Annotated in this window: 53 protein-coding genes, 1 tRNA gene, 1 other RNA gene and 1 pseudogene; 39 read left to right on the top strand and 17 right to left on the bottom strand. The window is 41.3% G+C overall.

What is annotated here, in order from left to right; genetic code table 11:
- Positions 1–216 precede the first annotated feature (216 nt).
- Together PR709_RS15570 and PR709_RS15565 are read right to left on the bottom strand one after the other, a co-directional pair.
- On the bottom strand, positions 217–1,548 hold the full coding sequence (locus PR709_RS15570) for a reverse transcriptase domain-containing protein (RefSeq protein WP_154632373.1): 1,332 nt from the start codon (positions 1,546–1,548) through the stop codon (positions 217–219).
- Positions 1,549–1,552: 4 nt separating this feature from the next.
- Complete coding sequence (locus tag PR709_RS15565; protein ID WP_272570979.1) at positions 1,553–2,200, bottom strand: SLATT domain-containing protein; 648 nt, start codon at positions 2,198–2,200, stop codon at positions 1,553–1,555.
- An 844-nt stretch (positions 2,201–3,044) separates the two neighbouring features.
- Here PR709_RS15565 and PR709_RS15560 point away from each other — a divergent pair.
- From PR709_RS15560 to PR709_RS15520, 9 genes are all read left to right on the top strand, one after another.
- Positions 3,045–3,281, top strand: a complete 237-nt coding sequence (locus PR709_RS15560; RefSeq protein WP_047254850.1) for an ECs_2282 family putative zinc-binding protein — start codon at positions 3,045–3,047, stop codon at positions 3,279–3,281.
- Entirely contained in the window at positions 3,278–3,745 is a 468-nt protein-coding gene (locus PR709_RS15555) for a hypothetical protein (RefSeq protein WP_047254849.1), read from the top strand. Before PR709_RS15560 ends, PR709_RS15555 begins: the two co-directional genes overlap by 4 nt.
- A complete protein-coding gene (locus PR709_RS15550) occupies positions 3,730–3,954 on the top strand; it encodes a hypothetical protein (protein WP_047254848.1) in 225 nt (74 codons plus the stop codon). Before PR709_RS15555 ends, PR709_RS15550 begins: the two co-directional genes overlap by 16 nt.
- Positions 3,955–4,092: 138 nt before the next feature.
- A complete protein-coding gene (locus PR709_RS15545) occupies positions 4,093–4,926 on the top strand; it encodes an abortive infection family protein (protein WP_047254847.1) in 834 nt (277 codons plus the stop codon).
- A gap of 54 nt (positions 4,927–4,980) precedes the next feature.
- Positions 4,981–6,405 (top strand): hypothetical protein, encoded by a 1,425-nt coding sequence (locus PR709_RS15540; protein WP_154632371.1) that lies wholly within the window; start codon positions 4,981–4,983, stop codon positions 6,403–6,405.
- Positions 6,406–6,647: 242 nt separating this feature from the next.
- Positions 6,648–7,781, top strand: a complete 1,134-nt coding sequence (locus tag PR709_RS15535; protein ID WP_047254917.1) for a tyrosine-type recombinase/integrase — start codon at positions 6,648–6,650, stop codon at positions 7,779–7,781.
- A 7-nt stretch (positions 7,782–7,788) separates the two neighbouring features.
- Complete coding sequence (locus tag PR709_RS15530) at positions 7,789–9,441, top strand: phage integrase SAM-like domain-containing protein (protein WP_067421879.1); 1,653 nt, start codon at positions 7,789–7,791, stop codon at positions 9,439–9,441.
- On the top strand, positions 9,438–11,243 hold the full coding sequence (locus PR709_RS15525) for a tyrosine-type recombinase/integrase (RefSeq protein WP_024608498.1): 1,806 nt from the start codon (positions 9,438–9,440) through the stop codon (positions 11,241–11,243). The genes PR709_RS15530 and PR709_RS15525 overlap by 4 nt, the downstream gene beginning before the upstream one ends.
- The gene (locus PR709_RS15520) at positions 11,236–11,640 is read left to right on the top strand and encodes a hypothetical protein (RefSeq protein ID WP_024592037.1); all 405 of its coding nucleotides are present in this window, start codon (positions 11,236–11,238) and stop codon (positions 11,638–11,640) included. The genes PR709_RS15525 and PR709_RS15520 overlap by 8 nt, the downstream gene beginning before the upstream one ends.
- Before the next feature lie 521 nt (positions 11,641–12,161).
- On the opposite strand, the gene PR709_RS15510 is transcribed toward PR709_RS15520, so the two are convergent.
- Positions 12,162–12,383 carry a hypothetical protein gene (locus PR709_RS15510; protein WP_210786622.1) on the bottom strand — a complete coding sequence of 74 codons (222 nt, stop codon included), beginning with the start codon at positions 12,381–12,383 and terminating at the stop codon, positions 12,162–12,164.
- Between the two features lie 201 nt (positions 12,384–12,584).
- Between PR709_RS15510 and PR709_RS15505 the strand changes: the two genes are divergently transcribed.
- From PR709_RS15505 to PR709_RS15480, 6 genes are all read left to right on the top strand, one after another.
- A complete protein-coding gene (locus tag PR709_RS15505; RefSeq protein ID WP_272570977.1) occupies positions 12,585–13,457 on the top strand; it encodes a GTPase family protein in 873 nt (290 codons plus the stop codon).
- 91 nt (positions 13,458–13,548) lie between these two features.
- Positions 13,549–13,974: an antirestriction protein gene (locus tag PR709_RS15500; RefSeq protein ID WP_272570976.1), complete on the top strand. Its 426-nt coding sequence runs from the start codon at positions 13,549–13,551 to the stop codon at positions 13,972–13,974.
- Positions 13,975–14,214: 240 nt separating this feature from the next.
- The gene (locus PR709_RS15495; protein ID WP_169342140.1) at positions 14,215–14,649 is read left to right on the top strand and encodes an antirestriction protein; all 435 of its coding nucleotides are present in this window, start codon (positions 14,215–14,217) and stop codon (positions 14,647–14,649) included.
- 95 nt (positions 14,650–14,744) lie between these two features.
- A complete protein-coding gene (locus PR709_RS15490; RefSeq protein WP_088499150.1) occupies positions 14,745–15,566 on the top strand; it encodes a DUF932 domain-containing protein in 822 nt (273 codons plus the stop codon).
- A 17-nt stretch (positions 15,567–15,583) separates the two neighbouring features.
- Entirely contained in the window at positions 15,584–16,066 is a 483-nt protein-coding gene (locus tag PR709_RS15485) for a JAB domain-containing protein (protein ID WP_014656726.1), read from the top strand.
- An 8-nt stretch (positions 16,067–16,074) separates the two neighbouring features.
- Positions 16,075–16,296 (top strand): DUF987 family protein, encoded by a 222-nt coding sequence (locus tag PR709_RS15480; RefSeq protein ID WP_094963069.1) that lies wholly within the window; start codon positions 16,075–16,077, stop codon positions 16,294–16,296.
- A 116-nt stretch (positions 16,297–16,412) separates the two neighbouring features.
- Here the strand turns inward: PR709_RS15480 and PR709_RS15475 are convergent.
- Positions 16,413–16,556, bottom strand: a pseudogene (locus PR709_RS15475) (IS1 family transposase); the annotation flags it as partial.
- A gap of 490 nt (positions 16,557–17,046) precedes the next feature.
- Here PR709_RS15475 and PR709_RS15470 point away from each other — a divergent pair.
- Together PR709_RS15470 and PR709_RS15465 are read left to right on the top strand one after the other, a co-directional pair.
- Positions 17,047–17,781, top strand: a complete 735-nt coding sequence (locus tag PR709_RS15470) for an outer membrane protein (protein WP_272570975.1) — start codon at positions 17,047–17,049, stop codon at positions 17,779–17,781.
- 142 nt (positions 17,782–17,923) lie between these two features.
- Positions 17,924–18,049: a hypothetical protein gene (locus PR709_RS15465; RefSeq protein WP_255456454.1), complete on the top strand. Its 126-nt coding sequence runs from the start codon at positions 17,924–17,926 to the stop codon at positions 18,047–18,049.
- Positions 18,050–18,288: 239 nt separating this feature from the next.
- On the opposite strand, the gene PR709_RS15460 is transcribed toward PR709_RS15465, so the two are convergent.
- Together PR709_RS15460 and PR709_RS15455 are read right to left on the bottom strand one after the other, a co-directional pair.
- Positions 18,289–18,365: transfer RNA gene (locus PR709_RS15460), tRNA-Ile, on the bottom strand.
- 371 nt (positions 18,366–18,736) lie between these two features.
- A complete protein-coding gene (locus PR709_RS15455; RefSeq protein WP_014657597.1) occupies positions 18,737–19,333 on the bottom strand; it encodes a GNAT family N-acetyltransferase in 597 nt (198 codons plus the stop codon).
- 249 nt (positions 19,334–19,582) lie between these two features.
- Here PR709_RS15455 and PR709_RS15450 point away from each other — a divergent pair, with 249 nt between their 5' ends.
- Positions 19,583–21,604: an NADPH-dependent 2,4-dienoyl-CoA reductase gene (locus tag PR709_RS15450; RefSeq protein WP_040132444.1), complete on the top strand. Its 2,022-nt coding sequence runs from the start codon at positions 19,583–19,585 to the stop codon at positions 21,602–21,604.
- An 84-nt stretch (positions 21,605–21,688) separates the two neighbouring features.
- Here PR709_RS15450 and sstT read toward each other — a convergent pair whose 3' ends face one another.
- The gene (sstT, locus tag PR709_RS15445; protein WP_036943096.1) at positions 21,689–22,942 is read right to left on the bottom strand and encodes a serine/threonine transporter SstT; all 1,254 of its coding nucleotides are present in this window, start codon (positions 22,940–22,942) and stop codon (positions 21,689–21,691) included.
- A gap of 272 nt (positions 22,943–23,214) precedes the next feature.
- Positions 23,215–24,174, bottom strand: coding sequence for a TerC family protein (locus tag PR709_RS15440; protein ID WP_004925317.1), 960 nt, complete (start codon positions 24,172–24,174; stop codon positions 23,215–23,217).
- Between the two features lie 622 nt (positions 24,175–24,796).
- Between PR709_RS15440 and PR709_RS15435 the strand changes: the two genes are divergently transcribed.
- The 5 genes from PR709_RS15435 (at position 24,797) to PR709_RS15415 (ending at position 27,353) form a co-directional block, all read left to right on the top strand.
- Positions 24,797–25,465: a DedA family protein gene (locus tag PR709_RS15435; RefSeq protein WP_004925324.1), complete on the top strand. Its 669-nt coding sequence runs from the start codon at positions 24,797–24,799 to the stop codon at positions 25,463–25,465.
- Positions 25,466–25,724: 259 nt separating this feature from the next.
- Positions 25,725–26,030 (top strand): DUF883 family protein, encoded by a 306-nt coding sequence (locus PR709_RS15430; protein ID WP_004925327.1) that lies wholly within the window; start codon positions 25,725–25,727, stop codon positions 26,028–26,030.
- Positions 26,031–26,035: 5 nt separating this feature from the next.
- Entirely contained in the window at positions 26,036–26,434 is a 399-nt protein-coding gene (locus PR709_RS15425) for a phage holin family protein (RefSeq protein WP_004925329.1), read from the top strand.
- Positions 26,427–26,726: a YqjK-like family protein gene (locus tag PR709_RS15420; RefSeq protein WP_004925332.1), complete on the top strand. Its 300-nt coding sequence runs from the start codon at positions 26,427–26,429 to the stop codon at positions 26,724–26,726. Before PR709_RS15425 ends, PR709_RS15420 begins: the two co-directional genes overlap by 8 nt.
- Before the next feature lie 231 nt (positions 26,727–26,957).
- The gene (locus PR709_RS15415; protein WP_004925336.1) at positions 26,958–27,353 is read left to right on the top strand and encodes a DoxX family protein; all 396 of its coding nucleotides are present in this window, start codon (positions 26,958–26,960) and stop codon (positions 27,351–27,353) included.
- Positions 27,354–27,447: 94 nt separating this feature from the next.
- On the opposite strand, the gene PR709_RS15410 is transcribed toward PR709_RS15415, so the two are convergent.
- Positions 27,448–28,344: a LysR family transcriptional regulator gene (locus PR709_RS15410; protein ID WP_004925339.1), complete on the bottom strand. Its 897-nt coding sequence runs from the start codon at positions 28,342–28,344 to the stop codon at positions 27,448–27,450.
- A 136-nt stretch (positions 28,345–28,480) separates the two neighbouring features.
- On the opposite strand from PR709_RS15410, the gene PR709_RS15405 reads away from it, so the two are divergent.
- From PR709_RS15405 to dagF, 10 genes are all read left to right on the top strand, one after another.
- Positions 28,481–29,182 (top strand): pirin family protein, encoded by a 702-nt coding sequence (locus tag PR709_RS15405; RefSeq protein WP_004925342.1) that lies wholly within the window; start codon positions 28,481–28,483, stop codon positions 29,180–29,182.
- 183 nt (positions 29,183–29,365) lie between these two features.
- Positions 29,366–31,327 (top strand): BglG family transcription antiterminator, encoded by a 1,962-nt coding sequence (locus tag PR709_RS15400; protein WP_076914734.1) that lies wholly within the window; start codon positions 29,366–29,368, stop codon positions 31,325–31,327.
- Between the two features lie 648 nt (positions 31,328–31,975).
- Positions 31,976–32,314, top strand: a complete 339-nt coding sequence (locus PR709_RS15395) for a transcriptional antiterminator (RefSeq protein WP_004925351.1) — start codon at positions 31,976–31,978, stop codon at positions 32,312–32,314.
- Positions 32,315–32,332: 18 nt separating this feature from the next.
- Positions 32,333–32,698 carry an SFCGS family glycine-rich protein gene (locus PR709_RS15390; protein WP_004925354.1) on the top strand — a complete coding sequence of 122 codons (366 nt, stop codon included), beginning with the start codon at positions 32,333–32,335 and terminating at the stop codon, positions 32,696–32,698.
- Positions 32,698–32,994, top strand: coding sequence for a DUF4312 family protein (locus tag PR709_RS15385; RefSeq protein WP_004925357.1), 297 nt, complete (start codon positions 32,698–32,700; stop codon positions 32,992–32,994). Before PR709_RS15390 ends, PR709_RS15385 begins: the two co-directional genes overlap by 1 nt.
- 27 nt (positions 32,995–33,021) lie before the next feature.
- Positions 33,022–33,813, top strand: coding sequence for a DUF4311 domain-containing protein (locus PR709_RS15380; RefSeq protein WP_014657591.1), 792 nt, complete (start codon positions 33,022–33,024; stop codon positions 33,811–33,813).
- A gap of 2 nt (positions 33,814–33,815) precedes the next feature.
- Positions 33,816–34,466, top strand: a complete 651-nt coding sequence (locus PR709_RS15375) for a DUF4310 family protein (protein ID WP_004925362.1) — start codon at positions 33,816–33,818, stop codon at positions 34,464–34,466.
- A gap of 25 nt (positions 34,467–34,491) precedes the next feature.
- A complete protein-coding gene (locus PR709_RS15370; RefSeq protein WP_014657590.1) occupies positions 34,492–35,631 on the top strand; it encodes an amidohydrolase/deacetylase family metallohydrolase in 1,140 nt (379 codons plus the stop codon).
- Entirely contained in the window at positions 35,615–36,727 is a 1,113-nt protein-coding gene (locus PR709_RS15365) for a DgaE family pyridoxal phosphate-dependent ammonia lyase (RefSeq protein ID WP_004925369.1), read from the top strand. Before PR709_RS15370 ends, PR709_RS15365 begins: the two co-directional genes overlap by 17 nt.
- A gap of 1 nt (position 36,728) precedes the next feature.
- On the top strand, positions 36,729–37,469 hold the full coding sequence (dagF, locus tag PR709_RS15360; RefSeq protein ID WP_004925371.1) for a 2-dehydro-3-deoxy-phosphogluconate aldolase: 741 nt from the start codon (positions 36,729–36,731) through the stop codon (positions 37,467–37,469).
- 632 nt (positions 37,470–38,101) lie between these two features.
- On the opposite strand, the gene PR709_RS15355 is transcribed toward dagF, so the two are convergent.
- The 3 genes from PR709_RS15355 to rsmI all read right to left on the bottom strand — a co-directional run bounded on the left by PR709_RS15355 (position 38,102) and on the right by rsmI (position 40,800).
- Positions 38,102–39,274: a tetratricopeptide repeat protein gene (locus PR709_RS15355; RefSeq protein WP_053109769.1), complete on the bottom strand. Its 1,173-nt coding sequence runs from the start codon at positions 39,272–39,274 to the stop codon at positions 38,102–38,104.
- A 228-nt stretch (positions 39,275–39,502) separates the two neighbouring features.
- Positions 39,503–39,875, bottom strand: an RNA gene (rnpB, locus tag PR709_RS15350) — RNase P RNA component class A.
- Positions 39,876–39,924: 49 nt separating this feature from the next.
- Positions 39,925–40,800: a 16S rRNA (cytidine(1402)-2'-O)-methyltransferase gene (gene rsmI, locus PR709_RS15345; RefSeq protein ID WP_272570974.1), complete on the bottom strand. Its 876-nt coding sequence runs from the start codon at positions 40,798–40,800 to the stop codon at positions 39,925–39,927.
- Positions 40,801–40,860: 60 nt separating this feature from the next.
- Here rsmI and PR709_RS15340 point away from each other — a divergent pair, with 60 nt between their 5' ends.
- The 4 genes from PR709_RS15340 to dolP are packed head-to-tail and all read left to right on the top strand — an operon-like array spanning position 40,861 to position 44,244.
- Positions 40,861–42,615, top strand: coding sequence for a penicillin-binding protein activator (locus tag PR709_RS15340; protein WP_036943084.1), 1,755 nt, complete (start codon positions 40,861–40,863; stop codon positions 42,613–42,615).
- A gap of 49 nt (positions 42,616–42,664) precedes the next feature.
- A complete protein-coding gene (locus PR709_RS15335) occupies positions 42,665–43,048 on the top strand; it encodes a YraN family protein (protein ID WP_072502766.1) in 384 nt (127 codons plus the stop codon).
- A 20-nt stretch (positions 43,049–43,068) separates the two neighbouring features.
- On the top strand, positions 43,069–43,659 hold the full coding sequence (diaA, locus tag PR709_RS15330; RefSeq protein WP_004925390.1) for a DnaA initiator-associating protein DiaA: 591 nt from the start codon (positions 43,069–43,071) through the stop codon (positions 43,657–43,659).
- A gap of 9 nt (positions 43,660–43,668) precedes the next feature.
- Complete coding sequence (dolP, locus tag PR709_RS15325) at positions 43,669–44,244, top strand: division/outer membrane stress-associated lipid-binding lipoprotein (RefSeq protein WP_004925393.1); 576 nt, start codon at positions 43,669–43,671, stop codon at positions 44,242–44,244.
- Between the two features lie 60 nt (positions 44,245–44,304).
- Here dolP and mtgA read toward each other — a convergent pair whose 3' ends face one another.
- The 3 genes from mtgA to arcB form a co-directional block, all read right to left on the bottom strand.
- Positions 44,305–45,030 carry a monofunctional biosynthetic peptidoglycan transglycosylase gene (mtgA, locus tag PR709_RS15320; RefSeq protein ID WP_151208068.1) on the bottom strand — a complete coding sequence of 242 codons (726 nt, stop codon included), beginning with the start codon at positions 45,028–45,030 and terminating at the stop codon, positions 44,305–44,307.
- Positions 45,031–45,038: 8 nt separating this feature from the next.
- The gene (elbB, locus tag PR709_RS15315; protein ID WP_042117272.1) at positions 45,039–45,689 is read right to left on the bottom strand and encodes an isoprenoid biosynthesis glyoxalase ElbB; all 651 of its coding nucleotides are present in this window, start codon (positions 45,687–45,689) and stop codon (positions 45,039–45,041) included.
- Between the two features lie 233 nt (positions 45,690–45,922).
- A complete protein-coding gene (gene arcB, locus PR709_RS15310; RefSeq protein ID WP_004925403.1) occupies positions 45,923–48,268 on the bottom strand; it encodes an aerobic respiration two-component sensor histidine kinase ArcB in 2,346 nt (781 codons plus the stop codon).
- Between the two features lie 961 nt (positions 48,269–49,229).
- On the opposite strand from arcB, the gene gltB reads away from it, so the two are divergent.
- Both gltB and PR709_RS15300 read left to right on the top strand, forming a co-directional pair.
- Complete coding sequence (gltB, locus tag PR709_RS15305) at positions 49,230–53,693, top strand: glutamate synthase large subunit (protein WP_154639968.1); 4,464 nt, start codon at positions 49,230–49,232, stop codon at positions 53,691–53,693.
- A gap of 10 nt (positions 53,694–53,703) precedes the next feature.
- A complete protein-coding gene (locus tag PR709_RS15300) occupies positions 53,704–55,119 on the top strand; it encodes an FAD-dependent oxidoreductase (protein ID WP_272570973.1) in 1,416 nt (471 codons plus the stop codon).
- Positions 55,120–56,285: 1,166 nt separating this feature from the next.
- Here the strand turns inward: PR709_RS15300 and sspB are convergent.
- Positions 56,286–56,777, bottom strand: a complete 492-nt coding sequence (sspB, locus tag PR709_RS15295; RefSeq protein ID WP_014657579.1) for a ClpXP protease specificity-enhancing factor — start codon at positions 56,775–56,777, stop codon at positions 56,286–56,288.
- Positions 56,778–56,785: 8 nt separating this feature from the next.
- The gene (gene sspA, locus PR709_RS15290; protein WP_004925425.1) at positions 56,786–57,427 is read right to left on the bottom strand and encodes a stringent starvation protein SspA; all 642 of its coding nucleotides are present in this window, start codon (positions 57,425–57,427) and stop codon (positions 56,786–56,788) included.
- Positions 57,428–57,671: the final 244 nt, after the last annotated feature.

Below are 57,671 nucleotides of genomic sequence, written 5' to 3'. Positions count from 1 at the left end.
ACTGAAACCATGACAATAAAGTCCGAAACTTTTCGATGCTATTTGTCGCAGTCTGCCTTTTGTTCTAACAAGCTTTTGCCCCAAAGCAAGTTAGTTACAGTTTAAGCCTCACGTCTTTGAATCATTATTTGGTCTATTTTACCTAATGCCAGTAATGCCTGTCTGGCATCTATAGGATCGAGGAAACATCTCCCCTTGTTTAACCGGACACGTAACCTAGTAACCAAAGTCTTTCACATCAACTTCTAGCTCTCTGACTTGAGAACCTATTTTTTTATGGAAGTGGTAACGAATTTCTTCATCAGGTATATTGGTCAAATCAAAACTAAAATATTGAACTAACACCTCTTTCATCTCAGGTACGTCATACTGGTCGAAGTTTGGTACATAACTGGTGTTATATTTGTTGTGGCTAATTTCTTTGAAAGTACGAACAAACTTTTTAGGTTTGATTTCTACCTCAAAACGCTTACATAAGCGCAGGACATAATGATCTAGTCTGTGGAGTAGTTTTTCATCATTGATCTCAGCGAAGAAAAATTGCCAACCCTTACATTTCTTCTCAAACACACAGCCAGTGATTCGTAGGTTCAATCGCCATTCTAAAATTTTTAAGCTCTTATTTTTAGAGTGCTTATAGCTTGTAAAAATTCCTGCAAGAGAAGCCTTTAACTTTTCAATCGAACCGTTTCTTGCAGAGATATGCTCATTGGTAAATTGATACCCAAGATAATCAAAACCGTTAGCAAGTGAGTCAATTTTTGACTTCTCTGGCGCGTTCTCAGGGCTGTGTATTTTTAAACCAATATTGCGAAACTTCTTGATAATGATTTGTGCTAGATCACGTGCTTGATCAGCAGAACAAAGAACTAATACATCATCAACGTAGCGGTAGCATTTTACGTTAGGCAATTCAGATAAAAATTTGTCAATGTTTTGGAGGTAGATGGCAGCAAGGATGTTGGAAACAGCCAACCCTTGAGGTACGCCTACTTCACTTGGCTTATCATCCTTTCTCGAAACTAGAACTGAAGGGGCAGTGACAGCCGAAAAGATCATGTCTAGTATGTGATCTTGCCTAATGCGCTTTCTCAATTGAGAGCGTAGGTTTTTATGTCTTATCGATGGATAAAAATTCGAAACATCTAACTTAATATAGCTATCAAAGTCACCAGATAAAGTGTGAGCCTTGACATCTTTAATGACATCTTGAGGAAGCGTGAACTTCACTGATTCTGCAAATCTGTCTTGTAGAAAGTTACACATTGCACGTAATGCAATTCTATCTCTCACTGTCGGGATAGAGATTTCACGAGGGGCTTTATTTCTCCCTTTAGTCAGCAACTTTAGCTTGTACTTGGAAAACGTATACGAACCTTCAATCATTTTACGAGAAATGATTTCAATTTGTGGGTCTAACTGTTTTCTAAAAGAATACTGATTCATATTGTCTATGCCAGTCGCACCAGAATATACAACATAATTGGAAAAGATTTCTTTTAGATTCTCGTGCCTAAACTCTTTATTAAATTGGTCTTGTACACGCATTTTATCAACCAGTACAAGTTGGAGTGGATAAGAATAAAGACGAGTTTAATGCAAGCAATATCAGTACTGGCAAGACATAGAAAAACACAAGAGTTAACAATCTAACAACAAAATAAGATACTGTTAAAAACCAGTGATGTGATGTTGGTATTCTAGTAAGAGCTTGTTTGGGTTGTTGTTTGTTTTCCGAGGTGTCTGAATGGAAATCTTTGCTTACTTGTCTTACGCTGCTAGTACTTGCCCAATACTCTTGGCATAGTGCGATGGCAAAATCTTTGTCAGTGTGGTTTTCACAAGCATTTAGCTTAGATTCGTAGGCTGTTGATAAAGTGTCCAAATCAGGATTTGGCTTGGAGGCTTGATGCATAATGCTATTCAAACTTTCATAACATTCTTTGATTAGGTTTGCTCTTTCCTTAAATGAAAGCCCATTGATGAAACCTGAAATGCAAAGTACGAGGACAGAATATACAACCCAAGAGATTGCTTCGATTCCATTTTGTGGGTTATTTAGATAATAAACGGATACGGCGACAGAGAAGAATGAATACCAGAGTAGTATTACTTGTGAGTGAAAAGCGTTAGATAAAAGTCGTTTCTCTGTTTGGATTCGAGCTTTTCTTGTCCACCAAATATTGTCTGCTAAAGCCACCTTCTTCTCCTAATGTTGGGGGGGTGCTTCATAGAGGTAGTTTAGTTTACAATAAGTTAACACTCCTACTGGAGTAAGCATATACGAGATACACTAAGGGCGAACCCTTCGAAATTAGTTTCACTCTTATTGCTAAGAGTGGACAGTTACTAAGACCTGTCACCACTATGAAACACAGTGTGTATGTTACATTTTCGGAGTTCGAAGCTCAATAATTTTTTGTCACCGTTAAGCTAGTTTCCATACTTTAGGTAATTAAAGAATCAATAATTTAGCAAAATCACTGGCTCACTTCTGTCCAAAAGTGAGTTTCAATCTTTGTTGTCACAATTTTTCTTTGGATAGGCACGTTGATTGAATCTAAGTATTGATCTTTATTGTCATACATACCTTCTATTGACACGAAAGAACGGACTGCGAAGGCAAAAAAGTTTCAAACATTATTGTTATGCATCCCTGAAAGTGTAACATCTGTCTTAATGGTTAATATCTACGGTTGCAAGGATGAACTGAACTAAAGCATAGTTCTTATAGAGGTAGTGCTTTCTGTGCTGATTGAAATCTAAAAGAGACGATGTTGCCAAACTCATTTCTGCCCCAAAGTCAGCTAGCCTCAGATTTAGGACACACTTCTTTTGTCATTATTTGACCTATTTTTTCTAATAACTGAATATGTAGTCAGTTGTGTATGGGATATTATACCGAAACTGCCTTCATTTTAAATTTTGTATTTATTTTTAATCTAATAAAACAATGAGATAAGTGATTGTAATTGGTATTTTCTCTACACTTATATGGAAGGTGTCTAGTTAAAAAATACTGTTATACGATTTAGGAGGCAAGTATGTTGAAAACTGATCATATTAGTATCAAATGTCCTGAATGTGGACATACTGAGTTTGAACAGCCTGAAGATGTCAAAGATGATGATTTCGTGAAATGTGCTAATTGTAATTTCGAGATCATGCTTGGTGATCTGAAAGAAATTGGAGTTGAACAAGCAAAAGAAGTTGTTATTCCTGAAATCAAAGCAGAATTAGATAAGATGCTTAAAAAAACGTTTAAAGGTCGTTTCAAATGAGCCAATACGAATTACTTACTTTACTGACTTCGCTATTGGCTATTGTTGTGTCGCTAGTCTCTTTAGTTCGTACTCGAAAAATAGCTCAAGAACAGTTGGAGCTTGAACGAGTCACAGCTGAACTATCAAAAGTTCAGCTCAAAAACTTAGAAGAAGAAAACAAAGCGAAAAATCTTCCTAAGTTTAATGTGACGATACAAAGGTTAGGAAAAAACAGTTTTTTCTATATCACAAATGCTGGTCAAGGTACTGCGTATAACCTGAATCTAGAGTTAGTAAACTGCTCAGAAAATCCCTTGTACGATGTCGAGCATAAACTACCTCACCCAGAAATGAAGCCAAATTCACGTGTAAAACTCAATGCTGCGTTTCACATGCAAAGCCCCTTGAAGTATGAAGCTAAACTGACATGGGAAGATGCTGAAGGTAACCCTGTAAGTGAGAATTTTTGGCTTACGAGGTAGCAAAATTTGCTGTTGCGACAATAGGTACATTTCAGCAATTCGACCAATCAACGTTGCTAGCCGATGTTAATGCGGGTTTGGGTATGAATAATGGAGGCTTAGATGGTGGTGCTATTTTGCCTACAGATCTTTGTCGTCTATTCGTGAATAGCGGTGTTATTTCTCTAAATGGAACAACTATAGATCAAGATGCCATACAAACGCTTTAAGACGGATTCGCAACGCATGGCATTTTTACTATGCGTTGGCTCATGTGTTTAAGGTGTATGCAGAGGCTTGCTCGGTACGTTGCTCACACCTTAGCAAACCGCTAGCTTACAATCATCAACTTTTAATTAAGAGGCAATATGAGAAAAGACATTCCTGCGCCCGTAATCGCGGTTTTATCAGACAATTTATCTGCACTCGAAACTCATACAAGACTCGATAACCTTTTCTTATATGCTGATGCCCCAGGGGAGCCACCTGAAGGTTCTAAGCCCGTTAAAGTTCAAGCGTGGCTAAGACGAATTAACAAAGAATCAGACGAACCATTAAAAGTCCTTGGTAAGTTGATTGAAACGTATATGGAGTTACCAAAGCAAGAAGAGGAAGATGTCTTCCAGTGGGGAACTAACGTCACAAATCATAAAAAGGAATTCAAAGATAAGCTTGAGTCAATTTTTGCTCAGTGCAATCTAACTTACATTAATGGCGGTATTGTATCTTATGGTAGTTCCGCTCCAAGTCGCTCCTTGTCTGACTTAATTAAAGGTAGAGATATTCCCTCAATTGAAACTGAATTTACAAGAGCGCTAGCAAATGTAAACTCTGAACCTAGAGAATCAGTGTCAGCAGCTTGCAACATTTTGGAATCCATCTTTAAGGTCTATATTGCTGACGAGCAATTAGAACAACCTCAAAAGCAAGATCTACAAAACGTTTGGAAAGTTGTGCGTGGTGATTTAGGTTTCGACCCCAAATTGGTTCAAGATAATGACTTAAAAAGAGTGTTATCAGGCATCCTGTCAATTGTTGACGGTATTGGAGCGTTTCGCACACATGCCAGTTCAGCGCATGGTGAGGGTCGAGTTATGTATAAATTAAAGCCTCGTCATGCTCGTTTGGCAATTCACTCTGCCCATACAATAGCGATGTTTGTGCTTGAAACTTGGGACGAAAAACGTAAGTCAGCGAGCTAAACAAATCTATTCAAGAGGGCTTTATGAACCACAGCAAATGATAGGCATTTTTAAATGAATGAAGATATTTATAAAGACTTCTATGCAACACTAGAGGCATATAAAACAGACCCATTTAGCTTAAGTGTTAAGCAAGCTTTTGATTGGTTTGTAGAGTTTATTGGGCAAGAAGAGTGGGCAGTTAGGAAAGGGAAAGTCGTTCAATACTTTCAAAACATGAACCAATCGATATACAAGAAAAATGATGGCGAAGCCATCAAGAAGGGTAAGAATAGGATAGCAATGTACGAGGATTGGATCTCGTGGTACATGTATTTGGCTGAAGCTGTAACTGATAAGCCCCAAGTAAGTGAACCTAATCAATCATCAAGAGTCTTCCCGTTTTTTGCCATGATTGGTGACTATAGAACAGAGTTAGAGGCTATAAGTGGTATCGAAGGAAAGCTGCAAGACCTGCTTACCAAAAATATCAATCAACCTGATTCAGTATTATTCGAAATGGTCGTTGCTATTTGCTATGTGAGAAACGGTTGGGAAGTGGAGTTTATTCCGGAGACTCGAGCGCATAAAACCCCTGATCTGCTAGTAAAAAAAGGCGACGAAACATATTACGTTGAGTGTAAACGGTTGGGTAAAGTTACTGAATATTCAGAAAATGAACGAAATGAATGGTTGAAAAGATGGAATTTACTTGTTCCTACTTTTTTTCATTATCCAGATTCAACTTTTATAGAAGTGACTTTTAAGCAAGAAGTCGCAAAAACAAACCCTAACCTTTTATCTAAAGCATTTTTGGATATGGCTCAATGTGGTGCTATCAGTAAGGGGGTCTGTGTCGAGAATGATGAAATCAAGGTATGTGCTAAACACATTGATATGAGAAGGGTTGAAGAACACTTTGATAACTGGATGGTCAAGTATCCATCAGCACAATTCTATGAGTTGTTTGATGATGAGTATGTTCCTTATGGAAGTTACACCATTGCTGGCGAAATAAACTTAGTTGAAGTGGGAGAGGAAGGGGATGTCATAAACATTTTTGCAGACAAGGTTGGTAAAGTATTTTGTGCAAGGTGGCAATGTATAGCGGATGCATCTATCGATAAGAAAGCCAAAGATGTGAAAAAGTTATTATCAAAGGCAGTAAAGCAAGCTCCTAATGATTTCCCTACAGTTATTCATATTGGCTACGAAACTCTTCATGGTCCAGAAATAGAGATTATACGAGACCAAAAAATAACAAGTCTCATATCTGAATTTGAATTTGGTGATCAGAGTGTTGCATCAGTATTTTGTCATTCATTTCAACCGAGACATTTTGCTGATGGAAACTGGGATTTTGCTGAAACTACCAGATATTACGGTATAGAAATGAATCCGGATGCGGTCTTAAAAGAAAATTTGCTATTACAAAGGGAAGGAGTTGAAACCAGTAATGATTCGCATTGGATGCAAGACTTGCGAGAATACATGAATTAGGGTCATTACAAGAGTTTAAGGTTTCAAGATTCAACATACTTTTCCTAATCCTACAGAGACGTTTTGAAGTATCAGGTCTAGCACGTTTATGTCCATCTTCGAGTTAGCCAATGTGGCTAGCTCAGATCTGCCCCGTAACGTGTTACATATCACGGTACGCATAAAAAATTCCAATTCTCATAGCGAAGCATAGAACCACTCTTTATACCGACTGTGTGCATGTACAGTTCAGCGAGGTTGTTATGCTCTGCATCAAATCCACATCTGACTTTGAGATAGAAAGCGTCAAATACCCTAACTTCCCTTTGCTAACTTGGGAGACTGATAATTCAGATCTAGGGATTGAATCAGGAATGCTTTGTGTAGAGGCGTTGCAGTTCTTGGTATATGAGTGCTTAAAACGAGGTCGAGTGAATAGTGAGAACACTTGGTGGACGTATGGCAATCACCTAGCTCAATTCCTGACATTCTGTGAGCAGAACAGTTTGGATTGGCGAGACATTTCAGAAAGCAGTGAAGATGAAATGTTAGTCAGTGCTTATCGTGACCTTTGTGTTGGTGAGTTTGGCATGTCGGTAAATTCAACCAATCAGCATTTAAGAACGATAGTGCGTTTCTATTCTTATGGCGTCGGTAAGTGGTTTAAGTCATTACCTTACTCTCTAGAATCCGTTTCAGTGAATAAAGGCCAGCAGTTTTTAGCTCATACAGAAAGAAATGGTGGTAAGAAATACAGCTCTGATTTGATGATGAAAACCTTTGAGAAAAAAGCTCAATTTTTATCGGTAATTGAAGTGCGAGATCTTTTATCTGCGATTGAAAATTCAACCTTAAAGCTGATGGTTCGCTTATGTCTACAGACAGGAATTAGACGAAAAGAACTGTTGCTGTTTCCCTTGAATATAATAAGAAAGCCTACTGGAAACAGAGCTTACTATGAGGTCAATATTTCACGAACCAAAGGTGAGAAAGAGCGCAAAATACACATCCCGACACGATTGATGGAGGACTTGTGGCGTTATGTCAATGAGGCTCGTTTTCAGAAGCAACAAGAGTCGGAAGTGGAGTCAAATTGCTTGTTTTTAACGCCTGATGGTCAAGGGTGGGCTTCTCAAGGTTCTGCTTTTGGTAAGGCTCTCAAGTCGCTTAAATTACCCTTTCACGTATCACCGCATATGTTAAGGCATACTTATGCAACGCACATGCTGAAAGGAATGTTAGAGCATAAAAGCAGTAAATTTGAACCGTTGATGTACCTACAAGCTCGGCTTGGACATTCAAGTATCACAACCACGATGAAATATTTACATTTGGTTAATGATTTGGTCGATGACTTGTCGATTGAGTATCAACAACAGATTGATGCGATTGTGTAGGTGAAATATGGCGAGACAAAGAAAAAAACTGTCTATTAACAAAGACAAGCTAAAGAAAACATCGGCAGTAGAGTCAACAACTGACACTGCTCAAAATCGAGAAATAGTCCGACCAATCAACCCTGTAGTGAATTACCCGAATATCGGTTCAAAAGGTGGCAATGGTTCTAACGTCAATTTTACTCGTTTCTATGGCAAAGGTTATGACGACATTACAAATCGAGTGTACTACACCGCAAAAGCTCTGCTGAAAAATACCGATGCTCTTAGCGAGGAAACTCAAAAAGGTTATTTTAAAAATGGTTTTTTCCATTTCGCTGAATACCTTACATTATTTAGGTATTCAGCGGGTGAGGACTTAACACAAGATGACATTACGCCAGAGTTGATCGAGCAATATTTACTGCACCTTAGAGGTTGTGAGTTAGGGTATAACACCCTAAAAGGTTACTACACTCATCTCAAGTCAATGCTGATACACATGAGGGACAAGGGCTATTGGTCAGTCATTGATGACATAAACCTAAACAGTGATTTCTTTCCTAAGAGCCCATTTCCAAATTCAAGTAAACGTGCAAAGGGCGAGAAACCACTGACTCCCCATGAAAAAAGGCAGGTGGTGGTTGCGCTAAAACAAGCAATTAAGCCGATTTATCAAAAGACCGAACCACTAACAGGTTATCAGTTAACACTGTGTTTGTTAGCTGTGGCGATTCAGACAGGCATCAACACATCTCCGCTTCTCAATATGACTACCGACTCATTGACCGACCACCCACTTAAAGATTGCCGCAAGCTCTTAACCGTATTCAAAAAAAGAGGCAACTCCACGCAATTGCACAATTTACGAAAATCACAGGAACTTGAAGTAGTGCAAGGAATAAAGCTTGATGTGGCTTATCTTATTGAGGCTATCATTGAGCGTAATAGCCAAGTGAGAAAGTCTATCGATTCCGACTTGTTATTTGTCTATGAGTCTAGAGTTGCCCACATAGGTGCCGAGAGAGGTACGGCCTCCTCTCTAGCAGAAAGGCTGCTTAGATATAACATCAAAAAATTCATCAAAGAGTACGACTTAAGAGATGAAGATTGTCGAACGATGAAACTTAATGTAAGCCGTTTTCGCAAGACGTTCATCAATGGTATTTATGAGCTGAGTGGTGAGAGTTTGTTAATTGCTGCGCGGCAAGCCAAACACAGTGGGACAGGAACGCTTGACCACTACCTGCAAGCTCCCGAGCAATCAAAGCGCAACTTGGGCTTAATGGGTGAGATACGAGTTAAAGAGCTAACGTGCGCAGAGCCAAGCGTCCCTGTAGGGCATTGTAAAGACCCTAAGAATGGCGATAAAGCACCGAAAAATGGCTCGTTCTGTAATGACTTTTTAGGCTGCTTCCGCTGTAAAAGCTTCGTTATTACAGGTGATGATTTGTATAAACTCTTTAGTTTTTATTGGGCGATTATTCGAAGCCGTGACGAGTTTGGTCGTAAAGACTGGAAGCGTCATTTAAAAAATGTTCTAAGAATCGTAGATGAAGAAGTTGTCCCTGAATTTGCTAAGCTTGGCCAGCTACAGCGTGTAGAGACTGAAAAAGAACGGGCAAGATCTAATCCACATCCGTACTGGCAAAACCTTGATATGTTGAAGGTGACGCAATGAGTTCAATTGAGTTAATACTCACACAAGCTGAGTTTGCAATTCAGCAATGTCCAAAGCCAAGCACCAGTGCGCTTGAGCAAGTCATTGATGGCTCTCTAACGGGTATCGTGACCTACATTAAACTCGCCAATGGTGAATACCAAACGCTATCTCGATTTGAGGAAGATGTATGGGTGTTTCCTGCTAGTAAAGGTACGAAAGCAACTATAGCAAGTGCATTAAACCTTACTTTTTCTACGATTGATGATACTCAAATGAAGCGCATGGCAAAGTGGGTAATCTGGAGCAAATTCAAAAAGGGGTTAGCTCTTAATACTCTTGTGAAAACATTGGACAAGTTGAAAAGTTATTTTCAGTGGGTTTTAAGTTCAGATACTACAGTTACACATGGGCTGACAGCTTTTACCTCAAATGCCTACGTTAGGCATGTAAATACCCTGCACTCAAAACGAAAAGGCGAGACTAAACCACTGACAGCAGTCACCAAGGTGGATAGATTCCGCATTCTAGAAGACCTTTATTACCACTGCAAAGAGTTTGATTTTGTCAAAGAGCATCCTTGGCCTCAATCAACCGCTAATGAGCAAGCAGGGTATGTTGGTGAAGCGTATCGGGAAGCCATTACCAAAGGTAAGACCCCCATTATTCCAAATAAAGTGCTAATTCCGCTGTGCCAGTTTACTAAATCATACCTAGATAAAGCTGATGAAATTCTGAAATCGTCAAAAAAGAGAGAAACATTGCTACTGCGAGATAGCTGTATCTTCTGGCTGTTACTCACAACGGGTATGCGTATCCATGAAATATTAGGCATTAAGCGTGATGCGTATCGCTCTGAAACGAAAGGTGACACCACTTACTACCACATCGAAACTGTCTCTGAGAAAACACATACAGGGTTAGCTGAGTGGATTGCGCCAAGGATAGCCACGGAAGCGATTGATATTCTTGGCCGTTTGAGCGCTCCACTTCAAGATCAACTTGAGTGTGATTTACTAAAAGCGAAAGCAAGCAACGATCATGTGGAAGCACATCGACTTGAGGAAATATCAAACCACATCTGCCTATCGAAAAACCTGGGAAAAGGAAACGCAATTTACCTATTGTCAGGGGTGGCAATGACTAACGCTAGGTTGCCAAACTTATGTGAACAGATAGGGAGTAATTGGAACCTATCAGCGCACCAATTCAGACGTACCTTTGCTAATTATGCGGTTCACTCTGAATTAGGTGACTTGAGAGCATTAAAAGATCACTTTAAACATTGGTCAATTACCATGACCACTTTGTATGCCTTTAATGATGCTTTGGATGCTGAATTGTTTGAAGAAATGCTTCGAGAGAAATATCTGGTTGAAGAAGAAATTAAGCAAGATTGGTTTGAACTAGACACGCCTATCACTGGTGGCGACATAGCTCAAAACATCATGAAGGTCCGTGAGGATAAAGAGTTAATTAAATCTTTTGGCTCTCTTAGTGCTATGGCAAAGGCATACTCTAGCTCCATACCAATTCGCTCAACAGGTATTGGGTGGTGCACCAATGATGATGAGTGTAAGTGTGGTAAGCCTGATAGCTGTGAAAGCGGCATTGTAGATAAGCGACACCTGCCTTATTGGGAGGGAATGCTAGTGCAGCAAATGAAACTGATGCAATTGGATGATATTGGTGAAGCTGGTAGAGCGGCGGTAAAAAAAGGCATGGAACGCTGTGAAAAGGTTCTAGTGGCATTGGGTATTGATGTTGAAGCTATGAAGCAAGAGATTAACGAGAGAAAGGATATCGAGGTGATAAATGTCTAACCAGAAAGAAAAAGCGACACATAAAGCGGTTCGACTTGCCATTGTTCGAATCGAAAAAGGTCGTCCAAATACTGTTTCTCATAAACGTAAAATGAGTGTCGCTGCCGTTGCCGAAGAAGCAGGTGTAAGTCGAGCATTGATTCACCGTGATTGCCCTGAACTATTAGAGCGTATTAAAGGCGGTGTAAACAAAGACATTCGACAGCAACGTGATGCCAAACAAACTGAACTTAATAAATACAAAGACCGCAATCGAGAGTTGCGGTCTGAGGTGGCAGAATTGAAAGCTATGCTCGCTAAAGTTCAATCACAAAATGCTACGTTAATACGAAAAAACATGGCTCTGAGCAATGCTCGTGCGGACAATAACAATGTAACGCAACTAATATACAGCTAATTGCCTGAATTTAATGGTAATAATTTCAAATTAAGGTTACTTTTGAGATAGTTAAAAACATCCAAAAGTGTAACCTTAAACAAAGTTATATAAAACATAAGGTTAGCTACAGTTACATGTAACGAACTATTTATAATTAATGTCTTCCGACACCAGGCAGTTGAAAGACCACACCATGCAATTATCCATTTGAGCAGGCGTTCTCTGTCCAGCTCAGCCATTCTGGTGACGATTGTTGGCTAGTAATTACAGTTTCAAAAGCGTGAGGTTTCGTGAGGAGTTATTGACTGAAATACGTTAGCAAATGTTAGTATCAAAACGTTTACAATTGTTAACATCTCACCGGTAATGATCTTAGGATTTCTTAAGGTTTTGGCATTAGAAAAACGTTAAGAATTGCTTTCTCGTTTAGCATCGTCCATTACTTTCTTAATGGTTGGTATTGCGCCTTCATAATTAAAATAACCACTTGATGGGTGATACAAATAGGCTACTTTAACATTATCATTTAACGCAGGAACCTATTCACCTAACATAGAGCCTAATACTATAACTACATCGGGCTTCAATGATTCTATAACGGCTAAAAACAGCTTTTCTGCTTCTTCCCACATTTCATTCGTTGGCCTAATTCGTCCTGACTCCCCAACAATGCCCTGTACGTAGTTGTAAAACGCCACATGCTCCCAGAAATTAGAGCGTGTATCTTCTGATAGTTCATCTTCACTATATAGCCCTAACACAGCTTTAGTAATTTTAGTAAAAAACGCATTAGGATGATCTTGGGCGTTATGTTTTACAACATTTTGAGTCCAATCACTATCTGGCTCATCATCATTTTCAGCGTAATGAGACTCAATAAGGGCAACTCAGTATTACAAAAAATCTCAGATATATATTATCTCCTTGAATAGCTATCATTTTCTTTTATTTCAAGGAGTAATATGCATCACAACGCTCACTTTAAAACCCTCCTATCGACTCTACCGACTTCATTCCAAACCTCTTTTTTCAACCAACTCAATCACCTAATCAACTATTCCCCCACCATTGGTCTAATGGGGAAAACAGGGGCTGGAAAATCCAGTCTGCTAAATGCGCTGTTCCAATCCCAACTATCGCCTGTGAGTGATGTCTCCGGCTGCACACGCCAAGCCCAACGCTTCAGCATGACGATGAACAACCATACTCTCACTTTTGTAGATTTACCCGGTGTGGGGGAAAACCTTGAGCGGGATAAAGAGTACCACCAGCTCTATCGCAACTTATTACCAGAACTGGATTTAATCATTTGGGTACTCAAGGCCGATGACCGAGCATGGTCTTCTGATGAACAGTGCTATCGCTTTCTCACGAAGAAATGCGGTTACCAACCTAGTCAATTTCTATTTGTCTTGAATCAAGCCGATAAAATAGAGCCTTGTCGCCAGTGGGATGAATACAAGCATCAACCATCCTCAGAGCAGACCTATAACTTAAAATTAAAGCAACAAGCCGTCATAACCGCCTTTAAGCCACATCATCCAGTGATAACAGTTTCTGCGGTCGAAAACTATCAACTCGCTGAATTAGCAGAGCAACTCATACAGGCGTTACCGGCGCAAGCCAGTAGCGGAGTAGCTAGGCAACTGAACACCTCTTACCGGACGCAATCGGTGGAGAACACCGCACGTAACGATTTTGGGCAATGTGTCAGTGATATTGTGGATACCTTAATCAATATCATTCCCTTGCCGCCATTGATAAGAAGTACGGTTAACACCGTTAAAAACAGTATCGTCTCCGTCGCTAAATCCCTGTGGAGAATGTTCTTTTAACCTCTTACATTAAACCATTAATTATCACTCTCAGCGCCAGTCCCGTTAAGAACTGGCGCTTTTTTATTTCTTTTTCTTGGAGTATCAACTGATGAATAATTCAACTGAATGTGCAATTACAATGACACTCGTTCCCGATGAGCAACGCCTGGATTTTTGGATCAACCACTTCGGGAGCGTGAAAGGCTGGAGCACCTTTGAAGTGGTCATCTTTACCACTATGGGACAGTTTTGTGATGACTATCAGGGTGGGTATTGGGAATATTGCACTTTATCTAATGGCGGCGCTTTTATTTATCCCGATTTAAATCAAGAAGAGCTTACGCTGTTCAACCCGCATAACGGCAATGAAGCGAACGTTAAGTGTGAAGCGGCAGGCATTGCCGTGTGTTTGATGATGTACAGTTTATGGTCATTTCAAACGGAAAGTGACATCCTCGTCGATCGCTTTTATCAATTGCGTGATTATGCGGCACAACACCCAGAACGTTCCGCCATTTTCCATCTAATCGATTAACCACGTCCTTATTTACGCCTTCGTATTATCTGATTCATTATAAAAGCATCATCAGACTAACCCATTAATTAACTTACATTTATTTTTATATCTATATTATTTTAGTGAATCAATCATCAGAATGAGTCACTAAAAATGATACTCAATATACCCATCATTTCGAGAAAGCTCTGCACCGCAAGGTGTAGGGCTTTTTTGCTTATTACTGTCTATCAATATCGACTGAATTGGAGTTCTATTATGTTTACCTTACAAGAGCAAGAATCAACGGTTATCAAAACCAACCTCGTCAATTCCCGTGGTCGTAGTACCTTCTGGCGTTTTTACTTTGGTACTGTGCCAGACTGGCAACGTATTGAAGGCGATATCTTTAACATGATGGATAAGATGTGTGAGGTCTATCAAGGTGCTTTCTGGGAGTTCAGTATGCTGTCTAATGGCGGCGCATTTATCTGGCCTGATATGCTCGAAACCTCCCTGCAAATGTTTAACCCGCATAACGGAAATGAAGCTGAGTTAAGCCCGGAGGCAGCTGGTATTGCTGTCTGTTTACTGGTGTATAGCATCTGGTCATTTAAAACCGAAAGCCCTGTGCTGGTGGAATATTTTTACCTGTTGCGTGATTACGCTATACAGCATCCGGAGCAAGCTCAAATCTTTCACCTTATAGACTGATTTATCAGTCACGGTTTTATCTTTCCCCCACCAGCAATCTTCATTTAATTCATTTATCGAATTATTTATCAGTTTAATTATTGAGGAGAACCCCTATGTCTCGTTTAGCTTCCCGTTTTGGCAATGCTTGCTCTATTCGTCGTGACCGCCCGCTAACTACCGAAGAGTTATTTCGCACAGTACCCAGTGTGTTTTCAGAAGAAAAACACGAATCCAGAAGTGAACGTTATACTTACATCCCTACGATTACCTTATTGGATAGTCTTCAAAAAGAAGGCTTCTATCCATTCTTTGCATGCCAAACGCGTGTACGAGATGACAGCCGTCGTGATCATACTAAGCATCTGTTACGGCTGAGACGCCATGACCAAATTACGGGCAGCCTAGTGCCTGAAATCATCTTACTCAATAGTCATGATGGCTCATCGAGTTATCAGATGTTACCGGGGATGTTCCGATTCGTTTGTCAGAATGGCTTAATTTGCGGACAAACCTTTGGTGAGGTGCGTGTACCGCATAAAGGTGATGTGGTGGAAAAAGTGATTGAAGGAGCTTATGAAGTGTTAGGGCTATTTGAACGCATGGATGAGCAACGTGATGCCATGCAGTCCCTATTATTACCGCCACCAGCCCAACACATCTTTGCTCAATCTGCTCTCACATATCGTTATGGTGAAGCGCATCAGCCGATCACTGAAGCGCAAGTATTACAGCCACGCCGTGTAGAAGATAAGAAGGACGATCTTTGGACGGTGTACCAACGTTTGCAAGAAAATTTAATTAAAGGGGGATTATCAGGCAGAAATGCGAAAGGTAAACGCGCTCGCACGCGTTCAGTGAATGGGATTGATGGTGATGTGAAGCTTAACCGAGCCTTGTGGGTGATGGCTGAAAATATGCTTCAACTAGCCTCGTAATGATGGAGATATTAACAATGGAGAGTATCAATACTTATACGAATACCTTAACACTGCTTCCTAATGAACAACGTACTATCAAACGTGCGTTGACCATACTGGATAAGTATCTGCGTGAACCGGGTATTGCTTTTACATCAACGCAAAATGTGAGGGATTGGTTACGGCTAAAAATGTCAGCATTAGAGCGTGAAGCGTTTATTGTGCTCTACTTGAATCAACAAAATCAGTTGATAAGCAGTGAAACCCTGTTTGCTGGCTCGATTAGCAGCACACAGGTTTATCCTCGTGAAGTCGTCAAACGAGCACTGCATTTTAATGCTGCTGCCGTTATCTTTGCACACAACCATCCGTCAGGCGATATCACGCCAAGCCAAGCGGATAAATCTATCACGCAACAATTAATAAAAGCATTGCAGCTAATTGAAGTTCGAGTACTTGACCATCTGATCATCGGTGGTCAGCAAATCTTCTCTTTCGCTGAGCATGGCTTAGTATGAGGTGAACCATGAATATCATCCGTAAATCCGCAGCAATGAAGATCCATCAGCAACATTTAGGCTCTCGCCTTGCTCGTTATTGTGGGGGAAAGTATAAATGGGTTGGTAATAGCGAGCATTATATTGGTAAGGAGGTGCCAGATTGTCGTGGCGTGTTAGCTGTTTACGTTGAACGTCGCCAAGACAGAGATGGCCCTTATGCGTGTGTCATGTGTGTGACATTGAATTGAATAAGTACTGATCACTTTGAGTTTATCCTATATTGGATGGATAAATTAAGCCTACTTCCACTTTGATTAGTATTTTTATAAAAAATGGGTCACGTATCCAAAGGGTTGATGGCATTTCAAACGTAATACGCTCGCTCAATGAAAGTCCCAATGATCTTGTCATGCATGCCAGATGATTTTGAATACCCTAACGTCTTGCGATTAAGTCGTTTCAATCGGTTACGCAACGTCAGATTTTCACGCTCGATTCGCTGGAGAAAAAAGACTGGATTCGATGGAATACATCAAACCATTGGGTCTTAACGGAGTTCGGTTTTCATATCGACAATATGGGTAAACGACGTTGTTTATAAAGCGTTAGGGTTAACATAAAGACTTATCCCGTATTTTGGTATTTGATAATATCGAGCATACCAACCTATTCAATAAAGGAGAGCATTCTTTCAACATCATTTTATTCCCTTCTATTTTGACTCACTTTCTCATCAACTCTTTTTCTTATTTAAGAACCGAAACAACAGTTGATCGATTATGCCGATCGATAACAGTTTATTGACAGATATGATCGATATTACCGATCGTATTTTAATTATTGATAGGTAAAACAGATCGATTAAGTTAAACTGTCTCACGCTAAATTATCTTTATGTCAGTGATATTAAGGTGATTGAGTCAAATCTTTCATGCCTTCCACTGACATAACGCGATTCAACCATACTTAATGTGATATTGATTAAAAGGAAATCAATCATGAAAAAAGCGTTTATTGTTCCCGCCCTAATGGGGTGCATTTCATTACCGGCATTCGCTAACACGGATGACAGTAAAACGGGGCTTTATGTCACGGGGAAAATGGGTGCATCCATTGTGCAGATGTCAGGTCAGCAATTTGTCTACAGCGGCTATGCTGATGCCGGTGATAATGGTACAAAAAATGGAGATAGCCATCGTACGGGTGTATTTGGCGGCGGACTTGCGTTGGGTTATGACTTTTCCAATCAGTTTGATATCCCTGTTCGCGCTGAATTGGAGTTTATGGCGCGTGATAAAGCGAATTCAACCTACAACATCCGCGACCGTGTGCGTAATGGCGTACATCAAACTCGTGATATTAAAAACCAAATCAAACTCAATACGTTAATGGTCAATGGGTACTACGATATTAAAAATAGCTCAGATTTCACGCCGTATATCTCTGTCGGGCTAGGCTATGCGGCCGTGGATTTTAAAACCACCCGCGCTGATGCTTATACTCCAGGACTCTCTCTGCATGATACTCACACGCATACCGCCAATAACTTTGCCTGGAGTGTCGGTGTGGGGGTGAACTATGCCATCAATGACGATTGGGATATGGGTCTAAGTTATCGCTATTTAGATGCTGGAAAAGCCGACATCACGACAGCGGTAGGCGATGGGGAAAACACCTCAAAAATCAAAGTGAAGGCCAATGACATCATGCTTGGTTTGACTTACCGATTCTAATCTCTGGCATTCAGCCTTATAGATTACCCTCAACTTACCTAGCCAACATGCCTTTTTGATGTTGGCTATTTTATTGATTAAACAAAAAAACAACCGCGGTTAAATTTTAACCACAAAAAAATTGTAATAAAAAGAGGTAAAAATGAATTCAATTAATCATATTCGTTTAGGTGTTGAACGAATTTTTTTCATCATTAGCTTAGTGCTAGTATTCGGTTTTACAGTCATCATCGCCAATCACTATAAGGTCCACATTGGGGATATTTGAATGTGTGAAGTATTGATGTAACTATTGTAATAGGTGAGTATTATTTTATTCACCTCTCCTTTAATCACTACATTTAGCTCAATCATTAAATCGAAAATTTACTTATTTGAATAAGATTAAGCTAGAAGTCTAAATCTGTAGTTATCTGACCCAAAACCTTACCTGACCCATTACCTGACCCAAAATCAGCTAAAAACAAAAAGGAGTTAGATGATTAACATCTAACTCCTTGATAAATTTGGTGGCCCCTGCTGGACTTGAACCAGCGACCAATCGATTATGAGTCGACTGCTCTAACCAACTGAGCTAAGGGGCCAAAGTGGAAGCGATTATACGTGCTGTTTTCTCTCAGGTCTAGTCTTTCAAAACTGTATGGTGATTTTCTACGCAATTCCATTTTCTGCTTTATCATTCAGCAAGATATCATTACTCAAAATGATAACTCTTGTTCAAAGAGCCGCATTTATCCCTCTTCCCTCTGCCTTTTAAACAAGTATTTTTACAACTCAGCACTGATAACAACCAAATGCTATGCATAAAAAATCAAAAAAATTAGTCTAACTATATAAAAATCAAACGATTTAATTGATAATGACTATTTCTTAAACAGAAAACAGCACCGATTAACCAACCTCTCTTATTGATTAATCACAGAGACTTATTTTTTATAAACTCAGCGAATGGCTACTAGCGAGGTTTCTCCAATTGCCACTGTAGATGGTGTTTTATCGATGGCCACTCTGACGCAATAATACTGTATACGCAGGTATCCCGTAATTCACCAGTACGAGTATACATATGACTTCTTAGTACCCCGTCAAGTTTAGCGCCCAGTCTCTCTATCGCCCTTCGACTTTGCTGATTTAAAAAATGAGTTCTAAATTCCACGGCAACGCAAGATAAGGTTTCAAACGCGTGTTGGAGTAACAAGAATTTCGCTTCTGTATTAATTGCAGTTCGTTGAACTTCTCGACTATACCAGGTTGCACCAATTTCAACTCGACGAGTCTCTTGGTCAATTTTATTGTAGGCGGTCATCCCAACAGCTTTACCTGATTTTTTATTCATCACTGCAAAAGGTAGCATTTCTTGTTGCTGATATAACTTTAAACGCCGTTCAACATCTTTAGCAAGGTTTTCTGGTTCAGGTACTGAGGTATACCATAGTTTATGTAAACTATCTCGTTGAATAATTTCCATAAATTCAGAGTCATATTGGTGGGACAGCAGCTCCAGTTTTACAAAGCCCCCTTCAAGTTCTATAGCCTCGCAAATCGTTTTCATCGTAACCATCCTTTTTCGTACAATGGTAAAATAGCTTTACTGGTTAAGTTCCCTAATAGCCACCCTGTTTTACACGCCAATTATGACAAAAAAATAAAATCGTCTGTGCCGACCTAGACTACCTGCAATTTACCAATAAATCATATGATAAATATCACATTTTTTTAACATATTTTTCTATTGTCCCCATCATTGCGCTAGAGTTAACTCATCTGACCTGTTAATAAAATCCCGCAGGGGAGCAAAAATATGAGCAATTTTCCACATCTTTTTACCCCACTGAATTTGGGGCACACAGTACTAAAAAACCGTATTTTAATGGGTTCCATGCATACGGGGCTTGAAGAACATCCGGAAGGAAGCCAGCGTTTGGCTCATTTTTATCGGTTACGCGCAGAAAATGGTGTTAGCTTAATAATTACAGGAGGGATCGCACCAAATAAAGAAGGTGCCTTAACCGCTCATGGCGCGGTGCTCAATACTCCGGAACAGTTGCCTTTTCACCAAGAAATCACCCAAGCAGTACACAGCGCTGACGGTAAAATTGCTTTGCAGATCTTACATGCGGGTCGTTATGGTTTTCATCCTCATATTGTTGCCCCTAGTGCCATCCAAGCTGAGATCATTCCATTTACCCCCAACGCTCTCACAACAGAACAAATTAATAAAACGATTAATGATTTTGTCACCACAGCAAAACTCGCACAGCAAGCAGGCTATGATGGCGTCGAAATAATGGGCTCAGAAGGCTACCTTATTAATCAATTTATCGCTAAGCGCACAAACCATAGAACTGATGAATGGGGAGGAAGTTACGATAATAGGATCCGCTTCCCTCTCGAAATTGTCAGTAAAATCCGTCAGGCAGTGGGTGAAAACTTTATCATTATTTATCGCCTCTCAATGTTAGATCTCGTAGAGGAAGGTTCCAACTGGGAAGAAATTGAATATTTAGCGAAAGCGATTGAGCAAGCTGGCGCAACAATGATCAACACAGGTATTGGTTGGCATGAAGCGAGGATCCCAACTATTGCAACACAAGTACCACGTCATGCATTTAGCTGGGTAACAGAAAAATTAATGGGAAAAGTCACCATTCCTTTGATCACAACGAATAGGATCAACGATCCCTTTGTTGCCGAACGGATCATTAGTTCAGGTCAAGCGGATATGGTATCGATGGCTCGCCCATTCCTTGCCGACGAAGCATTTGTTCGGAAAGCACAAGAAAATCGTGCTGATGAAATCAATACTTGCATTGGCTGCAATCAAGCCTGCCTTGATCAAATTTTTAATGGCAAGCTCGCTACCTGCCTAGTGAATCCTCGGGCCGTAAAAGAATTGAATTATCCCGATGAACAGGCGACACAAATAAAAACAGTAGCCATTGTTGGTGCAGGCCCTGCCGGACTCTCTTGTGCCATTTATGCAGCCAAACGCGGTCATAAAGTGACTTTATTTGAAAAAGCCAATCAAATTGGTGGCCAATTTAATATGGCTAAACAGATCCCCGGAAAAGAGGAGTTCCACGAAACAATCCGCTATTTCTGCCGCCAACTGGAAATTCTAAATATTGAAGTCAAGCTTGAACATCAAGCGCATATTCGTGACCTTATTGGTTACGATGAAGTTGTTATTGCAACGGGGGTTGTGCCCAGAACCATTAATCTAGAAGGGCGTGAACACCAGAAGGTACTCTCCTATATTGATGTACTAACTGGAAAGCGCTTGGTAGGCCGTTCGGCTGCTATCATTGGTGCCGGGGGAATTGGCTTTGATATTGCTGAGTTTTTAAGCCAAAAAGGCCCAAGCAGCAGCTTGAATATATCGTTATTTAATCAAGAGTGGAATATTGATACCAGCATCAACTCGACCGGGGGAATATTGAGCCAATCTCCTCATCCTATCCCCTCTTCTCGCCAACTCTATTTGTTACAACGCAAAAATAGTAAAGTTGGCGCTGGGCTAGGTAAAACCACAGGCTGGGTTCATCGTTTATCACTCATGAAGCGTGGCGTGCAGATGTTTAATGGTGTTGAATATATGCGAGTTGATGATGATGGCTTGCATATTCGCTATCAAGATAAAATACATTGCCTCCCCGTCGATAATGTCATTCTTTGTGCAGGCCAAGAGCCATATCACCCATTAAAAGAGCCTCTCGCAGAGCATGGGATTCAAGCTCACGTCATTGGTGGCGCTGATGTCGCTGCTGAGCTTGATGCAAGAAGAGCAATTGAACAGGGAATGAAAGTAGCCTATCAGCTATAAAAAGCGCCATATTTATAATGCTAACCTATAAAAAAACCCGCTATCCGTCAGCGGGTTTTTCTATGGATATTTACCGAGACTAAACTAGTCTTTTTGTGATAATTGCGCTGTAGGATCAGCCAATTTCTCATCTTCAGCAAGGCAAACCGCTGCTGTAAATAGTACGTCAGTCGAAGAGTTAAGTGCTGTTTCTGCTGAATCTTGCAGCACACCAATCATCACCCCAACAGCAACTACTTGCATAGCGATTTCGTTCGAAATACCAAACATGTTACAGGCTAATGGAATGAGCAGTAAGGAGCCACCCGCAACACCAGAAGCACCACATGCGCAAACCGCAGCAACCACACTCAGTAAGAGCGCTGTCGGAATATCAACAGGGATCCCTAAAGTATGCACTGCCGCTAAGGTCAGTACTGTAATGGTAACCGCAGCCCCGCCCATATTGATCGTCGCACCCAGAGGAATAGAAACCGAGTAGGTATCTTCATGCAAATTCATGCGACGACACATCCCCATATTCACTGGAATGTTTGCAGCAGAGCTACGCGTAAAGAAGGCGGTTACACCACTTTCACGTAAACATGCGAAAACGAGTGGATACGGATTACGTTTAATTTTCCAATATACAATCAGAGGGTTAACAACTAATGCCACAATCAGCATACAACCAATAAGCACAGCGAGAACATGGAAGTAGCCTTTTAATGTTGCAAAACCTGTTATTGCGATTGTTGAAGAAACGAGACCAAAAATCCCAAGAGGCGCTAAGCGGATCACCACTCTAACAAGCTGTGTCACACTTTCTGAGAAGTCTTGAATCAGGTTCTTAGTCGTCTCGCTAGCATGGCGTAAAGCGATACCTAAACCAATCGCCCATGCGAGGATCCCGATATAGTTCCCCTTGATCAATGCATCGACTGGGTTAGCAAAAATATTCACTAACAAGCCTTTAAGCACTTCTGCAATATTTCCAGGAGGTGTTAACTGAGTATCACCGAGTGCTAATACCAGTCTGGATGGGAATATAAAAGAACCAATAACGGCTACCAACGCCGCGAAGAACGTACCTAATATATACAATACTAAGATAGGACGGATATTGGTTTTTTGCCCTTTGCGATGATTCGCAATGGATGCCATGACCAGTACCCAAACGAGTATAGGAGCAACCGCTTTTAGCGCACTAACAAACAAATCGCCCAATAACCCAACATTTTTTGCTGCTGATGGCCATAACCATGCCAATAAAATACCTGCGATCAGGCCTACGAGTATTTGCTTAACTAAGCTACCGCTCGTAATAACCTGCCATAACCCTGTTTTGTTTGTTTCCATAAGAGACCCATACATTATTTATCTTTATTAGGAATTAAATGTGTTTGCTCTGCCAGTATAAGGAATAAATACCTTATGGAAAGGCGATTATTTTAAATATAGACAATAATTTTTTATTTTAACAATATATTTACATATCTGTGATCCTAATTGTATTTTGTTTCTTATAGTAGGATAGGAAACTGAGAAATCTATGATATTTTTCAGTCTGTTAAAGAGAAAAAGCACTCGATTTTTATGCCGAGTGCTTGAGTTAATTAAGCAGTGAAAGATTAGCAGTTAGAAGCGTTTCTTTTATTAACGATAACATTAATCACTAAAGTGGCGACTAAAATTGTTGCAACCGTCCCCAAAGAGATGATCGTTGGAATGTGATAAATATCCATTAAAAGCATTTTCACACCGATAAAGGTCAAAATCACCGCCAAACCGTACTTAAGCATAGTGAATTTTTCAGCGACCCCAGCCAGTAGGAAATACATTGCACGTAAGCCTAAAATAGCAAAAAGATTTGAGGTTAATACGATAAACGGATCCGTGGTGACAGCAAAAATAGCGGGAATGCTATCTACCGCAAAAATCACATCGCTGATTTCAACAAGGATCAAGACTAAAAAAAGTGGTGTAGCAAAAAGTAACCCATTTCGTTTAATGAAAAACTTTTCACCGTGTAATTCATCAGTCATGCGTAAATGAGAACGAACCCACTTTACCAAGGGCTTATCGGTAATTGGAGAGTCATCTTCCTTTGTAAAAGCCATTTTGATACCTGTAAAGAGAAGGAACAGGCCAAAAATGTAAAGAATCCAACTAAATTGAGATACGAGCCAACTGCCTGCAAAGATCATAATGGTACGCAGTATAATCGCACCGAGTACCCCATAAACTAAAACACGTCTTTGTAAGTTCGCTGGGATCGCAAAATAGCTGAACAACATTAACCACACAAATACGTTATCAACCGCTAAAGCTTTCTCTAATACATAACCCGTTAAGAAAGCCGTTGTTTGGCTATTAGCAAATTCAAGGCTTACCGTATCTTTGAGATACCACCAAAATCCCCCAGCAAACATCAATGCTAGCGTCACCCACACCGTGCTCCAAATCGCCGCTTGTTTCATCGACATAACTTGGTCTTTATGTTTGCCTTGCCATAATAGGTCAACAAGCAACATTATGAGAATGATAACCGCGAAACTTCCCCATAAAATAGGGCTACCAACAGAGTGCATATAATTTCCTTAATTACAAAAAAAACGGCTGACACCTCAGAAGGCATCAGCCGCTTAATTGTTTTTAACCTAGAGTGACTATCTTTTGGTTGTAAACGATGAGCAAACCTTGCCTTCTGGCAAGGTCTCACTTACAACACAATAATCCTAGGTTAGGAAATTGTGGTGCTCGGCTACCGGGTGCAATATGATGAGCACCGTAATGACGATAAACCGACAAGAAGAAGTTACTCCCCTTTGCTATGACTGATAAATTAGGGTAATTAGTCCTAAAAATCAATAATCCATAGGTATAATTTGAGTAAAAATATTTAAAGACTATTGAATAAGGAAACACCTTTTTTTACCATTTTTGTCAAGAAACATCTTGGTAAAGCCCATTTTCACACCATTTATTGTAGAAAAAACGCGAGGAAGAAGATTGCGTTTTTCCGCAAAACTTAAATGAATTCTAAAAATAGAACGAGAATTCGCTGTTTAGTTATTTTTTGTTTTGTTAAAGTGGAGAGGCTTTGAACTAACAGCCTGAGGAAACATGACTTTTCACTTAGGTATTCGCATAATCCATGTCTCCCTACCCAACAATAAAATTGTTGCTGTTATTGCCGTTTAGGAAACATTAATGGAATTAGTTAAAGAATTATTTTTTGCCCTTTGGCATCAAGACTATGTCACGCTCTCCAACCCTACGTTGGTTTGGGCTATTTACCTTATGTTATTCGCTATTCTTTTTCTTGAGAATGGGGTTCTCCCTGCCGCATTCCTACCAGGTGACAGCTTATTGATCCTCGTTGGTGTTCTCATAGCAAAAGGTACACTAAGTTATCCATTGACGATTGTTATTTTGACTGCGGGCGCTAGCCTTGGTTGCTGGGTTGGTTATATTCAAGGTCGATGGCTTGGCAACACGAAACTGGTGAAAGGTTGGCTAGCCCATCTTCCTGAGCATTATCATCAACGTGCTTACGGCTTATTCCATCGCCATGGTTTAGCAGCATTATTGATTGGTCGCTTTTTAGCTTTTGTCAGGACGCTCCTGCCTACAATTGCTGGTCTAGCAGGGCTACAGAATGGCCGCTTCCAAATATTTAACTGGCTAAGTGGTCTTCTTTGGGTCTTAATCTTAACTGCTATTGGTTTTGGTTTTGGGAAAAGCCCAATATTTCTACAGTATGAACAGCATATTATGAACGTGTTGATGCTGATCCCTGTCGGCCTACTTATCATTGGTCTTATCGGAAGTATTGCCGTCGTCATTAAGAAAAAACTTTCCACAAAAAAAGTTAACTGATCACATCACGAGGCGAGAGGCAAATTACGCCTCTCGTTTATTCTCTCTGACAGTAAATACATCTTTATTAGAGCATCCGTCTTGGATATAAATTCGTTTTTTATTTAACATAAACATAATATTATTCTCTCTTACTTGAAATAAAACATTCTTTTACATTAATTTAATCAATAATTCCCCCTCTCCTCATTGCACTTACTGTAAAAATAGCTATTGTTAAAGCTGCTAACTATATTTTTCTATTGATAGGAGGTTCCATATGTCATCGAATAACTCATCAGAAGATCTACGCGCAGAACTAAAAGCACTGGCTGACTCTCTCGAAGCGATGCTAAACGATACTGGAAACAAATCGAAAGAAGAAATAGACAGCCTGAAGCAAAAAGCTCAAGATGCCTTACACGCTTCACGCGCCAAACTGAGCAACGCGGGTGATAAAATCACCGAGCAAACAAAAGAAATCGCGGGTCGTGCGGATAATTATGTGCGCGAAAATCCGTGGACTGGCATCGGTATCGGTGCTGCTGTTGGCGTCGTTCTTGGCGTATTACTCGCTAAGCGTTAATTTTTATGGAACAACAAGAGCGTCAGGGCCCCGGAAAAGGGGTCCTTAATACCTTACAACGCATCGCCGGTATCGCCGTGCAAATGGTGGAAACTCGGATCCAATTAATCGCAGTTGAATTAGAGGAAGAAAAAACCACTCTTATTCAACTCATTTTAATGGCGGGTATCACCCTACTTTTTACTGCCTTTGGTCTAATGTGCCTCATTGGTTTGATCTTTTGGTCAGTTGATCCTATTTATCGCTATCAAGCCCTTGCGATTACCACAGGCGTTTTAATATTACTCGCTATTATTGGCGCAATTTGGACCCTAAAAAAAGCGAGACAATCGACCTTACTCGGCGCAACTCGAGAGCAGTTAAAGGAAGATTCTAAAGCGTTAATGGGGTCAAAAGATGAATAAAAGCAAGCGCCTATTATTGGTTAAAAAGAAACAGCGTTTAATCAAACAAATTGAGCAACAGCGTTCTGAACTCTCTGCGGCTTCCAAAGATTGGTTACAGATGACAGAGCCTTACGATCGCTCATGGCAAATCTTTGTCACCTTCCGGCCTATTTTTGTTGCCGCTGCCGGTCTTATTTCTCTTTATACCATTAAACGGCCTCAGCGTATTTTTTCCCTAGGCAAAAAAGCGATTGCCGCTTGGAGTTTAGTGCGAACCCTCCAAGGCGTTGTTAATACGGGTAAAAAATAACCTACTCTGCTCCAAACCTGAAATCTGACCATTTCAGGTTTCCTCTCCCTGCCATTATTCAATATTTTTGTCCATCTTTGTTAATAACCTTTGCTTTTTATTGAACCAGCAAATCACTACCATAGCGTCGTTAGGTGATTTCTTGTCATTTAATGCTAAAAAAACAATTTATATCGCGATGTGTATCTCATTTTATTGACACTTGCTGACCTAGTTAGCTGGAGAATCTTAATGAAAAATTTAGAAAATAGCGTGCTATTACTTGCCCGCATTATGATGCCGATTCTGTTTATTGTTGCTGGGTATGGTAAGTTAGGTGACGCTTATGCAGGCACTCAACAATATATGCAAGCGATGGGTGTTCCCGGCTTTTTACTTCCCCTGACTATTTTATTAGAACTGGGTGGCGGGCTTGCTGTGCTTTTTGGTTTCCTCACCAGAACAGTGGCTATTTTTACTGCTGTTTTTTGTGTATTAACATCCCTGCTCTTCCACATTAATTTCAGTGTAGAGCCAAATAGTTTGATGTTTATGAAGAACATGACTATTGCAGGTGGCTTTTTATTACTGGCAGTCACAGGCCCTGGTAAATTTAGTATTGACCATTTATTGAATAGAAAATGGTAAAAGTTGCTTTTTCATCATTAACCTTTACTTGATAAATTGATAACCGAATTTGGTTGCACCTCTATAGTGCTATATAGAGGTGCTTTTTTACTCTTTATTTATTAGCAAATAATTTAGGTATTTCTCGTAAGCACCACGATTTTGCTTCACCCATACTGTCTCTGCGCCACGCCATAATAATATTCGTCTGATGGCTATATTCTGCACTGACTACACGCAAGCGCCCTTCACGAATATCTTGCTCTACCATTGGATATGGCATCGTTGCTACACCTAACCCTGCTAATAGCGCACTACGCTTATCTTCAATAGTGGAGACCGTTAATCTTTGCTGTTTATCTAATAACTGTACTGTAATAACTGGCCGTTCACGTGCGGTATCGGCCACCGCAATACCTCGATATTTAATACGTGTCGTATCTGACAGCGGCTCAGGCTCTTGGTGGATCGGGTGATCAGGGCTAGCAACATAGACATGGTTAACGCTGTATAACGACTTAGAGTTTATTTCTGAGGAGGAACGAAAGTGCATATCCGGTGCGATAACAATATCCGCCTTTCCACTTTCTAGCCGTTCCCACGCCCCTGCAAGTACTTCAGTTAAAATAGAAAGTTGCGTTTCGGATTTTTCAGCTAATTTATCCACTAACGGGAATAAGTAATACGCAGGAACTAATGCTTCACAAACAATGGTAAGGTGAGTTTCCCAACCTTTAGCGAGCGCTTCTGCATCGGATGTCAATTTTTCTGCGGCTTCAAGTAATACTCGACCTCGTTCTAACAACATCCTACCGACATTCGTAAATTTTGTTCTATGTCCTGAACGATCAAATAGAATAACATCCAACTCTTCTTCTAACTTTTGCATGGTATAACTGAGTGCTGAGGGCACTCGGCCCAATTCGTCAGCAGCAGCAGCAAAGCTACCACGCCGGTCGATTGCATCCATCACCCTTAATGATTCAAGTGTTAATGCTCTCTCTTTACTCATGGGATATCTCTTTCAGGAAATTTGAATGAAGTAAACAGATTAACTGGCTAACAATTCAACGTCCAGCTATTTATGATAACTCTATAAATTTATCAATTTTTGTGTATTTTTGTCGAGCGAAGGAGGGTTAGCCACCATGATGACATTAAGGGCAGTTAAGCACTGTGGAAAGGCTGACTATGGCTGGTTACAGGCACGTTATGCGTTTTCCTTCGGCCATTATTTTGACCCTGATTTTATGGGGTTTAAGACACTAAGAGTACTCAATCAGGAAGTTATTGCACCTGAAAGTGCGTTTCAGCCTAAAAGCTACCCACATGTCGATATTCTTAACTTTATACTACAAGGAAGTGCCGAATATCGCGATAGTTTAGGTAATAAAATCAATGTAAGTGAAGGCGAGTGTATTCGTTTCTCACCCCGTCCTGATTTAAGTTACAGTGAACATAATATGTGTCCATATAAGCCGTTAACTCGTTTGCAGTTATGGCTAAATGCTTGCCCACAGCAAGAGTACTATCCGGCCCAAAAAATTCAATTACCGCCTGATAGTAATATGTTAGTTGCTTCACCTGATGGCGAAAATGAGAGCATTCAATTACGTCAACAAATTTGGATTACACAGCTCAATATTACGCCTGAAAGTGCTCAACATATTAAGCTTAAGGGGAAAAATGCTTATCTCCAATCCATTCGTGGAGGAGCGACTCTCCAAGCAGAAAATGGCGAAACCATAGAAATGAGTTGTAATGATGGTGTATTTATCCAAAATGAAAATGCACTAACACTCTCATCATCAAAATCAATGCGCGCTTTACTCATTGACCTCGGTGCATGATCTTCAACGGGCCAAATGACCTTTTTGGCCCATACAAAAAGTGCACTATTTCTTAAAATCTCTCGGTTTTTGCGAAGATATTCTCAAATTTATGATCTGCCATACTCGGTATGTTGATAGGCTTATGATAGAGTCCAATCCATAGTCAGCCAAAATAAAAGAACTATTTTGGCTATTGAGCTTATGGTTTTAGGTCGAGAAGGTATTTTCGTGGCTTTATTCACTCAACAGCGACTCAATCAAATTTTTGCAAGTATCCTTGATGAGGTAGTGCCTCAAGATGAGCTAGCTAAGCGTTTTTCGGTATCAACCCGAACAATTCGCTCTGACATTAATGAGATAAATGCACTCATACAAAATTACAGCGCTCATATCCTCTATGAGCGAGGCCATGGTTACCGTTTAAAAGTCGATGATGAAGCGCTTTTTGCTAAACTTACCCAGCAAAACCAAGTCGAAAATAGTATTCCTCGTACCAGTAAAGAGCGTGTTGATGCGTTATTGCTAAAACTATTGATGCTCTCTTTACCCGTAAAATTGGACGATATCGCGGAAGAGTGGTTTATTAGCCGTGGAACGCTACAGCAAGATATGAGTGTTGTCAGAGAGCATCTACAAAAATACCAGATCTTATTAGAAAGCATTCCACATCAAGGGATCCGTCTTAACGGTAGTGAGTGGGCCATCCGAGCTTGCATGACCGAAACCCTATGGCGCCGCTTTTCACAGCAAATTAATCAAGACTTATCCATTTTCCAGCCTGAATGTTTAGATAACCTTGATTTGACCTATATCGATAAAGTTCTCCATAACAGTATGAACCGTTTTGATGTGCGTTTAAGTAATGAAGGGCATCTATATCTGGTATTTAATTGCGCTGTCACTATTTTACGGATCACTCGAGGCCATGAACTCACATCTATCGTTAAAGATCATGATAGTGAAGAGACGCTACGTAAAGCCTGTGAAGAAGTTTCGAAAGGGCTTATTTATTTTCTTGGCAGTGATCTATCAAGTGCAGAACTCAGCTATCTGCATGATCAAATCATCGCACAGCGCATTAGCCACCAAGATATTACTCAACAAAAAAATCATCATCATCATGAATTGGTTGAATATATTCTTAATTATATTAATGAATTATATAATTATGACTTACGTGATGATGAGAAACTCAAAAAGGATCTCAATACCCATATTGCGGCCCTGATGACACGTCTGCAATATCACATTATTACCCCTAACCCTTTGTTAAGTGATATCAAGCAATATTATCCTTTCGCCTATGATGTCACGCTCAGTGCACTGACCAGTGCAAGTAAGCAATTACTTCCTTATCCAATCAATGAAGATGAGCTTGGTTACCTTGCCGTTCACATTGGTGTCAGTTTGGAAAGGAATTATGGTGCCGGCTCTATTCGCCAGACAGAAGTGCTAGTTGTCACCGATGCGGGAAATTCCACATTTCGAGTCGTTGAATCAAAAATCATGCGTGAGTTTCCACAACTCAAATTTAGCCGAGGGTTAACTCTACAAGAATATGAGTCATTAGATGAAGTCGAAGAAGACTTTGTGATCACCACCGTTCGTATTTCTGAAAAAAATAAACCCGTGATCAAGATAGCGCCATTTCCGACGCCTTATCAACTAGAGCAGATCGGCAAATTAGCCATGATAGATCAAACCCGCCCCTATATTATTGAGCGCTTCTTTGATGAACGCTACTTTATGGTGATTAATGACAAAATCAGCCAAGAAACATTATTCCAAACGGTTTGCCATAAATTACAACAAGATGGCTATGTGACTGCGGATTTTTATCCATCATTACAAGAGCGCGAATCGATTGTTTCTACATTATTAGGCGAAGGAATTGCGCTTCCTCATTCACTGGGATTATTGGCAAATAAAACGGTTGTCGTGACGATTGTTGCCCCTAAAGGTATTGAATGGAACAAAGAGACGAAAGAAAACGCCTATGTGGTTTTCCTATTGGCGATTAGCAAGGCTGACTATGAGGAGGCTATGGCGATTTATGATCTTTTCGTTACCTTCGTAAAAGAGAAAACCACCCGTAGGCTGATTACGGTTAAAAATTTCAATGAATTCCAAGTGATCGCGAAAGACAGTCTGGCGCGTATCTAGTGGTTTGCTCGATTTATCAATCACTTTGCCTATCTCACTGCGTATTAAACGATAGGCAAAAATTCAGTGTGATAAAACGGTAGCTTCCTACTCTCGAATCACAAGGGCCTCCGGTTGCCTGAAATGAGTTCAACATCTTTGTGGTTACAGCAACTTTTAACGCAGATCATCGCTCACTTCCACTTGTTAGCGGAAAAGGGAAGAATCGACTATTTTGCGTGATCATAACCGCAATTCTGTTATTTTGTTTTTCACCAAAAATCGCCTGTTTCAGGGCTAATCTCTCTAAGTGGAAATGCTCAGTTCCCTTTTATACCTATTTCCACTTTTCGATTTCCACTTTATTTACAGCGGCTATTTCGCCTTTCCAGTTCTATCATTACATTGCTAATAATTTGAATTTCAAAAGATTTAATAAATAAATTACTTAGTTATGCTTATTTTAGACACTCCAATATTGAGTTATTTTCCATTTTATTTCCGGTTGGTTTAATTTTTATACGCATTACACTTATTTTCCCTTCCAATTTATTTCCACTTACAAGTGGAAATTCAATGTCTGCACAACTCCTATAGAACCGACTAAGGTATTCATCATGAAGGAACAAAGCGGTTTAATTGCATTATTACCTTGGATTTTAAACAGTTATGAGTGAATCAGTTGTCGTTTTCAAGATGTCGGAAGATAACCTCGATATCGATGAAGTAACACAGGAGCTGTTGGTCATCATTAGTGGCTGGCTTCAACAAGAAGATTGCTACACCACCGATGTACAACAACAGATGTTGGAGTCTCATCTGAGAGCCATGGTTGCGAGAGCAAAAACGGGTGAAGCGTTACCAGAAGTCGATATCAGTTTGTTCGATGAGATTTCGGCGCACTCGATAGCATTATCACAACGTGTTGTCGATGCACTTCCTGGATTAGCGCCAGAAGAGACATTTTTACTCTCTGTTCACTTTGAAGTTATCCGTTCGAATGATTAATTTTTGGGGAATATCACTATGAAACAAGTTGTTGTTGCTATCGGAGATCGTTTAGGGAAAGGCCAAAAAGTTGCCGCAGGTGTAGAGGCAGCAGGTGGCAAAGCGATTGTTGTGCCTGGCGTTGCCGCTGATATGAAGCTAGGTGATGTCATGAATGCCGAACACGCTGATTTGGGGATCTCGTTTTGTGGTAGTGGCGGCGCTGGAGCCATCACTGCACAAACCAAATATGGCTACAAAGCACGTTACGGTATGCGTTCAATTGAAGAAGGAGAAACCGCCATCGCAGAAGGCTGCACTGTATTAGGTTTCGGTTTTATGGATAAAGAAGAATTAGGTGAGCGCTTGGTTAAAGCTTATATCAAAAAATACGGCGACGCGTAATGAAGAAATCTATCGAAACGGTTGTGCGAGTCTCGGGGCAAGGTGACAGCAAGCAAAAAGCGATCGCTGATGCACTGAACTCGGTTCAACGCACGGTACTAAAAGAGAGCAATGACATAATCCTGCGAATCGAACCTAAGGATGTTGCCGTTGTAAGTGCACACTCGCACTCGCGGACAGAAAAATTTCTTTTCGTCTTTCTGCCGCGTAAACGTGAACATTTCCGTGTGGTGCTCGACGTTTCGCTAGATGTCACCCTACTTTCTGTCAACGAAATACCATTTACAGAACAATAAAAACAATTCAGGTCTGGAGGCATTTCTATGAGTGAAACTGCATCTTTCTTAGAAATATTGGGTATGTCCCTCATCATCGGCGGCCTATGTGGCTTTGGCCTTGGTGCAGGGGCTGCTCGTATGTTCCATGCCCCTACAGTGCAAGGAATGGGGGCATTCCGTACACTTGGGGAACTTAATGCCTGTGAAGGAGATCCCGCATCTCACTTCTCATTCGGTTTAGGATTCTTTTTCAACGCATGGGCATCATCCGTTGCCGCGGGTGCATTCACACAAGACGTTGATCACCGCATTATTCCTAACTGGGGGGCAGCCGCTTTATTATCCAAAAATCGTAATGTGGCTGAAACACTGCATAACCCGAAAAAAATGGCGATTGCCTGTACCGTGATCGGGGCCTTAGTCGTCGCGTTCTTAAATACGACCGCTTCTGCTGTTCCTGCTGCGCTGCAAACAACCGCAATTAATGTGTTAGTTCCTGCGGCAAACCTGTTGGTTAACACAGTGATGCCTGTGATTTTCTGGCTAGCCGCTATGGATGCAGGTCGACGCTCTGGCTTCTGGGCAACCCTTTTCGGTGGTTGTGCTCAGCTGATTATGGGAAATGCTATCCCAGGTTTAGTCCTCGGTATCCTGATCGGTAAAGGTGTTGATGATAACGGCTGGAACCGTGTGACACGCACAATGATGATCACTGTCGTATTGCTGTTTGTTTTGAGTGGCTTCTTCCGTGAATTTGACTTGAAGATGATCACCTCTTTCCATCTGGATAAACCTCTGTGGCTTGAATACATCCATGGACTATTGAGCGGGAAATAATCATGACAACTGAAATTAACAAACAAGATTTTTGGTACGCGGAGTGGTCCTTCCCAATCTTTGTCGGACTGTTATCTGCTGGAATTTTTGCCGGTACTCATATGTATGTTGTTTATGGGTTCGGGGCATTTAACGAAGTTGCGTTCGTGGCAATGTTAAAAGCCGGCTTAGATACGGGGGTTTACGGTGCAGTCGCCGCATTTGGTGCCAGCTTCCTATTTGCTCGTATTATCGAAGGTTCATTGGTTGGTATTTTAGATATTGGCGGTGCACTACAAACAGGGATAGGCCTCGGTGTTCCTGCACTGTTCCTTGCCGCCGGATGGGATATTTTAGTTACCAATTTCTGGATCTCACTGGTCACAGGTTTAGTGCTTGGTTTAATTATCGGCCTGATCATTATCTTTGCGCGTAAATTTACCATTGCACAAGCCAACTCCACCTTTGGTGCAGACATCATGATGGGGGCTGGTAATACCTCAGGTCGCTTCTTAGGGCCTTTGATTATCCTCGCCGCTATGGCTGCATCGATACCAATTGGTATTGGGTCACTAATTGGTTCATTGATCTTCTATGTATGGCAAAAACCCGTCGCAGGTGGCGCAATTTTAGGGGCGATGCTATTTGGGTATTTCTTCCCTCTTGCAGCCTAACCTCATGATAAAAAAGAAGGTAACTATGTATTCTCTAATCATCAAACAGGGTAAACGTATCGATGGAACACACATTGATATTCTTATTAAAGATGGAAAAATCGAAGCTGCAGGCCCTGAGTTGGCCTGCAACCAACAAGCTGAAAAATGGATTGATCTGAAAGGAAAAATCTACGTCAGTGCCGGATGGATTGATTCACATGCTCACTGTTTTGTTGAGTCTCCTATCTATTTCGATCAACCAGATTTAGCCGGTGCTGCTGGAGGTGTTACTTCATTAGTTGATGCAGGCAGTGTTGGTGCTGATGATATCGACAAATTTTATCAATTAACCCAAAAAGCCCAAACCAACGTCTTTTCATTATTAAATATCTCTCGTATCGGTATTATCGCGCAAAATGAGTTATCAGATATGAAGAATATTGATGAAACCTGTTTTCAGCAAGCGATTGAGCGCCATGAGGGTTTTGTCGTTGGTATGAAGGCTCGCATGAGTAAAAGTGTTGTTGGTGATAACGGTATTGAACCGCTGCTTAAAGCGAAACAAATGCAGAAAAAACATCGACTGCCACTTATGGTACATATCGGTAATAACCCCCCCAATATTGATGAAATTGCCGATCTCTTAACACGCGGCGACATTATTACTCACTGTTTCAACGGTAAACCGAATCAAATTCTCGGTAGTGATGGTAACTTAAAACCCTCTATTGCCCGAGCATTAGCTCGAGGAGTGATTTTGGATGTGGGTCATGGCGCTGAAAGCTTTAGTTTTAAAGTCGCCGAACAAGCCATGCGTATTGGTACCTACCCAGACATTATTAGTTCCGATATCTACCACCGTAACCGCGTTAATGGCCCTGTCTACAGCCTTGCATTTGTGATGACGAAATTCCTTTGCATGGGCTTTAGTGCTGAAAAAATAATTCGTTGTGTAACAGAAAAAGCTGCCGATTTATTAGCGCTTCCCGCAAAAGGCTACTTAAAACCTGGTTTTGATGCTGATATCACGCTATTTGACCTGAAAGAAGAACGCACAGAGCTGACGGATGCAGAAGGAGAATGTCGTACTGGCACTCATCGCTTTGTGCCTATAGCGGCAATTATTGGCGGAAAACATATTGTTCATGCAGAAGGTGAATCTGAATATGCAATCGATTTATGAGAAATATCAGCTAAGACATGTGATTAACGCCTCTGGCCGCATGACCATACTCGGCGTCTCTACGCCGAGTCCAGAAGTTGTCGAACGCGTAGCTTACGGCCTAAACCATTACTTTGAGATCAAAGATCTGGTTAATAAAACGGGCGATTATATTGCCAAATTGCTCAATGTCGAAAGCGCCGTTGTCGTCTCTTGTGCTTCAGCAGGGATAGCACAGGCGATTGCTGCGGTGATCGTGCGTGATGATGATGATTTACTGCTAAATCTGCACTCATCGTCAAAAAACGTACCACGGGAAATCATTTTACCGAAAGGCCATAATGTGAATTTCGGTGCGCCTGTCGATACTATGGTGGCATTAGGTGGTGGTAAGGTTATTGAAGCGGGCTTTGCCAATGAGTGTTCACCTACACAACTATCAGCTAAGGTAACGCCACAAACAGCAGCCATCCTCTATATTAAATCTCACCATACAGTTCAAAAAAGTATGCTCAGTGTTAGCGAAGCGGCTGCCGTTGCTCGCCAACACAATCTTCCTTTAATTGTTGATGCTGCTGCGGAAGAAGATCTCACCAGTTACTACCAATCCGGCGCTGATTTAGTTATTTACAGTGGCGCAAAGGCCATTGAAGGCCCTACAAGTGGGTTAGTGATCGGTAAAAAAACCTATGTGGAATGGGTAAAACGTCAGAGCCAAGGTATTGGCCGAGCCATGAAAGTCGGAAAAGAAGGGATTTTAGGCCTGACGCTCGCGATCGAGCAATATTTGACAGCCACTAAAGAAACTGGCGCGGAGATGGTTGAGCGCATGGGTGAATTTATCGAAGCACTCAATTCGCTGCCTGCCATTTCAGCACGTATCGTTTGGGATGCGGCTGGACGTGATATTGCACGTGCTGAAATTAGTTTCGATGAAAAAATGATAGGTAAAACAACTTACCAAATCATGAATGAATTAAAACAAGGGGATACGGCAATCTATTTCCGTGAATACAAAGCGAATGAAGGCAAAGTGGAAGCTGATATTCGTAGTGTTAGCAATGAGCAACTTAATACGATTGCTGAACGTATCCGATTGTTAGTTAAAGGAATGTAGTATGAAATTATCACCAAATTTTTATCAAGATCGGGTATGTTTAAATGTACTCGCAGGCAGCCATCAAAATGCCAAAGATATTTATGAAGCCGCGGAAACCTTTGTGGTCGTTGGCGTGCTCTCTAAAAATTACCCTGATTTAACCAGTGCCATTGCAGATATGCGCATCTATGCAAAAGAAACCAATAATGCGCTTTCTGTTGGTTTAGGGGCCGGTGACCCTAACCAATCCACAATGGTTTCGTTGATTTCAAAAGCGATCCAACCGCAACACGTTAACCAAGTCTTCACAGGCGCTCCAATTAGCCGCGCCCTGCTTGGGCAGGATGAAACCTTTGTCAATGCGCTGGTTTCACCAAGTGGAACAAAAGGCATGGTGAAAATATCAACGGGGCCATTAAGCTCCCAAGCACCTGATGGTATCGTGCCGGTAGAAACGGCGATTATGATGCTTAAAGACATGGGAGCTAGTTCAATCAAATTCTTTAATATGAAAGGGTTAACTTATATTGAAGAGTATAAAGTCGTTGCACAAGCCTGTGCCAAATTTGACTTTTCCCTTGAACCTACAGGGGGGATTGATTTGGAAAACTTTTCCCAAATTTTACAGATTGCATTAGATGCTGGTGTGAAAAAAATCATCCCTCATATCTATAGTTCAATCATTGATAAAGAGAGTGGAAATACACGTCCAGAAGATGTACGCCAACTGCTCACAATGGTTAAACAAGCACTAAAATAGCGTTAATCAGTTTGCCTCAAAGAGTAGAGGGGGATATTTTCCCCTCTACAATAAACATCTATTATTTTGTCTATCATAAAGAATAAAATTCATATCCATAGCTCCCCCTATTAATCGCCCATAACTATGTTGACTGGTATATCGCTTTTCCACCGGAACCAAAATCAGACCGATAATTTTTTATCTCATTCATTTCTCTTGTAAACCCATATTACCAACGGGGAAACTGAAAAATATTTTTCTAATAAAGTAATGAGTATCCTTATTCGCAAAAAACTCTATTAATTTTTTACTGCAACAGGCTATATCTAAATTAAAGTTTTTTCATCGCGATAGTTGCGTATTTTTCTTTCTGTATCATTAATAATGACTGGCTCACCTATTTATTACTTCTTAAACAAACGACACTTTTAAATTCCATCTAACTGACTTAATCTCCATTCATGACTAAATATACTATTTTCTACTCATCACTTTTCCAGCATTACTTTATCTTTAATAGTGATAACGTTTTTATTATTTTTAAAGCGCTCAACTTACACATTATAAAAAGGCAAAAAAAGAAATACACAAAGCAAAAATATAGCTTATTTGACGGACAATACGCTATTATATATGAGCTATTTAATTAGCTATTCATATGCAAATTTTTTCACTGGGTATTTGCGCTTAAACTCTTTCGATAATATCGTTGCTTTTCTTAGTTCATCAATGGTCATCTGTTTTTCCATGTTATTTAACGTATCCTCATCGTATTTAACGGAATAAGCAGCTATCGAATACCATGCGTAACCTGTAACTTTATCTCCCATGTTAAAAGTTTGTCGCCCCAATTCTGTTTGAGCGCGCTCATTTCCTTGTTCCGCCGAGGCTTTCAATAGTAATAATGCTTTTTGCGGATCTTTTTTAAGATAGCTCCCAGTTAGATAATGTTCAGCAAGATGTTTTTGTGCAACGGGGTCATTTTGAGCGGCTGATTTGTTTAAATATTCAATGCTGAGGCGTTTCATATTGACCTTATTTTTAACATTAGCCATCCAATAATCGTTTTCACTGGTGATATATTGCGCAATAGCATCCCCATGATCTGCCGCCTTTTTATGCCATTCAAATGCCATATCTCTATCACGCTGAATATGAACGGTATCCTTTTCATACATGTTACCTAGCTGATACTGCGCCTCAGCATTCCCAGTATCTGCCAGTTTATTGGTTTTAATAAACAGCTTAGAGGGTTCTCTTAATTTTTGCCCTTCCATTAATGGCTTATAATTAGGCGATAATAACGGAACGATAACATTGACTTCTTCGTCAGGCTTTAGCCAATGACGATTCACATTAGAAGGATAATTATTGAATATGGGGGCAGATGTACTTGATACACTTTGATAATGCTTATCACTATTATTTTTTAATTTAATTAGAAATAAATAGTTATGAGCAATTTCATTGAGCTTCATCATCCATTCATCATTGACGTCTAATCCAAATTCATCGTTACCATTTGCATGAAGTGATAATGTCTTTGGTGATGAACTTCCCCCTAAATCAATCGACGTTTCAAGCACAAGGAAATCTCGCCCATCAATCATTGAACAGTCAATAAATTTAGTATTTTCTAATTCTGTGACTTGTTCTTTTAATAAATTAACATTATCGCAACTTTCAATTATTGAAAAAAGATTAATTTTTTGTGTTGTCGCTTTTTCATTTATTATTGATTCTATATCAATTGGCTTATAATCAAGTAAATAAGCATTCGCGTCTATCACTATAAGACTTAGAAATAAAGCGAGATATTTCATTGTATAAACTCTCTTTTAGAATGGGATATTTCTCTTATCGGACTTCATTATATGGTATTACCAATATTATTCGAATACGATAATTTACTATAAAAATTTGGTATGCATGACACCCTATAAAAACGTACCAATGAAAAAAGATGCAGCCTTTAGGCTCCAAAAGATAGGCACTATCGCATATGAGTATAAAAAATGCCCCACCGTACTCATGCACGTTGGGGCGTTTATTTGAGGAGTCGGCCGATAAGCCGGGTTCTGTCGTGGACAACCATTCATCTAGGCCAGCACTTGCGCACTGGCTCCAGCAACCTACCCGAGTTCAATGCGGGCCGCACCATATGAACCCCTATTTGGTCTTGCTCCGGGTGGAGTTTACCGTGCCACGGACTGTTACCAGCCGCGCGGTGCGCTCTTACCGCACCCTTTCACCCTTACCTGAGCCTGTAAACAGGCCATCGGCGGTTTGCTCTCTGTTGCACTAGTCGTAGGCTTGCGCCTCCCAGACGTTATCTGGCACCCTGCCCTGTGGAGCCCGGACTTTCCTCCCCTCTACCCGTCTCCCAAAGGACAACGATAAAGCAGCGGTTGTCTAGCCAACTCCGAGGCGGATTATAGGCACTTTATCTATTCATGTATAGGGGTTTGTACCGTTATTCCTCGTCACTTGATTGTTCAAGCATCAATTTATATAAGCGGTTCTTTTTCAACCCGTATATTTCGGCGGTAATCGCAGCCGCTTTTTTCGGTGGCAACTCTTGCTGTAATAAGTTTAAGGTACGGATCACTTCCGGTGAAATATCATCCTCATCTAGATTCGCTTTATAGCCTTCAACAACCAGCACCATTTCGCCTCGATGACGGTTTTCATCTTCTTTAACCCACGCTAATAATTCACCGACAGGGCGCCCTTCGATTGACTCCCAAGTCTTGGTTATTTCACGAGCAAGTACAACATGCCGTTCTGGCCCCCACACTTCAACCATGTCTGCTAAACTATCGAGTAAGCGATGTGTTGACTCATAAAAAATTAATGTGCGAGTTTCTCGTTCAAGTGCTTTAAGGGCGTCTTTACGACCTTTACTTTTTGCGGGTAAAAAACCTTCATAGCAAAAACGGTCAGAAGGTAACCCCGCAGCACTGATGGCAGTGATAGCGGCGCATGCTCCCGGTAATGGAACAACGCGGATCCCGGCTTCACGGCAGCGAGTGACTAAATGATAACCAGGATCGTTAATTAAAGGTGTACCTGCATCGGAAACTAATGCGATACTATCACCCTGTTGAAGTCTGCTAATTAATTGATCTGCCTTCTGCTGTTCATTATGATCATGTAAGGCAAACATGCGTGCATTAATGGCAAAATTCTGCAACAGCATTCCTGAATGCCGTGTGTCTTCTGCAGCGACAAGGTCAACATGTTTAAGAACATCCAGCGCACGTTGCGTGATATCGCCCATATTACCGATAGGGGTAGGCACAATATACAGCGTGGATGCCATAACCACTGCTTGATTAGGTTGATTCATTGTTTCATCCGAATAGCCGGTTTAAAATTAAGCAACTGAAAATACACCACTGGATACAGTATGCGTCCTTCAATTTTTTTGCATGTAAAAAAAGGGTTAATCTGCACGGCAATGCTATCTGCTTTAGTGTTGTCAGGCTGTCAACTCACAGGGGATAACAGAGCACCGATCACCCCAACGACACCTGAGCAAATCAGCTCTGAAGTCAGTCGTTATCAGTCTATCATTGATTCTGCACAAGGTAAGCCTTCCGTTGAGGCTTTACGTGCCTATATCAGCCAAGAGCCATTGCTAACAGAACAAGCTGCTCATCAGGCAAATATCGATGGTACGTGGCAAATGTTAACACAAATGACACCTAATCAGGTGGAGGGAATTGGAGTCGAAGAAAATACCCTCGCTGGATGGGTTGATTTGTTGGATATCTACCTCAATAACCGTGACGATATTGATGCACTACGTGCCGGTATTAATGACTGGAAAATCCGTTATGCGGATCACCCAGCGGTAAAAACCCCACCAAATCAACTTACTCAGTCATTGCAACCACCAGTTGGAACCTCACCAAAAATTGCGCTTTTCCTTCCTATGAGCGGTCAAGGGAAAGTCTTTGGTGAAGCTATTATGCGGGGCTTTATGGATGCACAAAAAGGCTTACCACAAGCCCCTGTAGCAACCAGCAATAGTGCACCAGTAGCAACACCTGAGGCAAATAGCGGTAACGATGTATTAGAGCAAATCTATGCGGAAGTTGCAGCGACCACAGGTAATAGTAGCCCAAGCAGTGAGTCTGAAGTGGTCAATCCTTCGTTGAACATTGCGCCCGCGCCAACCAATACCCAAAGTGTCAAAGTCTTTGATACGAATGGGAAGTCACTGCCTCAGTTACTGCAACAAGCACAAAGTGAAGGCTTCACGTTAGTGGTTGGTCCACTATTGAAACCTGAAGTACAAGCGATTGCGCAAGCAGGATCGCCATTAAGTGTATTGGCACTGAATGAATTAGATGCCGATAAGCTACAGCCACGCCCAAATCTTTGCTATTTTTCCTTGTCGCCAGAAGATGAGGCCAAAAATGCTGCTGCACATATGATGGCCGATGGGAAACGTGCTCCATTGCTTCTCGTTCCTTCAAATGCCTTTGGTGAGCGTATTGCTAAAGCATTCGCTGAAGAGTGGCAATCAAAAGGTGGCGCAACCGTACTCAAACAGTCCTTTGGATCTACTGCATCGCTCAAAGAGTCGATAAACCGCGGCGCGGGTATTCGCATGACAGGTATACCTGTTATTGTTAATCAGCAAGTGGCGGCAAAATCAATCGATGGACAAAATTATCCTGAGCTTACTCAGCCTGAGCCGCAAGTAAGTTCAGCGAGTGCCGTTGATGCGGTCTATATTGTGGCGACTCGTGATGAATTAACTTTAATCAAACCAATGATTGAAATGGCGATTAGTAGCCGCCAACGCCCTGCGCTCTATGCTAGCTCACGCAGTAACCAAGCAGGTAATGGCGCTGATTTCCGTTTCGAAATGGAAGGGGTTAAATTCAGTGATATTCCATTGTTAGCGGGTGCAAATAATAATTTGCGCAAACAAGCTCAACAAAAGCTCAACAATGACTATTCCCTATTACGTCTTTATGCGTTAGGGGTCGATGCTTGGGCACTCGCGAATAACTATGATCAATTACAACACAATGCTCAATTCCGCTTACAAGGTGCATCTGGTGCCTTAAGTGTCGATAAAAACTGTGTTGTATACCGCGATCTTCCTTGGTTGCAATTCAATCAAGGGCAAATCAAATTGGCAAAATAAATTTTGTCGCGCAATTAGGATAATTGCCAAACTTTAAGACAAGGACGTCATGCAACCTCTCAAAAAAACATTAAAATGGTTAACTGGCCGGTACTATGAAAATCGGGTACTGGCTTTCCTGCAACAACAGGGGTTAACATTTATTGAACGAAATGCCAGAAATCGCCATGGTGAAATTGATCTTATCATGCGTGATAGCACTGGTTGGGTATTTGTTGAAGTACGTTTTCGCCAAGATAAGCAATATGGTGGAGCACTGTTATCAATTGATCGGTACAAACGCAGAAAACTGATTGCCACCGCTAAATATTGGCTTGCCGAAAAACAAGAAAGCTTCGAAACTACCGCATGTCGTTTTGATATCTGTGCGATTACTGGTCGTCAGTTTGAATGGATACAGAATGCCTTTAACGATAGTGAACATGTTGGTTAATTTCACAGGAAAATAAGCAAGTGCTGGATAGAATTAAAGTCTGTTTTACAGAAAGTATTCAAACTCAGATAGCAGCGGCAGAAGCATTGCCGGATGCAATATCACGGGCAGCAATGATGATGGTTCAATCACTGCTAAATGGTAATAAAATTTTGTGCTGTGGAAATGGTGCTTCAGCGGCAACAGCACAACGTTTTGCCGCGAGTATGATCCATCGGTTTGAAACTGAGCGTCCGAGTCTTCCCGCACTCGCACTAAATACGGACAATGCCGTTTTAACCGCGATTTCTGGTAGCAAACAACCAACTGAAATATATGCTAAACAGGTGAGAGCACTGGGTCAGCATGGTGATGTTTTAATGGCTATCTCAACACATGGAAATAGTAGCGATATTATCAAAGCGGTTGAAGCTGCTGTGACGCGGGATATGACGATTGTAGCACTGACGGGTTATGATGGTGGCGAGCTAGCTGGCCTCTTAGGCCCTCAAGATGTGGAAATACGCATTCCATCACAACGTAGTGTCAGGATCCAAGAGGTCCACCTTCTTACCGTGAATTGTCTTTGTGATCTCATCGATAATACACTTTTCCCCCATCAGGATGATTAAGGAGCAAAAATGCGATTACTCCCAATAGTAGCCATTGTTGTCAGCATGACAATGCTACAAGGCTGTATTGGCGCTGCCGTTGTTGGTTCAGCGGCGGTTGCCACCAAAAGTGCGACAGATCCTCGTACGGTCGGTCAGCAAGTTGATGATGGCACGTTAGAAGCTCGTGTCAGTGGTCAACTCAACAAAGATAAAGACATTACAGGCAAAGCGCGCATTATTGCGACAGCATATAAGGGAAATGTTCTGCTAACCGGCCAAAGTCCTGATATGTCATGGGCTGAGCGAGCGAAGCAGATAGCAGCAAATGTCGAGGGAACCAATGCGGTTTATAATGAGGTCCGCCAAGGAGAGCCCGTTACTTTAGGAACAGCGTCAAAAGATACTTGGCTCACAACCAAAATCAAATCCAAAATTCTCACTAGCGATGCGGTGAAGTCCTCCAGTGTGAAAGTGATTACTGAAAATGGTGAAGTATTCTTGCTAGGTGTTTTAACTAAGCAAGAAGGTGATGCTGCTGCAAAAATTGCCAGTGAAACAGATGGCGTCCGTCGTGTCACGACCGCTTTTACCTATCTCAATTAATCATAAACAATAATATATTGTTATAAAAACAAAAGTCATGAGTAAAAATTCATGACTTTTTTATTTGGTCGGACCAATAGCGTTGCTTTTCAGATAATTCCTACCTCCAAGAAGGTACATCTGATTCAAGATCCAAGCCTGCCGCTTTAACACATAAGAAGAAGGTGATTCTACCTTAAATCGATGAGGATTTGGTAGAACTGCTGCTAATAGTGCAGCTTCCTCCATAGTTAATTGATTTACTGACTTTTTAAAGAATTTTTTTGATGCCTCTTCAACCCCAAAAACCCCATCACCAAACTCAACTATGTTTAAATAAACAGTAAGGATTCGTGTTTTAGACCACATAACTTCCATAATAGGAGTCATTGTTGCTTCAAGCCCTTTTCTTATCCAACTTCTCCCATTCCATAACCAAAGGTTTTTTACTGTTTGTTGAGAGATAGTTGACGCGCCTTGAATCGTCTTTTTTTTACTCATATTATGCTTATAAGCCCTCTCTATCGCTTCGAGATCAAAACCCCAGTGATGAGGAAAATTTTGATCTTCGGCGGCTATTACCGCCAAATACAGATAGGGAGAAATGTGATTTTCATCAACCCACTCAGAATGAGAAACATAAGAAAAGTTTAAGTTTATCCATGCGGATATTTGCTTTTCTATCATGACGGCAGAAAATGGCACTGGTAAGAACTTAAATGCAATCACAGTCAAAAACCAAAAAGCGGCTAATGAAAGAAAAACTTTCCTTAACCAGCGCCATAATAGAGAAATTTTCACTCTCATTTAGTTGATCATGCCATTTCTAATACTTTCTCAACGAGCTTATTAATACCGATTTCAGCCTCTGAGATCGATTGAGCCAGCATATAAGCAGGTGTTGTAACGACTTTGTTAGCATGATCGACCACAATATTATCGACAGTACAGGTAATGTGCTTACCTCCCATCTTTTCAATGTGGGCAATCGTTTCCTTATCGTTACCAATTGTTAATTCAACTGATGTATTTAAAAGCTTAGGAAGCATAACGGGCGCAATACATATTAGGCCTAATGGCTTTTTCTGTTGGTGCATTTGTTGGACTAAACTTAATAGTTCTTTATTAATTTCACAGTCACTTCCTTTAACCGCGAAATCACATAAATTCTTTGCTGCACCAAAACCACCAGGAATTATGAGGGCATCTAGCTTATTTGCATCCGCAGAGGATAAAGGCGCTATTTTCCCACGAGAAATCCTTGCAGCCTCCTCCATTTGATTGCGTTTTTCTGTTTTTACTTCACCAGTAATATGATTTATAACAGTAGGTTGATCTTCATCTGTTGCAAAAAAGTGGACTTCGACATTTTTTTTACTTAAAGCTAGCATAGTTAATACTGACTCATGGATCTCGCTTCCATCAAAAACACCACATCCACTTAAAATAACCGCAATTGATTTCATATCTCGCTCCATTTGTAGTAAATTATCACTGAACCGCAAAAAGGGAATAAACATCAATCTTCATCACAGATTTTAATGAATCTTGTAACAAATTCGCTAATATTTGGTATCTTGGTATTATTCTCTTAAGCAGTAAACAGATTCTAAAGGTCTGCCCAAAAAGAAAACCATAGGTAGATCAACGATTTCCCTGGTGTTGGCGCAGTATTCGCGCACCCCAACTTCGGTTGGGGTTATTTTTTTGCACGCCCGTCAACGTAGTTTCTCAAAGTTTCTATATCCGACTTCCAATCCTGTTTTAACTCATCCACCCACTCTTGTACATTATCCCACCAAGCAGGTAGTTCAGGTGATTGAATTTGTTGTGCAATTTTTTGCAAATTTTTCAATCCTACAGAGCCTGCGGCCCCTTTAATTTTATGCGCTTCTTCGACGATACCTTTCTGATCTTTTGCCACCATATTGGAATCTAAAATCGCTAAATAGCTTGGTAGCATTTTTTCAAAGACTTCGAGGCCGTCATAAATAACTTGCGGGCCAACCAACTCCATATACTGTTCCAGCATCTCACAATCTAGCACGGACTCATCAGTATCGCCGCAAACGCTTTGTATGCCCTTCTGAGGCGTTTCATTCGCATGCTCACCCCAGAACTGCTCAATGACCTGTTTAAGGGCTGAGACGGCCAATGGCTTGCTTAATACGCCATCCATGCCTGCTTCGAAATACTCTTTCTTATCTTTCAAAACATTCGCCGTCAGTGCGATTAATGGAGGGAGATCCTCTTTCTGGTAGCGTTGATTCAATTCACGAGCAATATCAATTCCCGTCATATCTGGCAGTTGAATATCTAGTAGCACTAAATCGTATTCACCAGGAGCGAACATCGCTAATGCCTCTTTACCGTTCATGGCAACATCAACGGTATTTCCTAATTTCTCCAGCACAGAGCAGGCTACGACGACATTTAGCTCAATATCTTCCACAAGCAAGATATGTAAAGCAGGTAGTGGATACTCATCGTCATTGACTTGTGAATCAATCACTTCTTCTTCAATAACAGGTGCTACAATGGATAGCGTAAAAATTGAGCCTTGCCCAATTTCACTTTCAACTTGAATATCCCCGCCCATATTTTGTGCGAGGCGACGTGATACCGACAGCCCGATCCCTGTGCCTGTTGCGGGTTTGCCACCCGCACTGTCTGTTACTTGGTAATACATCGCAAAAATTTTATCTAGCTCATCTTTCGGAATACCAATACCGCTATCTTGAACACGGAAGAATAGCTTATCTTCCCCTTCTCGCCAGATACTCAATTTAACTTCACCTTGCTGAGTGAACTTGACGGCGTTTCCAATGAGATTCCAGAGAATTTGACGAAGTCGGGTGCCATCTGTCAGCACTTTTTCAGGCAGTCCAGCCGCCACATCCATGACAAATTTCAACCCTTTCGGTTGAACTAAAAGACCACTGAGATTTTCTAAGTCATTGACAAATTGAGGTAAAGCAACAGGTTGATTATCTAATTGAACTTTACGACGTTCTATCTTATCCATTTCGATCACGTCATTGAAAATGTTCCCTAATGTGACCGCACTAACATGGATGGTTTTCAGATAATTCATTTGTTCCGCCGTTAGGTCGGTGTCTAACAAAATACGGCTTAGCCCGACAATACCATTGAGCGGCGTGCGAAGTTCGTGGCTAATTGTTGAAATAAATGTCGTTTTATCGCGGCTTGCGTTCTCCAATGCCTCTTGATAGCGCTTACGCTCTGTAATATCACGCCCAAAGCCCATTAGACCATGTCGCTTACCAACCCGATCATAAAACGGCACTTTACGTAGCTCAAAACACGCTTTTCGCCCATCCGGATAAACGAGCCACTGTTCATAGGTGAGAGAAACATTGTGGCGGAATACCTTTTCGTCGGTTTCCATCACTTTAGAGGCGATTTCAACATCATAAATATCTAACGGGGTTAACCCAACAAGGTGTTTTTCACTCTTACCTGTTAACAGCTCCATTGCCCGGTTACACCCTGAAAACTCATTGTTTTCATTACGGTAATAGACCAAATCTGGCGATGCATCAAGAAACGAACGCAATAATGTGGACTGCTGCTCAAGCTCAATTTGTGTTTGCTCGCGGTGTTTCATTTCTTGTTTTAATTGCTCAAGCAATTCAAGATGCGCGCTTTCCGCTTTTTCCCGCTCAATAATTTCCTGATTAAGCTGCTCTATGTTGCCTTGCAATTGCGTATTAAGTTCAGCATCGCGCTTACGCATCACTTCCAGCTTATCGACCATGCGAGAAAGGCGCTGCCGAGACTCTTCAAGTTGTTCAACCACCACCGATAAAAAATAGACAGCTAATGGTGTAATAATTAAACCAAAGAAAATAGAGCCAACCAAATCAAGGCTATCAACTTGACCACGCAATACAATTGTCACCGCCATTTGCATTATCATTGCGAGAACAACCAATGCAGATGCGAGTAAGAGCGAAAACCGGACGAGTCCGAGCTTCATCATTAAATCGACATAATATTGCGCAAGACCGCGAAGTACTTTCATAACCACCCCTTAATATGATACTCATTGAATCATATATCAAATAAGGCAAATCCGAGTCATTGTTGATAAGAAATGTCGATCCTGCTCATCAATAAAAGGGATTTTTTGTTACTCATACGATTACCACCCCTCTTTATTCACGGTCTTTATGCTCGATACCTTATTATTCAAAAATAAAATAATACGCGATATTCTTTAATTGAAGCACGTTCCTTATCTAAAATACACTTTATTTTTCAAAAATATAAGCATTTATAATAACAAACAACTACATTATTAATTTTATAAAACAACAAAAAACAGAATAAAAAACCAGCCTAACTCTTAAACTAAAAACATTTAATTATTTAATAAGTAAAACTCGATAGAGTTAGCGCAAAAAAAATCAATTTATTGGTGATGTATATCACAGTATTTACAAAAACAAGACGTGCATCACAAAAGCATTTTTGATAAGTTTTTCTTTCTTTATCAAATAAATAACATTATTTTATCTTGCAAATAATGCTTATTACGCACTATTTGACCTAGAAAAAGAATCTCGCTAAGTTAAAACCTGACCGTGTACCGCCCTCTCTGCTGATGACGTATACATAACAATTACTCCCATACACTGTTTATTTTTTATTAAGAATAGAAACAGCGACTCATTGGCGCTGTTGTTTGGTGTGCTCAAAAGATAACCAGCAAAAAAGATGAGTAAATGAATGAATTAACCCAAAGCAATAAGCCAGAGCAATAAATAGAAGAAACCAAGATAACCCATTGAATTTATTTACAGTGAAGAGCAAAGAAGTACGCCAATACAGTTGTAGTTAAAACCTCTACGGTAGCTATTTCCTAGATATTTCGCGCTACAACTAGGCATAAAGAACCGGTTCCCTGAAAGTAGAGCAACACTCTCTATTCAGCGGAAAAAACATAGCAATAACGTTGTAGTACGAAAGACGACGGAGAATCTATGCTGTACGATAAAAGATTAGAGAAAGACAACTGTGGCTTTGGCCTGATTGCCCATATCGAAGGTGAACCTAGCCATAAAATCGTCAGAACCGCTATCCATGCACTCGCCAGAATGCAGCATCGCGGTGCAATCCTCGCTGATGGAAAAACAGGCGATGGTTGCGGCTTATTGTTACAGAAACCTGACCGCTTTTTCCATTTAGTGGCACAAGAGCAAGGGTGGCGTTTAGCACGTAACTATGCCGTTGGGATGATCTTTCTAAGTCAAGATGAAACCATTGCAGCAGATTGCCGACGTATTATTGAAGAAGAGATCTTAGATGAAACCTTAGCGATTGTTGGGTGGCGTGAAGTTCCTATTAACCGTGAAATTCTTGGCAGCATTGCACTTTCTAGCCTCCCGAAAATTGAGCAGCTATTTATCAATGCCCCTGCCGGCTGGCGACCACGAGACCTTGAAAGACGCTTATTCGTTGCCCGTCGTCGTATCGAAAAACGTATTCATGACGATGATTTTTATATCTGTAGCCTATCTAACCTTGTCACCATTTATAAAGGGTTATGTATGGCAACGGATCTGCCCCGTTTTTACCCTGATCTCGCCGACTTACGAATGGAATCTGCTATCTGCCTTTTCCACCAGCGCTTTTCAACCAATACCGTACCACGTTGGCCACTGGCCCAGCCATTTCGCTATTTAGCGCATAACGGGGAAATTAATACCATTACAGGCAACCGCCAATGGGCGCGGGCGCGCTCATACAAGTTTCGTACCCCCCTGATCCCCGATTTGCAAACAGCGGCACCTTTTGTCAATGAAACCGGATCAGATTCAAGCTCTCTCGACAATATGCTCGAATTATTGCTCAATGGAGGGATGGATCTTATTCGAGCGATCCGTTTACTTGTTCCCCCCGCTTGGCAAAATAACCCCGACATGGATGAAGATCTCAAAGCCTTTTTTGACTTCAACTCCATGCATATGGAGCCTTGGGATGGCCCAGCAGGTTTAGTCATGTCTGATGGCCGTTATGCTGCTTGTAACCTAGATAGAAATGGTCTACGCCCAGCCCGTTATGTGATTACCAAAGATAAGCTCATTACATGCGCTTCTGAAGTTGGCATTTGGGATTACCAACCTGATGAGGTGGTCGAAAAAGGCCGTGTTGGCCCCGGTGAGCTAATGCTAATCGACACCCAAGAGGGGCGTATTTTGCACAGTGCGGAAACAGATAATGACCTAAAGAGTCGTCATCCGTACAAAGAGTGGCTTGAAAAAAACGTTATTCGGTTAACGCCATTTGAAGCCATGGAGCAAGCGCAAGATGCGGTAGGGCAACGCTCCATGGACAACCAAACCCTTGCCTCATATCAAAAGCAATTTGCTTACAGCAGCGAAGAGTTAGAGCAAGTTATCCGAGTCCTTGGTGAAAATGGCCAAGAAGCCACAGGGTCAATGGGGGATGACACCCCATTTGCCGTGCTTTCACAGCGTCCACGCATTCTTTATGATTACTTTCGCCAGTCATTTGCACAAGTCACTAACCCCCCTATCGATCCACTTAGGGAAGCACATGTGATGTCGCTTGCCACCTGTATTGGGCGAGAAATGAATGTGTTTTGTGAAGCGGAAGGGCAAGCGCATCGGCTCAGTTTTAAATCCCCTATTTTGCTCTATTCTGATTTCCAGCAATTATGCCAACAAGATAGTCGCTACTATCAAACAGCCACTGTCGATATTACCTATCCACCTTCTGTTTATTCATTAAAACAAGCGATTGAAAATCTGTGCCAAGAAGCACAGCAAAAAGTACGTGATGGCGCCGTATTATTAGTGCTTTCTGACCGTAATATTTCACCAGAGCGCTTGCCTATTCCTGCCGCAATGGCCGTAGGTGCCGTCCAGCACTGTTTAGTTGAAAACCATTTACGTTGCGATGCTAACTTAATTGTCGAAACAGCCAGCGCCAGAGACCCACACCACTTTGCGGTGTTATTAGGTTTTGGAGCAACGGCTATCTACCCTTACTTAGCCTATGAATCACTCGCAGCAATGGCGGAAAAACAGCTGTTTGATAAGCCTCTTGGTAATGTTTTGCTGAATTACCGCAATGGTATTAATAAGGGGCTATATAAGATCATGTCGAAAATGGGGATTTCGACAGTGGCCTCATATCGCTGTTCAAAATTGTTTGAAGCCGTTGGCTTACATGAAGAAGTCACCCAACTGTGCTTTGACGGTGTAGTCAGTCGAGTTAGTGGAGCTAACTTTAGTGACTTTGAATTAGACCTATTTAATTTATCCCGTAAAGCATGGCTACCGCGTCTACCTATAGAGCAAGGCGGTTTACTCAAATATATGCACAATGGTGAGTACCATGCCTACAACCCTGATGTGGTAAAAACCTTACAGCAAGCCGTCCACAGTGGTGACTACAATGATTATCTAAAATATGCGCAACTGGTGAATAATCGCCCAGTCACGACGTTCCGTGATTTACTCGCCTTAAAATTTTCAGATAATGGAATTTTGCTGGACGATGTAGAGCCTGAAGAAGCGCTATTTTCACGTTTCGATACCGCTGCAATGTCGATTGGGGCATTAAGCCCAGAAGCACATGAAGCGTTAGCCATCGCAATGAACACGCTCGGTGGTTTTTCCAATTCAGGCGAAGGTGGAGAAGACCCCGCACGCTACGGTACACAAAAACGTTCACGTATCAAACAAGTCGCTTCTGGGCGTTTCGGCGTCACTCCGGCTTATTTAGTCAATGCTGATGTCATTCAAATCAAGGTGGCTCAAGGCGCGAAACCGGGTGAAGGTGGGCAATTACCGGGAGACAAGGTCACCCCGTATATTGCACGTTTACGTTATTCCGTGCCCGGTGTCACCTTAATTTCACCACCACCACATCACGATATTTATTCAATTGAAGATTTGGCACAGCTTATTTTTGACCTCAAACAAGTCAACCCTCACGCTCTTATTTCCGTCAAACTGGTATCTGAGCCGGGTGTTGGCACTATAGCGACAGGGGTTGCAAAGGCATATGCTGATTTGATCACCGTCGCAGGTTATGATGGCGGAACTGGAGCGAGTCCAATTACCTCGGTTAAATACGCTGGGTGCCCATGGGAGCTTGGCCTTGTAGAAACGCAGCAAGCTCTTGTCGCCAATGGGTTACGTCATAAAATTCGGCTACAAACAGATGGCGGCCTAAAAACGGGCCTTGATATCATCAAAGCCGCTATATTAGGCGCCGAAAGCTTTGGTTTCGGCACAGGCCCCATGGTTGCATTAGGTTGCAAATACTTACGCATATGCCATCTCAATAACTGTGCAACCGGTGTTGCAACACAAGATGATTCCCTGAGGCAACATCACTATCATGGGTTACCTGAGCGGGTGATTAATTACTTTCGATTTATTGCAAGGGAAACCCGCGAGCTAATGGCGGCATTGGGTGTGACTAAACTGACTGATTTAATTGGTCGCACAGATTTACTTGAAATTATTGAAGGTACTACGGCAAAACAGAGCAAAATTAACTTGCAAAGCCTATTAGCGACGAGCGTACCACAGGCTGGCACAGCGGTGTTTTGTACTGAAAAGAACCCTTCTTTTGATGAAGGTTTATTAAACCAACGTATTTTACGTGATGCAGAGCCTTATTTAGCCCAAAAACAATCAAAAACCTTTTTCTACGATATCATGAATACCGATCGTTCCGTTGGTGCCGCACTCTCTGGTGAAATTGCTCGTCGTTTTGGTGACCAAGGCTTTGCAGCAACACCGTTACAACTCTATTTTACAGGAACAGCGGGGCAGAGCTTTGGCGTGTGGAATGCAGGTGGTGTCGAGTTGATTTTAACGGGTGATGCTAATGATTATGTTGGCAAAGGCATGACGGGAGGGATTATCGCGATCCGTCCACCGGTAGGCTCTTCCTTTGCAACACATAAAACCACCATCGCGGGTAACACCTGTTTATATGGCGCCACAGGCGGTAAACTCTATGCAGCGGGTCTAGCTGGTGAACGTTTTGCGGTACGTAATTCAGGTGCAACCGCCGTCATTGAGGGGATTGGTGATAATGGTTGCGAATATATGACAGGTGGGATCGTCTGTGTGCTTGGTAATACAGGGATCAATTTTGGGGCTGGTATGACAGGCGGATTCGCTTATGTTCTTGACGAAGAAGATAACTTTTCACGTCGAGTTAACAATGAAATGGTTGAGTTGCTATCCGTCAATGAGTTGCCTATCCACGCAGAGCATTTACGTGGGCTCATCACTGAACATGTCCGCTTAACACATTCATCCCGTGGCGAAGCTATCTTAGCTGATTGGGAGTACTGGGTAAGCCGTTTTGCATTGGTGAAGCCCAAATCCAGTGACATCAATGCGCTCTTAGGCCATCGTAGCCGTTCAGCAGCCGAATTACGCGTCCAAGCACAGTAAGGAGAGAAAAATGAGCCAGAATGTTTATCAATTTATCGACTTACAGCGTGTTGACCCGCCGAAGAAAACATTAAATGTTCGTAAGATTGAATTTGTGGAAATCTATGAACCTTTTAGCGCGATCCAAGCACAAACACAGGCAGATCGCTGCCTTTCATGCGGCAACCCATACTGTGAATGGAAATGCCCTGTACACAACTATATCCCTAATTGGTTAAAACTAGCGAATGAAGGGCGTATTATTGAAGCTGCTGAGCTTTCTCATCAAACCAACAGCTTACCTGAGGTATGTGGTCGAGTGTGTCCTCAAGATCGCCTATGTGAAGGCGCATGTACCCTAAACGATGAGTTTGGTGCTGTCACTATTGGTAATATTGAGCGTTATATTAATGACACTGCCTTTGCAATGGGCTGGCGTCCCTATCTTTCCCATGTTGTGCCAGTCAATAAACGTGTTGCAATTATCGGGGCTGGCCCTGCTGGTCTCGCCTGTGCCGATGTTTTAGCGCGCAATGGTGTTCAAGCAACCGTGTATGATCGCCACCCTGAAATTGGGGGATTACTCACTTTTGGTATCCCTGCCTTCAAACTCGAAAAAGAGATTATGTCTCGCCGTAGAGAGATTTTCACCGCTATGGGAATTGAGTTCAAACTGAATACGGAAATTGGCAAAGATCTGACTTTAAGTGATTTGCTCAATGAATATGACGCCGTATTTATAGGTACAGGAACTTATCAATCAACGAAAGGGCAGCTAGCCAATGAAAATGCCCATGGCGTCCATGATGCCTTGCCGTATCTGATTGCCAATACGCGTCATTTAATGGGGTTTGAGGAGTTACAGGATGCACCTTATATCGACCTCAACAATAAGCATGTTGTCGTGCTTGGTGGTGGTGATACTGCAATGGATTGTGTCCGTACTGCTATTCGGCAAGGTGCAAAAAGAGTTAGCTGCGCTTATCGTCGAGATGAAGCGAGTATGCCAGGGTCGCCTAGAGAGGTAAAAAATGCGCGTGAAGAAGGCGCTGAATTTTTATTTAATGTGCAGCCAGTCAGTATTGAAGTCGATCAACAAGGAAAAGTATGTGGTGTTAAGGTAGTGAAAACCAGTATGAGCACATCTAAAAATGGTCGTGCTCAAGCTGAAATCATTGAAGGGTCTGAGCATTTGCTCCCCGCAGATGCCGTGATCACCGCCTTTGGTTTTCGTCCACATGTTATGCCTTGGCTCGCAGATCACGATGTGCAACTCGATAATCAAGGGCGTATTATCGCGAGTCATGATGCGCTTTTGGCCTACCAGACTTCAAACCCCAAAATATTTGCAGGGGGGGATATTGTCCGAGGCTCTGATTTGGTTGTCACCGCAATCGCTGAAGGACGTAAAGCTGCCGATGGTATTTTATGTTTTATGGGAGTCTAATTGCTAACGCCTTAGTAAGCGACCGATAGGCTGTAGTGATACCCCCCTCCTAATGCCAGTCAGCTAAACTGACTGGCATTTTCTTGTCAGGATATTGATCGGATTTAGATTTATGGCTTATCCATGTATTGCAAAACACCGATTTTCGCGTTTTCTAGTTTGTTTCGTTTTCAACCTAAAGCTCATCTATCTCGCGAGTCAATCTCATCACACAAATACAAACCCATAAAAAATAGTGCGGTTCGATTTATCAATAGTCATGAGAGCCGCTATTTAATTATATTAGGAATGGTTATATAACGTTCATAACAAATATTGATGAGCGGCTTCGACTACTTATTAGTAATTTTAGCTGTATGTGTTTGTCACATCTAAAATGCTACAGCACGATACTATTTTATCTAAGCCTTAAGCTTCGTTAAATGGCTATAGAGGGTAACTCGTCTCACTCACTGATAAGGGATAATAAAGTCTACAATTCATCAGACGCTTTCTTTTCTCGATAATATTTTTCAATTATGCGTATTACGAATAAAACCATTTGTATAAAGATAATATCAATATACAAATGGCTATCTCGAAGTGATCGCCTAAATAGGTCACTGAGAGTTTTTATCGGCATGATTTAATCGCTATCTATACCGATTATGTTGAAATAAGTGACAATATTATTGATATTTATCTCACTCAACGAATAAAAGATCAGATCCACTCTCGTGATATCAGTTGGGATTATTATATTGATGCCCAAGATATATGTGATTTTTGACTAAGAAATATAACTGTAGAAGAGGCTAGATAAAGCCAAAGTAAAAGTAGCTTTCAGTAATTATACGTATCACCCAGCATCGCTAGTTGAATTATTAAAAAGGTTTATCTGGCTGGAAAATTGATGCTGTAGTTCTTCTTGAACGCGATAGCAAGCAGCTTACTGATTAACTGGGTAATATAAATTGGTGTATCTCAATCAATAAGGAGTGGACAGCATCACCGATCTAGAAGTAAGTAGACTCAATCAGCAACACCATAAAAAAATCCGATATTATATTCCTTAATATCGGATTTTATATATTCAAAGGGTCATCAGCCATTTCGCCAATTTTTTCTTTATTGATCAGCGTCGAAGATGCTCTTCCCTCTATTTTTTAACCTAGATAACTTACCAACTATTTGATAACTCTGAGAGATGGCCTACCTTTAGGGGGTGGCGTTGGTTCATCATCCGATGCTGTAGATTCATCACTTGTCGGCTCTGATTCGTGAACTAACATGATGTTATCCGCTGGGTTATCTTCAACCACTTCTGGCTCACCTGATAATTGCTCTTCATAGGCTGTTTCAGGTTCGAACATCATGCCAGCCCCATTTTCACGAGAGTAGATAGCGATAATCGCAGCCATCGGAACATACACCTGACGAGGTACGCCACCAAATCGTGCGTTAAAACGTACTTCATCATTTGTGATCTCAAAATTACCAACCGCACGCGGCGCCACGTTCAAGACAATTTGCCCATCACGAACAAATTCCATTGGTACGTTGGTATTAGGAACGGAGACATCAACTACCAAATGCGGCGTCATATCGTTATCGAGCAGCCACTCGTAATGCGCGCGTAACAGATACGGGCGTCGAGGTGTCATTGGTGCCATTTCCATCATGACACTTAGCCTCGTGCCGAAAGACGCATTTCGCGCTCTAATTCAGTCAGTGAAGCCAAAAATGCGTCACGTTCAAAAACACGTTGCATATACATTTGCAGGTGCTTGCTGCTTGAAGGCTTCAGTTCAATACCCAATACAGGTAAACGCCATAATAGCGGTGCTAAATAGCAATCAACGAGACTGAACTCTTCGCTCATAAAGAAAGGCATTTCAGCAAAAACGGGTGACACCGCAATCAGCTCTTCAGCTAATTGGCGACGCGCGTTATCGGCTTCCTGTGCACTTCCCTTCTCAATTTTGTACATCAGAGAATACCAGTCTTTTTCAATGCGATGCATCAGTTGACGGCTAGTACCACGCGCAACTGGATAAACAGGCATTAATGGAGGATGAGGGAAACGCTCATCAAGGTATTCCATGATGATATGTGGGTCATATAGGGTCAGATCACGGTCAACAAGAGTAGGAACACTCTGGTATGGGTTTAGATCAATCAGATCTTGAGGCAGATGACCTTGTTCGACATGTTCAATCTCAACGCTAACCCCTTTCTCAGCCAAAACGATACGGACTTGATGACTAAAGATGTCGGTTGGCCCTGAAAATAATGTCATTACCGAACGTTTGTTAGGAGCGACAGCCATTAAAACCTCCAAGTTGCATAAAAATGAACTAAACTGTAATAAGTTTTTTAATAATTACGAGCCCGCTCATTTTAAAATCCCCTGTGCTAAAACTCTCATTTATCCATATTGAAAGCCAGCACAACCCTCTCGCAATAATGCTGCGAGAAATAAGAAAATAAAAAGCAGTCGCATATTCTAGCAGATTTTGTGCAACTTAGGGGGATGTTGATGAAAAAATCATAACTAAATGTCTTTTAAGACA

It is taken from the genome of Providencia sp. PROV267 (genome assembly GCF_028477825.1).
GTDB classification, from domain to species: Bacteria; Pseudomonadota; Gammaproteobacteria; order Enterobacterales; family Enterobacteriaceae; genus Providencia; species Providencia stuartii.
Note: the sequence above shows the minus strand (reverse complement) of the source record. Positions and strands in the feature narration are given on the sequence as shown.

Bases quoted from the DNA above. Each gene is read 5' to 3' on its own strand.
- PR709_RS15505 (WP_272570977.1), top strand. From the start codon at position 12,585: ATGCATCACAACGCTCACTTTAAAACCCTCCTATCGACTCTACCGACT.
- PR709_RS15400 (WP_076914734.1), top strand. From the start codon at position 29,366: ATGGTTTTAGGTCGAGAAGGTATTTTCGTGGCTTTATTCACTCAACAG.
- PR709_RS15405 (WP_004925342.1), top strand. From the start codon at position 28,481: ATGATGACATTAAGGGCAGTTAAGCACTGTGGAAAGGCTGACTATGGC.
- sspB (WP_014657579.1), bottom strand. From the start codon at position 56,777: ATGGAAATGGCACCAATGACACCTCGACGCCCGTATCTGTTACGCGCG.
- PR709_RS15570 (WP_154632373.1), bottom strand. From the start codon at position 1,548: ATGCGTGTACAAGACCAATTTAATAAAGAGTTTAGGCACGAGAATCTA.
- PR709_RS15450 (WP_040132444.1), top strand. From the start codon at position 19,583: ATGAGCAATTTTCCACATCTTTTTACCCCACTGAATTTGGGGCACACA.
- dagF (WP_004925371.1), top strand. From the start codon at position 36,729: ATGAAATTATCACCAAATTTTTATCAAGATCGGGTATGTTTAAATGTA.
- dolP (WP_004925393.1), top strand. From the start codon at position 43,669: ATGCGATTACTCCCAATAGTAGCCATTGTTGTCAGCATGACAATGCTA.
- PR709_RS15370 (WP_014657590.1), top strand. From the start codon at position 34,492: ATGTATTCTCTAATCATCAAACAGGGTAAACGTATCGATGGAACACAC.
- arcB (WP_004925403.1), bottom strand. From the start codon at position 48,268: ATGAAAGTACTTCGCGGTCTTGCGCAATATTATGTCGATTTAATGATG.
- mtgA (WP_151208068.1), bottom strand. From the start codon at position 45,030: ATGAGAGTGAAAATTTCTCTATTATGGCGCTGGTTAAGGAAAGTTTTT.
- PR709_RS15425 (WP_004925329.1), top strand. From the start codon at position 26,036: ATGGAACAACAAGAGCGTCAGGGCCCCGGAAAAGGGGTCCTTAATACC.
- PR709_RS15340 (WP_036943084.1), top strand. From the start codon at position 40,861: ATGCGTCCTTCAATTTTTTTGCATGTAAAAAAAGGGTTAATCTGCACG.
- rsmI (WP_272570974.1), bottom strand. From the start codon at position 40,800: ATGAATCAACCTAATCAAGCAGTGGTTATGGCATCCACGCTGTATATT.
- PR709_RS15440 (WP_004925317.1), bottom strand. From the start codon at position 24,174: ATGCACTCTGTTGGTAGCCCTATTTTATGGGGAAGTTTCGCGGTTATC.
- PR709_RS15455 (WP_014657597.1), bottom strand. From the start codon at position 19,333: ATGAAAACGATTTGCGAGGCTATAGAACTTGAAGGGGGCTTTGTAAAA.
- PR709_RS15525 (WP_024608498.1), top strand. From the start codon at position 9,438: ATGAGTTCAATTGAGTTAATACTCACACAAGCTGAGTTTGCAATTCAG.
- PR709_RS15335 (WP_072502766.1), top strand. From the start codon at position 42,665: ATGCAACCTCTCAAAAAAACATTAAAATGGTTAACTGGCCGGTACTAT.
- PR709_RS15395 (WP_004925351.1), top strand. From the start codon at position 31,976: ATGAGTGAATCAGTTGTCGTTTTCAAGATGTCGGAAGATAACCTCGAT.
- PR709_RS15495 (WP_169342140.1), top strand. From the start codon at position 14,215: ATGTTTACCTTACAAGAGCAAGAATCAACGGTTATCAAAACCAACCTC.
- PR709_RS15415 (WP_004925336.1), top strand. From the start codon at position 26,958: ATGAAAAATTTAGAAAATAGCGTGCTATTACTTGCCCGCATTATGATG.
- PR709_RS15535 (WP_047254917.1), top strand. From the start codon at position 6,648: ATGCTCTGCATCAAATCCACATCTGACTTTGAGATAGAAAGCGTCAAA.
- gltB (WP_154639968.1), top strand. From the start codon at position 49,230: ATGCTGTACGATAAAAGATTAGAGAAAGACAACTGTGGCTTTGGCCTG.
- PR709_RS15500 (WP_272570976.1), top strand. From the start codon at position 13,549: ATGAATAATTCAACTGAATGTGCAATTACAATGACACTCGTTCCCGAT.
- PR709_RS15480 (WP_094963069.1), top strand. From the start codon at position 16,075: ATGAATATCATCCGTAAATCCGCAGCAATGAAGATCCATCAGCAACAT.
- PR709_RS15435 (WP_004925324.1), top strand. From the start codon at position 24,797: ATGGAATTAGTTAAAGAATTATTTTTTGCCCTTTGGCATCAAGACTAT.
- PR709_RS15465 (WP_255456454.1), top strand. From the start codon at position 17,924: ATGAATTCAATTAATCATATTCGTTTAGGTGTTGAACGAATTTTTTTC.
- PR709_RS15380 (WP_014657591.1), top strand. From the start codon at position 33,022: ATGAGTGAAACTGCATCTTTCTTAGAAATATTGGGTATGTCCCTCATC.
- sspA (WP_004925425.1), bottom strand. From the start codon at position 57,427: ATGGCTGTCGCTCCTAACAAACGTTCGGTAATGACATTATTTTCAGGG.
- PR709_RS15390 (WP_004925354.1), top strand. From the start codon at position 32,333: ATGAAACAAGTTGTTGTTGCTATCGGAGATCGTTTAGGGAAAGGCCAA.
- PR709_RS15410 (WP_004925339.1), bottom strand. From the start codon at position 28,344: ATGAGTAAAGAGAGAGCATTAACACTTGAATCATTAAGGGTGATGGAT.
- PR709_RS15560 (WP_047254850.1), top strand. From the start codon at position 3,045: ATGTTGAAAACTGATCATATTAGTATCAAATGTCCTGAATGTGGACAT.
- PR709_RS15385 (WP_004925357.1), top strand. From the start codon at position 32,698: ATGAAGAAATCTATCGAAACGGTTGTGCGAGTCTCGGGGCAAGGTGAC.
- PR709_RS15530 (WP_067421879.1), top strand. From the start codon at position 7,789: ATGGCGAGACAAAGAAAAAAACTGTCTATTAACAAAGACAAGCTAAAG.
- PR709_RS15545 (WP_047254847.1), top strand. From the start codon at position 4,093: ATGAGAAAAGACATTCCTGCGCCCGTAATCGCGGTTTTATCAGACAAT.
- elbB (WP_042117272.1), bottom strand. From the start codon at position 45,689: ATGAAATCAATTGCGGTTATTTTAAGTGGATGTGGTGTTTTTGATGGA.
- PR709_RS15520 (WP_024592037.1), top strand. From the start codon at position 11,236: ATGTCTAACCAGAAAGAAAAAGCGACACATAAAGCGGTTCGACTTGCC.
- PR709_RS15540 (WP_154632371.1), top strand. From the start codon at position 4,981: ATGAATGAAGATATTTATAAAGACTTCTATGCAACACTAGAGGCATAT.
- PR709_RS15555 (WP_047254849.1), top strand. From the start codon at position 3,278: ATGAGCCAATACGAATTACTTACTTTACTGACTTCGCTATTGGCTATT.
- sstT (WP_036943096.1), bottom strand. From the start codon at position 22,942: ATGGAAACAAACAAAACAGGGTTATGGCAGGTTATTACGAGCGGTAGC.
- PR709_RS15470 (WP_272570975.1), top strand. From the start codon at position 17,047: ATGAAAAAAGCGTTTATTGTTCCCGCCCTAATGGGGTGCATTTCATTA.
- PR709_RS15420 (WP_004925332.1), top strand. From the start codon at position 26,427: ATGAATAAAAGCAAGCGCCTATTATTGGTTAAAAAGAAACAGCGTTTA.
- PR709_RS15430 (WP_004925327.1), top strand. From the start codon at position 25,725: ATGTCATCGAATAACTCATCAGAAGATCTACGCGCAGAACTAAAAGCA.
- PR709_RS15375 (WP_004925362.1), top strand. From the start codon at position 33,816: ATGACAACTGAAATTAACAAACAAGATTTTTGGTACGCGGAGTGGTCC.
- PR709_RS15355 (WP_053109769.1), bottom strand. From the start codon at position 39,274: ATGAAATATCTCGCTTTATTTCTAAGTCTTATAGTGATAGACGCGAAT.
- PR709_RS15485 (WP_014656726.1), top strand. From the start codon at position 15,584: ATGGAGAGTATCAATACTTATACGAATACCTTAACACTGCTTCCTAAT.
- PR709_RS15365 (WP_004925369.1), top strand. From the start codon at position 35,615: ATGCAATCGATTTATGAGAAATATCAGCTAAGACATGTGATTAACGCC.
- PR709_RS15300 (WP_272570973.1), top strand. From the start codon at position 53,704: ATGAGCCAGAATGTTTATCAATTTATCGACTTACAGCGTGTTGACCCG.
- PR709_RS15490 (WP_088499150.1), top strand. From the start codon at position 14,745: ATGTCTCGTTTAGCTTCCCGTTTTGGCAATGCTTGCTCTATTCGTCGT.